A 57,671-nucleotide genomic window follows, 5' to 3' on the forward strand; every position below is an offset into this window, starting at 1 on the left:
CGACGCTACCGGCGATGCAACCGCGAGGTGCGCCCACAGCGCAGGCAACATGCATTCGGTGACCATCAGCGGCGCACCGTGGCGCTCGAACACCGAGCGGCGTGCAACCAGCGCCTGCGGATGCAGCTGAGTTCCGTTCATTTCGCGAGCCGCCAGCCGGTACAACGGATGACGCGCCGTGAGCCGGCGGCTCACCAGCGCTGAACGCGAGACGCTGCTGTCGCTGTAGAGCAGTTCGGCCAGCGGCCGGGTGCGCAAGCGGCGCATCGCCTGCCAGACGCCGACGCTCACCGCCAGCGGCGCAATGCTGTGCGCCGCGACGAACGGCGTGCCTTCCACCGACAACACCACTTCCCGCACCCACACTGGCACACGGCATTCGACGCCGAGCGCGGCGTATTCATCCGTCCACGGCAACGCGACGGCCTCGCGCGTGACGCGTACCGCAACCGCGCCGAGCGTGCGCAGATGCGCGGTCAGCGAACCACCGCGCGTGAGCCAGTCTTTCTGGTCGCGAGTAAAACCGGGTAAGGGCGCGACGCGCCAGTGGGCGTCAGCGGCATCGAAACGGATGAGCATGGTGTCGGATTATAACGGCGCCCCGTCGGGATGCTTATGTTCGCGGACCACTCATAGGTTCCCCGTTGCCCCGCGCCCGAACTGACCCGCGTCAATGCATGGGTCGCTTTCGGATAGGTCTGATTCTCCGCCCACTGCCTCTCGCGATAAAAGATCGGGGCATTTGCAAAGTCGGCGCGCCGCGCACCTCGGTGTCATTCACGTCTCGCGGGCGCGCCATGTGATCAGATCCTGAAGGAGAAGAGCAAAGATGAGAACATCCCTGCGTGTATCGGCGTGCGCCATCGCTATCGTAGTTCTGGCGGGCTGCGCAGCGCCGCTGAATCGCGCGAAAGAGACTTCGTTGAACGAGGCGGTCGGCATCGAAGTGAAGCCCGTCGCTGACGGCGTCTCGGTCAAGTTGCCCGAAACCGCCCTGTTCGACTTCGGCAAGTCCGAGATACGTCCCGATGCGGCGGCGGTGATCAACCGCTCGGCGGTCTTGCTCAATCGCAGCAAGAAGCCCATTCTGGTCGAGGGCTACACCGACAACGTCGGCACGCTCGACTACAATCAGCAACTCTCGGAAAGCCGTGCGACGGCGGCGGGCTACGCACTGGTGGCGCGCGGCGTGACAATCGGGCGCATCCGCACCAAGGGCAACGCCTACAACAACCCGGTGGCAACCAACGACACGCCTGAGGGTCGCGCGCTCAACCGGCGCACGGAGATCCTCGTGCGCGGCGAAACCATGGATACCTTGATGGGACGCTAGTACAAAAGAGCGTGCGAGTTGTCTACTGGCGCGGCGCAAAACGCGCCGCCCTCAACCTCGTTGTCCTGGTTCTGTTTCATCTACGCGCGAGCTGTCAGGCGTGCGTGTCTTCTGCGAATTTCGATCATTCGTGTCCGACAACGCGTGCGCTTTCTTGCGCCCCGGACGCGCCGCCGTGTGCCATCTCCCGCAGACGCGCCGCGACTCGCTCGACCACTGGCGCCCACGCGCCCGGCCGTGGTTGCCGGAACAGTTCAACGGAGTCGTACCAGGCTTGCGTTTCAGCGTTGCCCCAGCACCAGTGCGAGACATGGTCGAGCATCGCCAGCACCGGACGGCCCAATGCGCCTCCGAGGTGCAACGGCGCGCTATCGATGGTGACCACGGCATCTAGCGCAGCGACATGCGCCGCGACATCGTCGAAGCCCGCCTCATAGAGGCCGCTCAGGTCATGCACGCGATAGCCCTCGGCCGTCATGCCCGCGACGTCTGCGTGCTGGCCGGGCGTCAGCGGATAGAACACCACCTTGGGCAGAGCAAGAACCGGCGCCAACGCCGTCCATGCAATCGAACGTTTCCCATCTCGACGGTGGGTGGGGCTTCCGGACCAGACAAGGCCAACGTGGAGCGTGGCGTCAGTGTTTGCGAGCCGCGCTTTCGTCTGCCATTGCGCCAGCCTGTGCGCGTCCGCTTGCAGGTACGCGCCACCTTGCACCTGGTCCGGCTGCAAGCCGAGCGTGTGCGCCATGCTCATCATCGGCAAGCCGTAGTCGGGCTTGCCGAGCGGACCGTCTTCTATGGACACGCAGTCGGCATAAAAACGCGCGAACAGCGGCTGCAGCGGCCGCCGCACCGCCAGCACCAGGCGTCCGCCTTCATCCCACACGCGCGCCGCCAGCGCCGGCAGGAAGCGCACCATCTGGATGTCGTCGCCATTGCCCTGCTCGCTATGGACGACGAGCGTCTTGCCCGCAAGCGGCTCGCCGCGCCAGCGTGGACACAGCCGCGCCATCACGCTGACCACGTTGTTCGCTTCGCGGTCGTCACGGCTCAGCCGTGCTTCGAAGCGCGGCCACGCGGTCGACCAGTCGCTGCGGCGCAATTCGAGATCGGCCAGATCGATGGCGGGTTGTGCCGCGTTCGGGTCGAGGGCAAGCGCAGCATGCAGCGCCGTTTCGCTTTCGGCGTAGCGCGCCTGTTCAGCCAGATACTGACCGATGGCGGTCATCACAGCGACGTTGCCCGGCGCGGCTGCATCGACGGCACGCATCGTCGCCTCAGCCGCGGCCGCGTCATCGCGCTGCCACTGCGCGTGGCTCAATTGCCAGGCCATTTCTGTATCAGCGGGATGCTTCGCGAGTACAGCACGACATACGCGCTCAACCGTATCCCAATCGCGGATCTCCCGAAAAGCGAGCACGAGATGCAACGGCAATAACGGATGAATCTCCGGATCCAATTCATAGGCACGCACCAGCGCTTCACGGCGTTCAGCGTCTACCTCGGCTCCCGCCTGCTCCCCGGCCACGGACGCGAGCGCCACGGCCAGCCACCACGGTGCGCGCGCATCGTGCGGTGCGCGCTGAGCGTAGGCGCGCAGAAGATGCGCCGCAGCCGAATAAGCGCGACAGCGGTCGATCAACCCGACAATCCATTCAAGCGTCAGCGCTTCGGGTTGGACCGCGACGGCCAGTTCGCTGTAGTGCTTCGCGACGTTCTGCTTGCCCAGTGCATCAGCAAACAGGGCAAGCCGCGCATAACGGCCGCCGCTAGTGGACTTCCCCTGACCGAGCGATGCACTGTGATACGCCTGCTCGAAATGCCCTGCGCTCGCGCACAGGTCGGCGTGAATCTGCGGCGTCGTACCGTCGTGTGCGAGCGCGACCGCGCACTGCTGGGCGGCGTCGAAGCCTTCCTGAGACAGGATGGACCACACGAGATGCACGGGATCGGCCGGCGTGGCCAAGTTTGTTTCGGACATGAGGAGAACCAGGAAGTGACGATGAGACGTCCGTTCGCCGCCCGAGTCCGTTGAAGTCATTTGAAGATCGATCGGGCGTCCGAAGCCGGACCGCCGAAGAATAGGACGAAATCCCGCGACCGCATCTCATATTCAAATCTCAAATTAATGCCGTTGATAACTTTTATTTAGTCAACCATACTGATTTTTCGTTTGGCCGAACGAAACCACCTCTTTAAGCCGCTTTAAGAAAAATCGCAAAGGAGTTGAAGTTGAATCAGAACGGAAAAGAAACCTCCAATCGCATCGCGCATCTGGCCGCCGTCGTGCTTGCACGGCACAGTTCGTTTCACCTGGAAAAGGAACTGGCGGGCTCTGCGCTCGCGCAACATCACACGTCCAAACAGACGAGCGCCGCCATTGGCAGCCTGGCGGCAAAGGTATTGGCCGACCACAACGCCTGTACGGAAGCGAAAGAGCTGGCCGGCTCCGTGCTCGCACAGGTTCGTCAGCACGGGCACGCTCCGGCGCGTTAAGCAAAAAACGCTAACCGGCCGGTAGGCGGTCAACGAGTCGTCAATAACCGGCTAACAAGTGCTCAAGAGGCACCCGCCAGGCAGCGGTTCATCCACACCGCGATTCGCGCAAAAACGCGCGCCACTGCACCGGGCAAAAAAATGCGCTGCCAGAAGCAGCGCATTTTCTCCACCATCTGACGCGTCAAAAACCGCGTCTCAAACTCAACCCGCGCGAGCCAGCAACAAAGCGTTGGTGCGCTTGACGAAGCTAGCCGGATCTTCCAGCGCGCCGCCTTCCGCGAGCAGCGCCTGATCGAACAACAGGTGACACCAGTCGTCGAAGTTCGCGCTATCCGCGTGCAGGCCCTTCACCAGCGCGTGCTCCGGATTCACTTCCAGAATCGGATGTGCCGACGGCGCCTGCTGCCCCGCCGCCTTCAGCATGCGTTGCAGGTAGCCGCTCATCTCGCCATCGTCGGCCACGAGGCATGACGGCGAATCGGTCAGGCGGAACGTGAGACGCACATCCTTCGCCTTGTCCTTCAGCGCTTCCTTCATTTTCTCGACGAGCGGTTTGAGTTCTTCGCTGACCTTTTCCTGCGCCTGCTTTTCCTCGTCGTTCAACGCGCCCAGATCGAGATCGCCACGCGCGACGCTCTGCAGCGGCTTGCCGTCGAACTCGTTCAGGAACGACAGCATCCATTCGTCGACGCGATCGGTCAGCAGCAGCACTTCCACGCCCTTCTTGCGGAACACTTCAAGGTGCGGGCTATGGGTCGCAGCCTGGAACGTATCGGCCGTGACGTAATAGATCTTGGTCTGCTCGGGCTTCATGCGCGCGACGTAATCCGCGAGCGACACGTTCTGCTCCGGCGAGTCGGTATGCGTCGAGGCAAAGCGGATCAGTTTGGCGATACGATCCTTGTTGGCGAAGTCTTCGCCGACGCCTTCTTTCAGCGCCTGACCGAATTCCTTCCAGAAGGTCGCATACTTTTCGCGTTCGGCTTCGTTCTCTGAATTAGCCAGCTCTTCGAGCATCGACAGCGAACGCTTCGTCACGCCTTCGCGGATCGCCTTCACGTCGCGGCTTTCCTGCAGGATTTCACGCGACACATTCAGCGGCAGATCGCTCGAATCGACCACACCCTTCACGAAACGCAGGTACGTGGGCAGCAATTGCTCGGCGTCGTCCATGATGAACACGCGCTTCACATACAGCTTCAGCCCGCCGCGATGCTCGCGGTTCCACATATCGAACGGCGCCGCGGCCGGCACGTACAGCAGTTGCGTATATTCGCTGCGGCCTTCGACGCGGTTATGCGTCCACGTCAGCGGATCCTGATGGTCGTGCGACAGGTGCTGATAGAACTGCTTGTACTGCTCTTCGGTGATGTCGTTCTTCGACCGGGTCCACAGGGCGCTCGCCTGGTTGACGGTCTCGTCCTCGTCCTTCGTGACCATCTCGCTCTTTTCCGCGTCCCATTCTTCCTTCTTCATCAGGATGGGCAGCGCGACGTGGTCCGAATACTTCTGGATGATCGACTTCAGGCGATGCGACGACAGCAGCTCGTCTTCTTCCGCGCGCAGGTGCAGCGTAATGGTCGTGCCGCGCTGCGCACGCTCGATGGTTTCGACGGCGAAATCGCCCTCGCCGGCGCTTTCCCAGCGCACGCCTTCAGCAGCCGTCAGACCGGCGCGGCGCGTTTCAACCGTGATCTTGTCCGCGACGATGAAGCCCGAATAGAAACCCACGCCGAACTGGCCGATCAGCGCCGCATCTTTCTGCTGGTCGCCGGACAGCTTGCCGAAGAATTCCTTGGTGCCCGAACGGGCGATCGTGCCGAGGTGCGAGACGGCTTCGTCGCGGCTCATGCCGATACCGTTGTCGTCGATCGTGACGGTGCGGGCGGCCTTGTCGTAGGACACGCGAATCCGCAGATTCGGATCGTTCTCGTACAGCGCGTTGTTTTCGATCGCTTCGAAGCGCAGCTTATCGGCCGCATCCGAGGCGTTCGAGATCAGCTCACGCAGAAAAATTTCCTTGTTGCTGTACAGCGAATGAATCATCAGTTGCAGAAGCTGTTTCACTTCTGCCTGAAAGCTCATGGTTTCTTGGGCCATGGTCGGACGTCCTCTCTGTGTGTTGCGGTTGATTCGGGGCAAGCGTGACCGGCGGTGCCCGCAGTTCGGGCGCGCGCCGCGGGTGTTCGAACCTGCGGCTCAGGCGGCCGTCCACGCGGCGGATCAGGCGGCTAGTTGGGTACTATCGGCATGATTTCAAGAGGCGCGCCGCGCGACGCCGTCCAGATAGCGGCACAGAAAGGCCGACAGCGCCGGATCGCCGCAATTGGCGACGTTAAAGCGCGTCCAGCTCGATGGCGACTGCTGCGGCGAAAACAGGCTGCCCGGCGTCAGCAGAAAGCCCGCTTCGTGCCCGGCGGCGGCCAGCATGTCGGAATCGACGCCGGTGTCGGCCCACAGGAACATCCCCGCCCCCGGCGTATGAAACAGCTTCAGACCGGTCTTTTCCAGCATCCGCGCCGCCTTGTCGCGCACGCCGTCGAGGCGCGCGCGCAGCCGTTCCACGTGACGCCGGTAATGACCTTCGGTGAGGATCTTGTAAAGCACACGCTCGTTCAGTTCCGGACTCGTCATGCCCACCAGCATTTTCTGATCCGTGACGGCCTTCGCCACCTCCGGCGCGCAGGCAATGAAGCCGACCCGCAGATTGGCCGCCAGCGTCTTCGAAAAGCTGCCCAGGTAAATCACGCGCTTCAACTGGTCGAGGCTCGCGAGGCGCGTGGCCGGGAAGCCCGGCGGGCAGAGGTCGCCGTAAATATCGTCCTCGACGACGATGAAGTCGTATTCCTCCGCCAGACGCAGGATGCGGAACGCCTGCGCGGCGGTGAGCGAGGTGCCGGTGGGGTTCTGCAACACCGAATTGATCACCAGCATCTTCGGGCGCCACTGCTGCACCAGCGTTTCAAGCGCATCGAGATCGGGGCCGTCCGGCGTGTACGGCACGCCGACGAGACGCGCGCCCTGCGACGCGAAGCGCCCGAACATCTGGAACCAGGCCGGATCGCCGACGATCACCGCGTCGCCCGGTTGCACGAAAATGCGCGCGATCAGGTCGATGGCCTGGGTAATCCCCGAGGTCAGCACGATCTGCTCCGGCGAGGCGCCTATTTCCAGCTCTTCGAGCCGCGTCTGCAACTGCTGGCGCAGCGGCAGAAAGCCTTGCGGCGTGCCGAAGCCGAGCATTTGCGCGCCGCTTTGCCGGCCGAGCGTGCGCAGCGCGCCGGTAATCAGCTCTCCGTCGAGCCAGCGGCTCGGCAGATAGCCGAGACCGGGGCCGCGTTCCGGCCGGGTCGAGGTCTGCAGCATGTTGCGCAGCAGCCAGACGACGTCGATCGTATTCGAGGGCGGCGCGGCCTCGGCATGCTGGCGGCGCTCGCCGGGCATGGGGGCGGCCAGCCGTTCGCGTACGTAAAAGCCGGAGCCGCGCCGCGAATCCAGGTAACCCTGCGCGACCAGCCGTTCGTAAGCCTCCACCACCGTAAAGCGCGACACGCCCTTATCCAGTGCCAGCTTGCGGATCGACGGCATGCGCATGCCGGCGCGAAACACCCGCTCCTCGATGCGGCGGCGCGCCCATTGGACGAGCTGATCCACCAGCGTGAGCGACGAGGCGTCGTTCGGGGCGGGAATCTTGTCGAGCGCGTGGTCAGGCATGGGGTCAACGGCGGCGGGCATGGCGGGCTCCAACTGTACCGAACACTATCGGGACGATTGTACCGTTACTGTGCAGGAGCCCGGCGTTACATTTGATTGGAAACTCGCGCCCGGATACCGCGAGGACGCAGCAACCGGTTATGCTTACGGCCCCGGCGCATGTCGCATCCGCGTTTCGCCTCCATGGTCAGCCCGATGCCGCAGGCCTGCCTGCCTCACCGCAGAATCCGACTTTCTTCACCACCATGACTGCTCACTCGCTCCGACTCGACCACCTCGTCGTCTCTGCCCGCACGCTCGACGAGGGCTGCCAGTACGTCGCCGATACGCTCGGCGTGGCGCCGGCGGGCGGTGGCGCGCATCCGCTGATGCGCACCCACAACCGGCTGCTGAATCTGTGGGGCGGCGTGTATCTCGAGGTGATCGCAGTCGATCCGGACGCCGAGGCGCCCGCGAACGGTGTCGAAGCGCGCCCGCGTCTCTTCGCGCTCGACGCCCCGCAGACCGCGGCGCGGCTCGCCAGCGGGCCGTATCTGTCGCACTGGGTGGTGCGCGTCGAACGGCCCAAGGATCTGCCGCGCTGGCAGGCGCAATATCCGCAGCGCATCCCGCCGGTCGTGCCGATGAGCCGCGGCGCCTTCACGTGGGGGCTGTCCGTGCCGGATGATGGCGCCTTCCCCAGCTGGCAAGGCGCCGGCGACGGTATCCTGCCAACGCTGATCCAGTGGGACACGCCGGATCACCCGTCCGCTGTCCTGCCCGAAACCGAACTGGCATTGAAGTCGCTGAAGGCGGTTCACCCGCAGGCCGAAACGGTCATCGCGCAGTTGCGTTGGCTCGGCGCGGCGCACCTGATCGAGGTCCGCGCGCCGGACGAAGCTTCAGGCGCCGCGGAGCTGAGCGCGGAATTCGACACCCCCAGCGGGCTGCGTACGCTGAAGTAGTAACACGAGCGCCCGGGGCGCCTCAGTAGTAGTACCGAGGCGCAGCGCGCCTCAACAGCCGCGCGGAGTCGGCCGACTCGCGCGATAATTGAAGTTTTTGACGAATCTGATCCAGCACTAGCTGTCGAGGAAACCATGGACCAAAGCGACCTTCAAGCCCCCGTGTGGCAACTTTCCGAACGCGCACGCAAGCTCACCAGCTCGGCGATTCGCGAAATCCTGAAGGTCACCGAACGGCCGGAAGTCATTTCGTTCGCGGGCGGCCTGCCGTCCCCGGCCACCTTCCCCGCTGAACGGATGCGCGAAGCTTCGGACCGGATCCTGCGCGATTCGCCTGCGGCCGCACTGCAGTACAGCGCGACCGAAGGCTACCTGCCGCTGCGCGAATGGATCGCGGCACGCTACTCGGTGAACGGCGCGCAAATCCGCGCCTCCCAGGTGCTGATCACGACCGGCTCGCAACAGGCGCTCGATCTGCTCGGCAAGGTGCTGATCTGCCCGGACAGCCCGGTGCTGGTCGAAACGCCGACCTACCTGGGCGCGCTGCAGTCGTTCTCGATGTACGAGCCGCGCTACGTCCAGGTGGCAACCGACGACAACGGCCTGATCCCCGAGGCCCTCACCCCCGAGCTGACGGCCGGCGCGCGCCTGCTGTACGCACAGCCGAATTTCCAGAACCCGACCGGCCGGCGCCTGCCGATCGAACGTCGCCGCGCACTCGCCGAACTGGCGAAGACCGCTGCGTTCCCGGTCATCGAAGACGATCCGTACGGCGCGCTCGATTACGCGGGCGAACCGCTGCCCACCATGCTGTCGATGGCGCCGAACCACATCGTGCATCTCGGCTCGTTCTCGAAGGTGCTCGCGCCGGGTCTGCGCATCGGCTACGTGATTGCCCCTGAAGAACTACACTTCAAGCTGGTCCAGGCCAAGCAGGCCACCGACCTGCACACGCCGAGCTTCACGCAACGCATCGTGCACGAGGTCGTGAAAGACGGTTTTCTCGACACGCACGTGCCGACCATTCGCGCGCTGTACCGCGACCAGTGCGCGGCGATGCTGGCCGCGCTCGAACGCTTCATGCCGCAAGGCGTGAGCTGGAACCGTCCCGAAGGCGGCATGTTCGTGTGGGTCACCTTGCCTGCGCACATCAACAGCATGAAGCTGCTCGAAGAGGCAGTCGCACAGAATGTTGCGTTCGTGCCGGGTGGTCCGTTCTATGCCGACGAGGCTCAGCACAACACGCTGCGCCTGTCGTTCGTAACGGTGCCGCCTGCCAGGATCGACGAAGGCGTGGCGCGCCTCGCCGAGCTCATCCGCGCGCGCGTTTGACCCCGCTACGCCAGGACCTCTTCACCCTATTCACGAGGACATGCCATGACTCAAGCAAACGTGTATGACAAGCTGAAGGAACTGGGCATCGAACTGCCCGCCGCCGGCGCACCCGCCGCGGCTTACGTGATGAGCGCGCAAAGCGGCAACACGGTGTATCTGTCGGGCCACATTGCCAAGAAGGACGGCAAGGTGTGGGCCGGCAAGCTCGGCGCCAACCTCACCACCGAGGAAGGCAAGGTCGCCGCCCGTTCGATCGCCATCGATCTGCTGGCCACGCTGCACGCTCACGTGGGCGATCTGAATCGCGTCAAGCGCATCGTCAAACTGATGAGCCTCGTGAACTCGACGCTCGAGTTCACCGAGCAGCATCTCGTCACCAACGGCGCGTCCGAACTGGTCGCCGATGTGTTCGGCGAGCGCGGCAAACATGCACGCTCGGCGTTCGGCGTCGCGCAGATTCCGCTGGGCGCCTGCGTTGAGATCGAGATGATCGCGGAGGTCGAATAGTCCTTCTGGTTGTTGCGTTATTTGTTGCGTTAGCTGTCACGCGTCGTGCGGTGCTGAGTCGCCCACGGCGCGTTTTGTTTTGCTTCACAAATTATGACGCACCGCCTGTAGCTGGGACCCCGATCGCACAGTAGAATCGGCGCGTTGCACTACTGAATGGTTACCAGATCCGATGCCCGCTCAAACTGTCCGCTTCAAACAGGTCGACGTCTTCACTGCGGTACCGTTCAAGGGTAATCCGCTTGCCGTGGTGTTCGACGCCGACGGTCTCGACGACACCCAGATGCAGGGCATCGCCCGTTGGACGAATCTGTCCGAGACCACCTTCCTCGTCAAACCGACCGAGCCGGCTGCGGACTATCGCGTGCGCATCTTCACCACGCATGGCGAATTGCCGTTCGCGGGCCATCCTACCCTGGGCACCGCGCACGCTTTGCGCGAGAGCGGGTACCAACCCAAAGTCCCAGGCAAGCTGATCCAGCAATGCGGCGCCGGCCTCGTGGAACTGAGCGAGCAGCAAGACGGCGCGTGGGCCTTCGCCGCGCCGCCGTCACGCGTCACACCGTTGCCGGAAGAGCTGTACGGGACGCTCACCGCCGCGCTGCGCAGCGACGCTGTCGATTTCAGCGCGACACCCTGTGGCATGGATAACGGCGCGCCGTGGCTGACCGTGCGTGTCAATTCCGCGGCAGCTTGCCTCGCCATCCAGGCCGATGCCGCGCTACTCGCACGCGTGGTCGAAGCAGTGGGCGCGCATGGAATTGCCGTCTATGGTCCGCATGAAACCAACGGCCCCGCCACCTTCGAAGTGCGCTGCCTGATGGTGGGCGGCAACCTCGGCGTGGGAGAAGATCCGGTCACCGGCAGCGCAAACGCGGCACTCGCGCAACTTCTGAGCGCACAGCAGCGTCGGCCGGGGCTCTCGTACACGGTACGCCAGGGCACCGTGATCGGCCGGGCCGGTCAGGTATCCGTACGCTATGACGACACAGCCGGCAAGACATGGATAGGCGGATCGGCGGTCACGGTGGTGGACGGGACATTCCGACTCCCCTGATCGGCAGCATCGGGCCGCACCGCGCGCATTGCATGCAAAAAACACCCGCGCGGCGAACGCCCCATTAGACCAAGCTTGTCCACAAAACGCCTCGTCAGGACAACTCGATGTCGTACGGATGTAACGATGTTCGACTGCACTCACGTGCAGAGGCCGCCCTCGACCGATGAATCCCTCCAAAACGCGCGCCCCGCGTGGCTTTGGTCAGCGCTGCCCTACCCAGGGAAAACAGGCCCCACGCACACCTGAAGAGTCGCGCGTATACCCGCAGCGTCGGCTCTTCCTTAATCCAGTGGCATTCAGTAATATCGAAACGTATTAGATGGCCCACGGACGGTCTGGCACGACGCCACGCTCTCTCCTCCTGCGCAGCAGCCTCGGCACCCCGCTCACCATGCAGCCAATCTCGAAACCAGCGCAGTCCATGTACACGAAGCCGCTGCGCAACGGCACACGGGACTGCTCTTCCCGATGAGTCAGCACCGCTTCTTTGCTGCACGCGATGCACGGCACCGCCCGGACACGGTTGCGCCACGCCGCCGCGCGTTACTGGCGATTCCCGCGCTCGGCGTGCTGGTGCTGATCCTGCTATGGGCGGTGATTTTCGCGCGCCTGTCGGTCGAGAAAGACGCCACCTCGCGTGAGGCCATGGCCTCCGCCGCCATCCTCTCGGGCGCACTCGAACAGCATACGGTCAAGGCGATCCATCAGGTAGACCAGATCACGCGCTTTGTTAAATACGAGTTCGAGAAAACGCCGGACCATTTCGATCTCGCCAGCACGGTTGAAAAAGGCGTGGTGCAGAGCGACACGCTGGTGCAGGTGTCGATCATCGACGAACACGGTCTGCTTGTTTCAAACACGGCCGAGCAGAATCCGAAGCAGATCGACCTGTCCGACCGCGAGCACTTCAAGGTCCACGAGCACGAGAACGACGACAATCTCTACATCAGCAAGCCGGTGCTCGGCCGTGTCTCGGGACAATGGACGCTGCAGATGACGCGCCGGCTGAATCACCCGGACGGCTCGTTTGCCGGTGTCGTGGTGGTGTCGGAAGACCCGAGCTACTTCACGAGCGACTTCTATAACAACGCGGCGATCGGCCGCGACGGCGTGATCGCGGTGATCTCGGACAACGGCACCGTGCTCGCCCGCCGCACCGGCAACGCCGACTCCGCCAGCAGCAAGTTCTCCGCGAGCGGCTCGTACCCGAGCTCCGAGCATGTCTCGGGCACCTATGTCGATTCGATCGACAATGTCACGCGCATCTTCTCGTACCGGCATATCGACGGTTATCCGCTCGGCGTGCTGGTGGGCCTGTCGCAAGCCGAGGAGTTCGCCGACTACAACCACACGCGCAACGTCTACCTGTTGATGGCGGGCTTCATCTCGCTCGCCATGCTCAGCTTCTTCGCGGTGGCCACCGGCCTGATCGGCAAGCTGCTCGGCCGCGAGCGCGAGATGACACATCTGGTCGAGTACGACCTGCTGACCGGTCTGCGCAACCGCTACGCCACGCTGCAGAGCCTGCGCCACGACGTCGCCAATCCGGCGAACCTGGGGCGGCTCGCCATCCTCTTTATCGATCTGGATAACTTCAAGACCGTCAACGATACGCTCGGCCACAACGCCGGCGACATCGTCCTGCAGATGACGGCCACGCGGCTCGTCGATGCGGTCGGCGACGACGGCGCGCTCAGCCGCATCGGCGGTGACGAGTTCGTGGTGGTGATCAAGGGCGAAGAGGTCGAAAAGCGCGCCGTCGATCTCGCGGAAGCGGCGGCGGAAGTCTTCGCCAAACCGTTCGAAGTGCGCGGCAGTGCCTTCGTGCTGCATGCGAGCATTGGCATCGCGCTCTACTCCGTGCCGAACGAGAGCGAAATCGACCTGCTGAAGAAAGCCGACCTCGCCATGTACAGCGCGAAAGACGCCGGCAAGAACTGCTATCAGTTCTACTCGCCGCAACTCTCGCACCGCGCCGATCATCTGATGAAGTGGGAGCAGCAACTGCGTGTCGCGCTCGCCGAAGGTCAGCTGTTCCTCGCGTACCAGCCGAAGATCGATCTCACGCGCCGTTGCATCACCGGCTTTGAAGCACTGGTGCGCTGGAATCATCCGCAGCATGGCTTGATCCCGGCCAACGAGTTCATTCCGGTGGCCGAATCGACCGGCCTGATCGTGCCGATCGGCGACTTCGTGATCGAGACCGCGTGCCGTCAACTGGCGGTGTGGCAGCAGCAGGGCTACGACACGCTGTCGCTGGCGGTGAACATCTCGGCTGTGCAGTTCTGGCGCGGCGATCTCTACGAAACCATTTCGCAGGCGATCGAGGAAACCGGCATCTCCGCGCGCCGCCTCGAACTCGAGATCACCGAGACCGCGATGATGGAGTATCCCGAACTCGTTTCGGAAAAGGTCTTCGCGCTCAAGCGTCTCGGCGTGCGCATCGCACTGGACGACTTCGGTACCGGCTATTCATCGCTGTCCTACCTGAACCGCTTTTCGGTGGACACGCTGAAGGTGGATCGTTCGTTCGTGCAGGCGATTCCTGGCGATCGCAGCGTCTGCGTGATGGTCACCGCCATCGTGAATCTGGCGCGCTCGCTCGGGCTAACCGTGGTGGTCGAAGGCACCGAGACGGAAGAACAGATCGCCTGGCTCGCGGCGCTCGGTCATATCGAAGCGCAGGGTTTCCTGTTTTCCCGCCCCGTTCCGGTCGACGCCATTCCGGCGTTGCTCGAACGCTTCGGCGTATGCGGCATGGCCGAGCGGCGCGGTGCACGCGAACCGGCAGCGGACAGCGCCGGCGCCACCTCCAGCAGCGGACAATCCGCCTGAGCCTGCCAGCATGGCGGCGCGCAGGCGCAAAAAACCGAATATATTCAAGAGTACTGAAGCATCGCACGCGCCTTCCCGGCCACGCAGGGCGCGCATGACAACAACACGGCCTCCCAACTTCAGCATGTCCGGCGTGACCCGGCGTGCAGACCGTCATGTACATGTCGAGCAGCGAAAACGCGATTGCGCGAGGTGAGCGGGAACCGCTATGGACGCTGTTCCGGGTCGTGTGCGGCCTGTCGGCGCTGTCGTGGGGTGGTCTCGCGCTCATGGCGCAACTCGAAAACCACTATGTCGAACGCGAAGGCCGCTTGTCGCGGGTCGCCTTCTCCGATCTGATCGCGCTTGCGTGGATGGTACCTGGGCCAGTGGGTTGCAACGTCGCCGTGCAGGTCGGTCACGCGTTACGCGGACGTTCCGGGGCGTGGATCGCCGGCATCGCCAGTGTGCTGCCCTTCTTCATGCTGATGACGTTGTTCGCAATCTTTTACCGCACGCCCTTCGTACGCGCGGTGGCCTCGCAAACCCTCCTCAATCACTTCAGCGTCGTGCTCGGCACACTGATCGGCGTCACCTGGTACAAGCAGACCCGCGTGCTCGTGCGCAGCAGGCTGGAGTGGATCGCGGCGTTGCTCGGTTGTGCCACGCTCTTCTATGCACGCAGCCCCGCCGCCTATGTGGGGATGTTAGGCGTGGCGTTCGCGGTGGGCTGGTTCAATAGCCCGACGCGCAAGGAACGGCTCAAGGTTTCGATTGCGCGCAGCGATCTGCACCTGACGGCCGCGCTGTGCCTGCTGCTGACGCTGTTCGCCGTTCCATTGCCGCATCGCTATGAACTCGCGCTGCTATGGCCGCGGCTGGCGGGCGCCGGCATGACCCTGTTTGGCGGCGGCTTTTCCGCGCTGCCGGTGCTCAAGGCATTGTTCGTCGTGCCAGGCGTCGGCGTATCCGATAACGACTTCACGCTGGCATTCTCGCTCTCGCCGCTCTCGCCCGGGCCGCTCCTGAACGTGGTGCCGTTCTTCGGCTACCTCGTCGATGGCTGGCTTGGCGCGCTGATCGCGACACTCGCGCTGTTCGTGCCGTCAGGTTGCCTCGTGGTGATGGCTCAACGCAATCTGCATCAGTTAAAGGCCAATCCGCGTTTCGAGCACGGCATGCGGATTTTGCGCTCGATGACGACGGTGTTCCTCGCGGTCGCCGTGCTGCGCATTGCGCAACGCGTGCCGTTGCAGCCGCAATATCTGGTGACCGCGTTGTTCTCGTGCATGTGCTTCGCCAAGCTCAAGGTGCCGGTGTACATCGTCTACGCAACGGTGGCCGGCGTGTGCGGGCTGTGGCTGGCTTATGCCGCGATGGGGTAGGCGCTCGGCGGACTCAGCGTGCTCGACGCACTCAGCACGCTCAGCGCGCGTGCGTCGACGTGAAGCCGGTGAAGAACGCGCTTGCGTTCACCTCGAGCGTCTCGAGGTGATATCCGCCCTCCTGAACGATCACCGATGGTAAGTCCAACGCACCGATCGCCGTCCCCAGGCGGCCGAAACCTTCGGTCGTGACGGCCACCTTCGATTGCGGATCGTCCTTGTAGATATCGAAGCCGAGCGCCAGGACCAGCGCGTCCGGCTGGAACCGTTTCAGCACCTGCAATGCATCGTCGACCCGCGCGAAGAACAGCGCCTCGGACGAGCCATGCGGCATCGGAAAGTTGACGTTGAAGCCTTCGCCTGAGCCGCTGCCGCGCTCATCCTCGTAGCCCGCCACGACCGGATAGAAATTGGTCGGGTCGCCATGAATCGAGACATACAGGACGTCGTCGCGGCCGTAGAAGATTTCCTGCACGCCCTGGCCGTGATGCATATCGGTATCGAGAATCGCGACGCGTTGGAACTGCTTGCGCAGCGCCTCTGCGGCAATGGCCGCGTTATTCAGGTAGCAGAAACCGCCCGCCGCCGCAGTGCGCGCATGATGGCCGGGAGGGCGGCACAGCGCATAGCTTGCGCGCCCACCGGCGTTGATCACAGCGGCTGCGGCAAGCGCGCTTTGCGCCGACCAGTACGCGGCACGCCACGTATGCTCGCCGATCGGGCAACTTCCGTCGGCCTGATAACGGGCCGCCTGGGCAAGCACGCCGCGCAGCGGGTTCGGCTCGCGCACGTAGATGTTCGACATGACTTCGTCGCCCCAGTCGTCGGGCATTTGCTTCCAAGCGGTGTGCGCTCCTTCGAGAAAGCGCAGGTAGCTCGGATCGTGAACCGCCGAAAGAGCCGCCATGCCGAAATCGGCCGGCTCGCGCACGTCGAAGCCCAGTGACTTCACGGCAGCGACGAGGTGCCCCGCGCGCTCCGGCACTTCCTGCGCCGCACGCATTTGCCCGCGCGACAGATAACGACTCGGACGATGCAGCAGTTGCTCGGGATGGAAGAAAGTTTTCATGTTGACGCCCTGGTTGCCGGCTCGTGTTCCGAACCGTTCGCGGGCAGCGCTTCAGTCCAGCGGCGCGTTGGCTACAGCGCGATTCGCTGGCGAAGCGGCTCGTCAGACCGACGGCTCGAACGGCGGCGCGGATAGGAAAAACGCCGCATGAAAGCGGCGTTTCGATCAAGCGATGATGCAGCAGGTCAGGCGCTGCGGCAAGGGGTCTACAAACCGCCGGCCAGCACGGACACGCCAATTGTCACCACGCCCAGCACCAGATTGACGACCACCAGACGCCGCACGGTGCCGACCGCCCGCGCGCCATCCGGCCAGTTCTGCGCCTGCACGGCGCGGCGGATACGCGGAAACACCGCGAAGCGGATATGCCCAAAAATCAGCATCATTACGATGCCGAGCCCCGCCATGGCATGCAGTTGCCACGACGCGTGCGCGCCGCCGAACTGCGTCAGCATGAAGCCGCCCGACAGCAAAATGATGATGACCGAAGCCGCGACCCAGTTGAAGAAGTGCCCAAATACCGATTCCCATAGCGGCAGACGCAACTGCGGCGACAGGTCGGCGAGCGCCGGGCGCAAACAGAAATGCGCGAATACCATCCCGCCCACCCACACGGCCACACCCAGTAAATGCAAAAAGAGCGCGAGCTCGACGGCTTTGGTCATGTTGTTTCCTCTCTCGATGATGGGCGTGCCGCTTGTCGGCAAAAAGAGTGGACCCCTAAACGACGCTGTCCACGGCCTTGTGCAACGCGGCTAATGACCGCGTTCGACCGCACGTGATTCGTGCAGTTCCGCAGTTCATCGCTTTTCGCCTTCGCTTTATTTTTTTGCCGGCATACGCATTGGCGCGCCGGCCCCCGAATTGTGCTTCTTGCCGCGTGCGCTACCTGTGGTCGAAGCCACGCACGCGGTACCGGCTGCTTACTTCGCCACGGGCAATACCGGCCGCATTTCGAACACCTTCAGCTTCGTGTCCGGCGCACGGCCCTTGCGAGCGCGCTTGCCGATATGCGCTGCGAGCGCCGCACCGCTCAGCGTTTCTTCATACGCCTTGCCGCCACGACCGGTGCCGAGCAGCACCACACCCGCCTTGCCGATCGCCAACGCCTGAGTGAGCGGTTCCTTGTCGTCGAGCGCCATCAGTGTGACGCCGCGGCCGCCGCCCGAAAGCGTCTTCATCTCGTCGAGGCCGAACGCCAGCAAACGGCCGCCACCCGACAGACACGCGACGTGGGTCGCATCCGGCAGCATCGGCATCGGCACGAGCGGCGCCGCGCCCTCGTCGATGGTCATGAAGGACTTGCCGGCCTTCACGCGGCTCACCATGTCGCCGACCTTGGCGATAAAACCGAAGCCATTGCTCGATGCCAGCAGCAAGGCCTGATCCGCGGGCGCGGCATAGTAGTGCATCAGGTGGCTGCCCGACTCCAGCTCGATCAACGACGTGACCGGCACGCCGTCGCCGCGACCGCCCGGCAGCAGCGCCACCGCGACCGAATAGACGCGCCCGTTGCTGCCCCACGCAACCAGCGTGTCGGGCGTGCGGCACTGGAACGCCGCGTAAAGCCCGTCACTCGCCTTGAAGGTGAAGCCGGCCGGATCGAGCCCATGACCCTTCAGCGCCCGCACCCAACCTTTCTGCGACATCACCACCGTCACCGGCTCGTCGACCACACGGGCTTCGAACGTGGCACGCTTTTCCTGCTGGATCAGCGTGCGGCGCTCGTCGCCGTATTGCTTCGCGTCGCCTTCGATTTCCTTGATGAGCAGTCGTTTCATGGCCGATTCGCTGCCGAGCAGTTCTTCGAGCTTGGCCTTTTCGTCGCGCAGTTCCGCCAGTTCCTTCTCGATCTTGATTTTTTCCAGCCGCGCCAGCTGGCGCAGACGGATTTCAAGGATGTCTTCAGCCTGGCGATCCGACAGGCCAAAGGCCTTCATCAGCGCCGGCTTCGGCTCGTCGGATTCGCGGATGATGCGGATGACTTCGTCGATATTCAAAAAGACGATCATCCGGCCTTCGAGGATGTGAATCCGGTCGTTGACCTTGGAAAGACGATGTTGCGTACGACGCGTGACCGTGGCCTTGCGGAACGCGATCCATTCTTCGAGGATGTCGCGCAGGCTCTTCTGGCATGGCCGGCCGTCGCCGCCGACCATGACGAGATTGAGCGAGGCGTTCGACTCGAGGCTGGTGTGAGCGAGAAGCGTGTTGACAAATTCGGTCTGATCGATGCGGCTCGATTTCGGTTCGAACACGAGGCGCACCGGCGCATCGCGGCCCGATTCATCGCGCACCGCGTCGAGCAGCGCGAGCATGGTCTGCTTCGTCTGCAGCTGTTCGGGCGTGAGCGTCTTCTTGCCGAGCTTGATTTTCGGATTGGTCTGCTCTTCGATTTCCTCTAGCACCTTCTGCGCAGCCGTGTTCGGCGGCAGTTCGGTGATGACCAGTTGCCACTGGCCGCGCGCGAGGTCTTCGATCTTCCAGCGCGCGCGCACCTTCAGGGTGCCGCGACCGCTTTCGTATGCCGCCGCTATTTCCGCTTCGCTCGAAATGATCTGGCCGCCGCCCGGAAAATCCGGACCCGAGATGTGCTGCAACAACTCGGCGTGCTGGATCTTCTCGTTGCGGATCATCGCCACCGCCGCCGCGGCGACTTCGCGCAGGTTATGCGATGGGATTTCCGTGGCGAGACCCACCGCGATGCCCGAAGCGCCGTTCAGCAGCACAAACGGCAAACGCGCGGGCAGTTGCCGCGGTTCCTGTTCAGAGCCGTCGTAGTTGGCCATGAAGTCGACCGTTCCCTGGTCGATCTCATCCAGCAGCAGCTTGGCAATGGGCGTCAAACGTGCTTCGGTGTAGCGCATCGCCGCGGCGCCGTCGCCGTCGCGCGAACCGAAGTTACCCTGCCCGTCGATCAACGGGTAGCGCATCGAAAAGTCCTGCGCGAGACGCACCAGCGCGTCGTACGCCGACTGGTCGCCGTGCGGGTGATACTTACCGAGCACGTCGCCGACCACGCGCGCCGACTTGACCGGCTTCGCGTTGTCGGAGAGGCCCATGTCGTTCATCGCGAACAGGATGCGCCGCTGCACCGGCTTCTGGCCGTCGCAGACGTCCGGCAGCGCGCGGCCCTTGACGACGCTCACCGCGTAGTCGAGATAGGCGCGTTCGGCGTAATTGCCAAGCGTCAGCGAGTCGCCGGGAGCCGGCGCCACGGTGAAAAGATCAGGCGTGTTGTCGTCCATCTAGATTCCGATTCCGTATGTGGCGTGAAATGACACTGTGCGAGCAGGCCCAGAACGGGCGCTCAGCTCAGATATCCGCTTCCACTTCGTTACCCTTTTCTTCGAGCCAGCTGCGCCGCGAGGCCGCTTCGCCCTTGCCCATCAGCATGGTCATGCGTGCGACGGTGGCGTCGTAGTCGAGCTCGCCCAGTGCGACCGGCGACAGACGCCGCGTGTCCGGGTTCATGGTCGTGTCCCACAACTGCTCCGCGCTCATTTCACCAAGACCCTTGAAGCGGCTGATGGACCACTGCGTTTCGCGCACACCGTCCTTGCGCAGCTTGTCGAGGATCGCTTCGAGTTCGCCCTCGTCGAGCGCGTACAGCTTCTGCGCGGGCTTCTTGCCGCGTGCCGGAGCATCGACCCGGAACAGCGGCGGACGCGCCACGCACACATGACCCCGTTCGATCAGTTGCGGAAAATGCTTGAAGAACAGTGTCAGCAGCAATACCTGGATGTGCGAACCGTCAACGTCTGCATCCGAGAGAATGCAGATCTTGCCGTAGCGCAGGTTGGACAGATCGATGTGGTCGTCGGGACTGTGCGGATCGACCCCGATCGCCACCGAAATATCGTGCACTTCGTTGTTGGCGAAGAGCCGGTCACGCTCGGTTTCCCAGGTGTTCAGCACCTTGCCGCGCAGCGGCAGGATGGCCTGATACTCCTTGTCGCGGCCCATCTTGGCGGAGCCGCCGGCCGAATCGCCTTCGACGAGGAACAGTTCGTTGCGCGCGATATCCGTGGATTCGCAGTCGGTCAGCTTGCCCGGCAGGACGGCCACGCCCGAGCTCTTGCGCTTCTCCACTTTCTGACCGGCGCGCGTGCGGGCTTGCGCCTGCTTGATGACGAGGTCCGCGAGCTTCTTGCCATGCTCGACGTGCTGGTTGAGCCACAACTCGAGCGACGGGCGCGTGAACGACGACACCAGTTTCACGGCGTCACGGCTATTCAGACGCTCCTTGATCTGCCCTTGAAACTGCGGATCGAGCACTTTTGCCGACAGCACGAACGAGACGCGCGCAAATACGTCTTCCGCGAGCAGCTTGACGCCCTTCGGCTGCAGATTGTGCAGCTCGACAAAGCTCTTCACCGCCTGGAACAGACCGTCGCGCAGACCGGATTCGTGCGTGCCGCCTGCGGGCGTCGGAATCAGGTTGACGTAGGACTCGCGCGTGAGCGAACCCTCTTCGCTCCAGGCGACCACCCAGGCCGCGCCCTCGCCTTCCGCAAAGGTTTCTTCATTCGAGCGCGAGCTCTCGGCGTAACGTTCGCCTTCGAAGAGCGGAATCAGCAGGTCGCTGCCGTTCATGCCTTCGAGCAGATAGCCGCGCAGGCCGTCTTCATACTTCCAGGTTTGGCTCTCGCCGGTTTTCTCGTTGACGAGCGTGACTTCGACACCCGGCAACAGCACCGCCTTCGAACGCAGCAACCGCTGCAGTTCGCCGAGCGGCAGGTTCGGCGAATCGAAGTATTTCGGATTGGCCCACGCCGTGACGCGCGTGCCGGATTTCTTCTCGCCTTTGGCCGCCGGGCGCACTTGCAGCTGTCTGGCGACATCGCCGTTGGCAAAGCCCAGTTCGGCGACCTTGCCGTCGCGCCAGACGGTGACGTCGAGCTGCGAGGACAGCGCGTTGGTGACCGACACACCGACGCCGTGCAGACCGCCCGAGAACGTGTAGGCGCCGCCGGCAGCCTTGTCGAACTTGCCGCCCGCGTGCAGGCGGGTGAAGACGATTTCGACGACCGGCACGCCCTCTTCGGGATGCATGCCGAAGGGAATGCCCCGGCCGTCGTCTTCGACCGACACCGACTGGTCCGCGTGCAGCGTGACCGTGATCTGCCGGCCGTAGCCGCCGAGGGCTTCGTCCGACGCGTTGTCGATGACTTCCTGAATGATGTGCAGCGGATTCTCGGTGCGGGTGTACATGCCGGGCCGTTGCTTGACCGGCTCCAGGCCCTTCAACACCTTGATCGACGCTTCGCTATACGCAGCGTTTGGCTTTTTCGTAGACATGGTTGACTCGGGTCCGACGGTTCATCGTTGTCCACAGGTCCTGTTCATAGGCCTGTGGACAATGCGTTGAGTGTTCAAAAAAAGCGAAACGAAACAATGGGGTGGGTGGGGTGCCCGCGCGGCGGGCAAGCTTTTTTCTGGCCTGGCTTGCCTTCGGTACGCCCGACGTCCGCTCGATGCCGGTTCGCCAGCTTGAGCGCCGGCGGCGAACGCCGAAGGCAGCCTGTTCGCGGGGTATTTTACTGATTTCGATACGGGGGGCAATTTCCTGAATGTCCGATTGGCTGTTTGGTGGATGGCAAACCGGCCGATCGAGACGGGTTGCAACGGCCTTGAACAGCGCACATAGATAATCTGAATTCCCCCGAAGCCATTGCCGGAGCTGGAATGAGACCGTCTGAAGCGCTTAGCGCCCATCGCGCTGAAGTCAGGAAGATCGTTGCCGACAATCATGCCATCAATGTGCGCGTGTTCGGTTCCGCCGTTCGCGGAAGACCGGGACGATAGCGATCTCGATCTGCTCGTCGACCCAACACCCGAAACGACGTTACTAGATATCGCCCGTATTCAAAGCCGCCTGCAAAGGCTCCTTGGCGTTTCGGTTGACGTGCTCACACCCCAAGCACGTCCCGAGTCGTTCCGCGCCCGCGTCGTTGCCGAAGCGGTGCCCGTGTGAAAAAGAGCGATTTGCGGGTGATCGACTACATCGACCCCATGCTCAACGCCGTCGAGCATATCGGGCGTTACACACAGGGTATGACCGATTCAGCATTTCTGGTCGACGGGTTGGTCCAGGATGCGGTCATTCGAAATCTGGAAATCGTCGGCGAAGCGGCCCGCAACATCGAGCGTGATCACCCGGCATTCGCCGCTGCCCACCGACGTACCTTGGGAATGGAATGGGGGCGCACGGCCATTCAGACCGCGCCCTCACCCGCATCACTTCCGCTTGCTCTCCAGCTCGTCCCACCGTTCCATCGCCGCGAGCAGCTCTTCGTCGATCGCCGCGTAGCGTGCCGTCAGCCGCGTGCCTTCCGCCGCGTCTTTCGCGAAAATCGAGCCGTCTTCGAGCTGCGCGCCGATCGTCTTCTGCTCGGCTTCGAGCGCGGCGATCTGCGCCGGCAGCGCGTCTAGTTCGCGTTGATCCTTGAACGACAGCTTGGCCGCGCGCTGCGTAGTGCGCCCCGCCGCTGCACCGCTGTCTTTCGGCGCCCCTTCTTTGCTCGCGTCTTTCTGCGCGTCCTGCGCCATCTGCTGTGAACGGTCGCGCTGGATCTGCCAGTCTGTAAAGCCGCCGACGTACTCGCGCCACTTGCCGCCGCCTTCCGAGGCGATCACCGAAGTCGCGACGTTGTCCAGAAACGCCCGATCGTGGCTCACCAGCAGGACCGTACCGTCGTACTCCGTAAGCAGTTCTTCCAGCAGTTCTAGCGTCGGGATATCGAGGTCGTTGGTCGGTTCGTCGAGCACCAGCACGTTGGCCGGACGCGCGAACAGGCGTGCCAGAAGCAGGCGGTTACGCTCGCCACCCGAGAGCGACTTGACCGGCGAACGCGCGCGTTCCGGGGCAAACAGGAAGTCGCCGAGATAGCTCATCACGTGCTTCTTCTGGCCGTTGACTTCGACCCACTCGCTGCCCGGGCTGATCGTATCCGCGAGGCTCTTTTCCAGATCCAGTTGCGCGCGCATCTGGTCGAAATACGCCACCTGCAGGTTGGTGCCGATCCGCACCGTGCCCGAGTCCGGCGGCAACTCGCCGAGAATCATTTTCAGCAGCGTGGTCTTACCTGCGCCATTCGGGCCGACGAAGCCGATCTTGTCGCCGCGCATGACCGTAGCCGTGAACGTGTCGACCACCGTGCGCGAACCGTAGCGCTTGGTCACGTCCGTCAATTCGGCGACGATCTTGCCGGACTTCTCGCCTTGTCCGACGTCGAGCTTGACGTTGCCCTGCACGTTGCGACGCTCGGCGCGCTCGTTGCGCATCTGCACGAGCCGCGCAATCCGCCCGACACTACGCGTGCGGCGCGCTTCCACGCCCTTGCGAATCCACACTTCTTCCTGCGCAAGCAGTTTGTCGAACTTGGCCGCTTCCACCTGCTCGATTTCAAGCTGCTGCGCCTTGCGAGTCTGGTAAGCACTGAAATTGCCGGGGTACGACAGCAGACGCCCGCGATCCAGTTCGACGATGCGCGTGGCGACGCGGTCGAGAAACGCGCGATCGTGCGTAATGAACAGCAGGCCCGCGCGCAGCGAGACCAGCAGATCTTCAAGCCAGCGGATACCGTCGAAGTCGAGGTGGTTGGTGGGCTCGTCCAGCAACAGCACGTCTGGCTGCACGACGAGTGCCCGCGCCAGCGCCACGCGCTTTTGCATACCGCCCGAGAGCGAACCGACTCGCGCCTCGCCGTTCAGGCCGATCTGCTGCAGCGTGGTAGCCACGCGCGTGCTCCAGTTCCAGGCGTCCGAATGGTCCAGCGCCGATTGCAGTGTATTCATGCGCGACATCAGCGCGTCGTGCTCGGCGCCTTCCGGCTCGTCCGCCAGCTGATTGGCGACCACGTCGTATTCGTCCAGCAGCGAGCGGGCATGAGTGAGGCCGGCCGCGACCGCGTCGAATACCGTGTCGTCCGTATCGAACTCCGGCTCCTGTGGCACGTAGACCGAAGTCAGACCCTGCTGGCGCGTGACCAGGCCGTCGTCAGGCTTGCTCAGATCGGCAACGATCTTCAGCAGCGACGACTTGCCCGCGCCATTGCGACCGATCAGCCCAACGCGTTCCCCCGCTTCGAGAGAGAAATCCGCGTGATCGAGCAACGCGACGTGACCGAACGCCAGTTGCGCCCCGGTAATGGTGTAAAGCGACATGGAGATTTGGAGGAGAAGACAGCAATGAGCCGGAACCGCTCATTGTACCGGGCGCGCGAGCGGATGGCCGGATGCCGGAAGATATAGGCAAATTGGCAGGTGCGCGATTGGAAGGCGGTCTCGCGGGCAATGGCGCAGTGGCGCGGCGAACGCAGGACGCCCGTCGGTGGCAGTGGCCGTGGCAGTGCCACAGCTGGTGCCGGTGCCCCGCACTGCAACTTCGCTGCCAATCAGCGCTTTGTCAAATTCCGGTAATATTGCGGGTCGCCGCGCGCCCCAAAAAGGGGCAGACTGCGCGGATTTTGAAGTGAACCGAACAAAGAGTGTGTCGTGAGCGAAGTCATTGTTGAGTACAAAAGCTGGGTCTGCCTGATTTGCGGCTGGATTTACAACGAAGAAGAAGGTCTGCCGGAAGACGGCATTGCTGCGGGTACGCGCTTCGCCGATATCCCGGAAGACTGGCGCTGCCCGTTGTGCGACGTGGGTAAGGCGGAATTCGCCGTCGTGGAGTTTTAAAACAGCCTCGCGGATGCCGACGCGCGCTGCTTCCGCAGCGCCCACCAACCTGCAACCGAACCTTGGACTTACAAGCTCGCACTTTCCTTGATCGCCTGCTCGATGATCGAAAGTCCCCTGTCGATCTCCGCCTCGGCGATCGTCAGCGGAGGCGCGAGGCGGAACACGTCGCCCATCCCCGGCAACTGAACAATATTCATGTGCAAGCCGAGCTCGAGGCAGCGCCGCGTGATGGCGGCCGAAAGCGCCGGCGCCGCGGATTTCGTCGCCCGGTCGCCGACGATTTCAACCCCGAGCATCAAACCGCGCCCACGCACGTCGCCGATAGATTCGAAGCGGCTTTGCAGCGTCTCCAGGCCCTCGCGCAAACGCTGGCCGATTTTGCCGGCACGTTCGACCAGGCCGTCCCGCTCGATGATCTCGATGACTTTGAGGCCGACGGCGGCTGGCATCGGATCCGAAACGTGCGTCGTATAGAAGAGAAACCCCCGTTCGTGCGCCTGCCGCTCGATGTCCTGCGTCGTCAGTACAGCGGCCAGCGGAAGCCCCGCGCCAAGCGTTTTGGACAAGGTCAGGAGATCGGGCACCACGCCGTCGCGCTCACACGCGAACATCGTTCCGGTGCGGCCCATGCCGGTTTGAGCTTCGTCCACGATCAATAGCATGCCGCGCTCGACGCACTTCGCCTGCAGGGCGCGCATATACCCTTGCGGCAGTTCGATCAGGCCACCCGAACTCAGGATCGGCTCGGCGATGAACGCGGCGAGACTGCCGCAAGACTGCCGGTCGATGAGATCGAACGCGTAGTCGAGTTCCGCGGCCCAGTCATAAACCCCGTTGCGTTCGAAGCGCGGCCGGTACGGATACGGCGCCGGAATCGCAAAAGATCCCACGGCGGCGGGGCCGTAGCCCTTGCGACCCGCGCTATAGGTAGCCGACGCCGCGCCGCCCGTCATGCCGTGCCATGATTGCGCAAAACTGACGACCTCGTGCCGGCCGGTGACGAGCCTGGCCATCTTGATTGCCGCTTCATTGGCTTCGCCACCGGTGCTCAGCAACAAGGAACGCTCGAGTCCCGCAGGGGCGATGCCTGCGAGGCGGGTCGCGAGGTCCACGACCGGGCGTGAGAGCATGCCGCTGAAAAGGTGGGTGAGATTGCGCGCACTCTCCGCGATGACTTCGGCGATTTCCGGATGCGAATGGCCGAGTACGGCGCTCATCTGTCCAGAGGTAAAGTCGAGGATCGCGCGGCCGGATGAATCGTAGACGTTGCTGCCGCTAGCCCGTTCAATGATGACGGGCGAGAATGTGCCACCGTAGCGGATCAGGTGCTGCTCGGCGTTTGACCAGAAATCCCGATCGGTTTGTGCTGACATGACTTGTGTCCAGGGTGAGGGTGGGCGTGCTGAAGATCAATGTAGGCGATCTGCGCCGTCGAGCAGAAACGAATAGTTGTGATGCCTCCCATTCGAAGAGTTGATGACCCCATGTTGCAGCTGGATTTCGATTTGCTCAGGACGTTCGTCGCGATTGCGGACACCGGTTCGCTCACGCGCGCGGCGGCGGAAGTGGGCCGCACCCAATCCGCGATCAGCATGCAATTGAAGAGGATCGAAGAGATCGTCGACGGTACGGTTCTGGTGCGGACCGCCCGCGGCGTGGAACTGACGTCACGCGGGAATCGACTCCTTGCGCACGCCCGCAGGTTGGTGCGGGCACACGACGAAGCGTTGCTCGACGTGACCGATCGTGGGCTCACCGGCTCGGTTCGGCTCGGCTGTCCGGAGGACTATTGCACCGGATTTCTGCCCGTCGTGTTGCGGGCGATCGCCGCGCAGCATCCGCGCGTCGCGCTGGAGGTCGTCTGCGCGCCAACGCCGCTGCTCGAGAAAATGCTCGATGCGCGGCGGGTCGACGTGGCGCTCGTCTCGCTTGCGCCGGAGGGGAACGTGGAACAGGTGATTCGCTGGGAAGATCTGGTGTGGATCGCCTCGCAAGATTTCTATCCGCCAAGCGAGGGTCCTCTGCAGATTGCGCTGTCGGTTCCTGAGACGCTGGATCATCAGGCTGCCCGGCGCGCGCTCGAAGCGGCCAACGTCAGCTATCGCGTGGCGTACGAGAGCGTCAGCAAGGACGGGTTGCTCGCTATCGTGCGGGCGGGGATTGCCGTCGCCGTGGTGACGCGCGGCGCCGTTCCCGCGGACTTGCGGATCATGCCGGTTGGGGAGCCGCTTCCGCCGCTTCCGCGCGTGGGGATTGCGGTGGCTTCGTATTCGGGAGCGGTCGATTCACTCGTTGTCGACAGTGTGAAGGCGCTGATGATTCGCACGTTGAAAACGATGTCGCCGGTTTTGTCGTGAGGTGATTCGGCTGGGTACGTGGAGAGCGATTTGCACATTGCCTTGCACGTCAAAACGCTGGGAGGGTTCTTGCGGTCGCTACCGCTTCCGTGGCGTTGATGCGGTCGCATGTTGCGCCGTGAAATACTTGGCCGCTTCCCGTAACGTCCGGTCTTTGACGCTCATCTGGTTTTGAACGGTTTTGCTATACTCTGCCCTCGCTGACGCGCTCCAATTCGCGAGCGGCTGACTGCCGACAGGATTCAGGTCGTCGCTTCTCGCCTCTCCAGGAGTGCGGGAATGCCAGATCCGGCGTCGCGGCTATAGGGTCATCCTGTAGCGAGAGTACGGCCGGGACGGCGGTAAACTAGCGTTGACAAGGTGCCACGGCGCTTCACTTAGGATGAAGCGGAAAAAGCCGGAAACGCCTTTGGGTCAAGGTTGAGGGACTGATTGAAATAGTGTCCGCCTGGCCCGTTGCAAGCTCTATCTCCCCGTAGTTCAATGGATAGAACAAGTGCCTCCTAAGCGCTAGATACAGGTTCGATTCCTGTCGGGGAGACGCCTACAGAGGCCGGTATCGGTCGACAAGCCCCGCCCCGTAAGGCTCCCAAGGTTTCCATGGGGTCCGTAGTGTACCAACCATCGTACCTACGGATGTACCAACCATGGCTCTCGTTCGCATCTCCCACACCATGTCCGTCAAGCTAACCCACCTGTGGCCCAGGTCCCCCACGGGTCCCTACTGGTTCAAGCGCAAGGTTCCAAAGGCGCTGGTCTCCGCTGTCGGTAAGACGTGGATTCAGTTCTCACTGGGGACCAGGGACCTGAGGGTTGCTTCACGGTTGATCACCGATCATGTCACCGAGCAAGACCGGCAATGGGCCGCGCTACTGGCTGGTCACAGCAAGCTGCTCAACCCTGCCCCGGGGGATGTAGACGCACAGGCTAACCAGCTACTGCGCCAGCACGGCATAGACCCCAAGGACCCTGCAGGGGCTGCGGAGGGCGCACGGTCGGCGCTCGAGAGTGTGCTGGATGCCCACCTACCGGACTACCTGCGAGAGGCCACGGAGGCCACGCCCCAGGAGCTAGACAGGCACCTGTCACCGGTCCACCGCGTAGCGCTCCAGGTCCTACAGGGCCGCAAGCCTTTCACCCTCACCAAGTGCATGGACGATTACATCGCTGCTCGACCATCAACCGAGAAGGATGCGCGGCTGGTGTTTGGCTATCTGCTCGCTTACCTTGGTGGTGACCGGGACATACGGAAGGTGCGCCGGTCTGACGTCAATGGCTTCGTGGCCTGGCTGCTCCAAGGGGGCCACGGGGCTGCGGGGCGCAAGGTGAGTACTACCACGGTAGGCCGGTATCTGGTTCCACTCCGTGCCGCCTATGCTCGGGCCATCAAGGAAGAGGAGTTCGGTGTGGGGAATGTGTTTGCGGGCGTGGAGGTTCCAGACCACGGGGCTGACGTCACGGAGCGGGAGTCCTTCACCGTCGATCAATACCGGCACCTCTACGCGGCGCTTGATCAATGGTCGGAGACTAAGGGCCTTGACCCGCTGCGCTGTGTCCTAACACTGGTCACTGAGACGGGCGCTAGGCTGGCTGAAGTGGTTGGCCTCGCTGCTGCTGACCTTGACCTTGCTGGCGCTATCCCGTCTATGACCATCCAGGCTCACCCGTGGCGGTCCCTGAAGACCCCAGGTAGCGCCAGGCAAGTCCCCTTGTCACCGAGGGCCGTGGAGGCTGCTAAGGTGGCGCTAGGGCTGCGCAAGGGGGCCTTGGAGTTATTCCCCGATCACGCCAGCAAGGTTGATTCAGTGAGCGCTACGCTGGTGAAGTGGGTTAGAACCCGTGAGGGGCTCCAGGGCTCCAAGCTCGGCAACCATAGCCTGCGCCATGGCATGAAAGACCGGCTGCGGGCTGTCGAATGTCCCGATTCGATCCAGGACGCGGTACTAGGCCATGTGACTCCGGGAGTGGGTGCTAGCTACGGTCAGGGATACCCGCTCAGTGTGATCGCGGAATGGGTCAGGAAAGCCCTTTCGGTGGTCTGAGTGCTTTGGTGGGGGTGACGGTCAGGTGACAATGCCGTTTAGAGGTCGTACCGCGTAGCGCCACAGGCTCCGTGAGGGCTTGCCTATACCCACGCCTAGGTAGGCCCTCGCCAGCCCGTCCTAGCTCTACCTGCAGACTTTGGGGAATGATCATTATCGATCACTCACACACCACCGAGGGACCAAAGGGACCCAGTGGACCCAAAGGACCTAAGGAGCCTTAGGGTAGTACATAAGATATACATAACTTATACCTTAGTACCTCCTTAGTACCTAAGAACCTAAGGTACTACTCCGTAGGAAAATAGCGGGGAAGGTCTCCCAAGTCAACAGGTCTGCCCAAATAGCTGAACCCCAATACCAGTAACCGATACAGCTATCATTGACGGTCAATCTAGAGTGGTCTACCTAAATCGGTCTATCGCTGGTCTAAAACAGTCAGGTATCCCAGGTATCCCAGTGGGTCCTATGCTGCCAGTTTGGCTTCGACCTGAGAGGCGATTGACGCCACATATGCGGGGTCGTTTTGGAGGCGCACAGGGACCACGGTCTTAGGGTGCCGCGTCGTGTGCTTCCATGTGTTGGCAAAGGTTGCGCGGGCTGCTCGGCCTCGCTCGATGTCCTTCTGTTTGATGCATACGGCGCACCCTGTGGTGCTCACGTAGTGCTCGGTTTCTTTGCTGCACTTTGCGCAGTGTGCCAAGAATCGGGCCGCGCCTTGCACCTTGGCCTCTTGGGCCATTGCTCGCTTGCTCATACCGTTCGGCCCAGTAGGATTCTGCGGTGTGTGTTGAGGGCGTAATCCCAGGATTCTGGCGAGTACTCCCCTGCTGCTTGAATGTCCCGTTTCACCATGCGCAGATAAAGGAGGTCTCTCGGGTGTACGCCCGTGGTCTCCGCTATGTCCGCGTCGGTGCAATCGGGGAGGTCTGCGACCGCCAGCCATGCGTGTGCTAACTGGTCGGCTGTGCTACGGCTTCGTGCTGGCTTTGCCATTATCGATACTCCGTTGATGTGTAAATGCCTCACCGAGGTCCTACTGTGTGGCTAGGATGGCTCGGCGGGGGTGTGGTAAGGGGTGAGTGTGGGTGGGGTGCGCCAACGGGTTCTAGCGCCACTGACACACCCGGGTACTGAAAGGCGATAGCCTGACGGCTACTGCTTACTTGCCGTAGGAAACCAAGGGCTGCAGGAAGTCCTTTGCATACTGTGCATGCTCGGGCGTGCTAGCACCCTTGACCACAGCATCCAACACCGCCTGCTTGGTCTCAGGGCTGGCGATACCGCCCAACTGGTGAGCGACCATGGCAAGCTGCGGCGTGGGTGCATTCTGGACGGCCGTATCGACCATCTTCTGATTGCGACTCACGGTTGCGCTGTAGCTCGCCGGGTTGCGGATCACCGCTGGTGCCGGGGCTGCTGCACCCATGGCTTCCGACAGTGCTGGCGAGCCTGAGTAGGCCGCTGCTGGTGCTGCCGTTTGGCCGATAACGCCCTGCTCCTTGAGGCCTCGGAGCCCGTTGGTCAGGCCATAGAACTGAGTCGGGTCCTGGACGCCACCGCTAGCCCGCATCTCGTTTGCAATCGGTCCCAAAGTCGGGTGATTGGCCAAGATTCGGAGGCCCTGATTAGCGTCTGCACTGGTCAGGTTCAAGCCTGATTGACCACCTTGGAGGAGGGTCTGGAACCCGCCACCAACCGGCATGCGAGTAGCTGCACGCAAGGTGTTGACCTGGGCCACTTGCGCCGCTGCCTGCTGTGCGGCCACTGCCTGCGCTGCTCGCTGTGCGGCACCTTGGGCCAAGGGGCTCTGCGCTGCCGTAGCCCGTGCTGCCTGTGATGCTGCCTGAGCTTGCTGGAACGCATTCAAACCCTGGGCCGTACCTGCTTGGAACTGTTGGGCCGCTTGCTGCCGTGCTGCCTGGGCTGCGATCTGGCCTTGCTGTACCGTAGCCTGTGCGGCCTGGGTCGTGGCTTGCGCCTGACGTGCTACCTGTGCTGCCTGGGCTTGCTGGGCCAACTGAGCCAAGGCCGTGGGTGCCTGGGCCCCTTGCTGGTCGAGGAAAGCACCAGCGTTCTGTGCTTGCTTCAGGGCCACCGTGGTCCCATCGACCGCACCACTACCACCCATAAGCTTGCGGATAGCGGGCTTGATGATGTAGCCCAAGGGGATACCATGACCTACGGTGGACCCAACACCATGGGCGATCACACGCGCTGGCGCTTTCCGTCAATGCGGCCGTATGCTTTCTTTGGGATCGCGTGGTCAATTGCAAAGCCTTCGGGGCGCTCGCTGTACAGTTGGCGCAGTGCGTCCCGCTCCACCACATACCATCCGTGCATGGTGCCGCCTGTGGCCTTGCGCCAGTCTGCCGCTCCACGCTTTTCGCCCTGGTGGTGTTGGGCTACTTCGCTGGTGGACCACTGGCGGCTGTACGCGTTGTGTGCTTCGCGCCCCTTGGGCGTTGCTCGCCATTGCTGGTGGTTATCGGCGTTGCACGCTACACACCGGGCGCTGCTCGATTGGTGCGGGCCTTCGCCGTGCTTCGTACAGACTGCCGTGAACTGGGTCAGACCTTGGGCCTTGGCGTCTGCTGCTGCTTGCTTCTTCGTGATTGCTTTGATGTTGGACATGGTGATTGTGTGAGTAGTGATTGTAGGTCGTCCCCTGTGCCTCTGACGGGCTCGTGGGACATGGTTGATGGGTGTGTATGTGTTTGATGCGCCAGCGGCTTGTAGCTACGCCTGCAGAGTTACTGTGCAGCGTTACCCGCCTGCTGTTCTGAGTCAGGGACTGGTACGGGGCCATTAGCCCACGGGTCCACTGCCTTGGCGTGCTGTGCTTCCTCGGTCTTGGCTTGGGCCAGGTAGCCTAGGGCCCGCTGGTGGGCTGCTTGCTGCTCTGCTGACGCTGCCGGTGCGCCAGCCTGGTACGCTTCCGACCGCTGTGCTGCTGCATAGTCATAGGCGGCTGACGCATGCTCTGCCCTGTACGCGGCCTCGTTGTGATTGAGTACCACCAGCCATAGACCACCGAGGAGGGCCACGGCCACGGTAACGACCGCGATGGTCTTCAGGGCCAAGCGCCAGCAAGCTACTATGACCATCAGGATTAGAAAGGCGAAGAGGATATGCATGGGGTGGTTCTCTGTAAGGCAGCAGCCTTTCGGGCTTCTGTGGCGTCAGGTGGTGAAGTGCAGAAGTTTACGCTGCTTGATTGTCGGTATACAAGCTGCTCTATGCCCGCTTGGCGGCTACTGCTGCGAGATACTGGGCGATGGGGTCTACGACTGGTGAGGCTAGCGCGACCGCTACCATGGTCTCAGCCATAGCGGCCTGTGCCTTGGCTGCTTTGCGCCTGGCCTTGGCTGCTCGCATGGACTCAGCGATGCACTGACGACAGTTGCCGTTACCGTGGGTGCTGTGGTGCGACTCGGGGCCGTGCTTCGGGCATGTGTGGAGGAACGTCTTGAGACCAGCGGCGCGGGCTGCTTGCTGCTTGGCTGCTTTGGTGCCTGGCTTGGCCCGGTTGCGTGGATAGGCGATCTTGAGGTCTGAGGGGTGCTTGGATTTCATGGTGAGTGGGTATCGATGGGTGTTCGGCTAAAAGGGTTCCCAGCGGCCAGTAGGGGCGCTAGGACTGTGTGTGTGGGTGTTCGGCTGTGCAAAGCCCCACTCCCATGATGTGGGGTGAGGCGTGATGTGCTACTGGGATGTAAAAGGACCCTGCTCGGACTGAGAGACACAAGCAAGGCGTAGCGCACCATGTCCAAGGCGCTACTGAAACTGTGAGGAGCGTAGAAGCTCGCTACTGGGGGTGAGGCGTGATAGTGGCGATACTGATTGCAGGGCGTACTGTGCGGCTACAACGGGCTGGTGGGTAGGGGCTGGTGCATGGGTAGCCTGAACCATCGCCATCGGCTCTAATCCCTACCTGCAAGGGGGTCCCTCGGGCTTGGAGCGCTGGTTGCCATGCCTTCTACACGGTGGTTACCAAGCCACCCTGCGCTACTCCTCGGGGCGCTAGGCCTCGCCGTGCCTGAGGGACCCTTGGGACCTAAGGAACCCAATGAAGACTGAAGTGAAAACCGGTAACAATACCTATCAACACCTAGCTAGGTCTTAAGTACATCCTTAGGACCCTAAGGCCCCCTTTATCCCCCAAGCTGGTCTATCGATAGGACGGGGTAATTCAATCTGGTCTAGAGCGATAGCTCGCTTGATCAAGTAGCGGTCTATCTATGGTAGACGTTGAGTGGGAGCCGTTGAATCCAAAGGGATTCCTTGGGCCGAGGCGCTGCTGCGCACCGCTTGGCCTTCTATGGCAGACGTTTGTCTGATCCCCTTGACTCGAAAGGGATTCCTTGGGGGCCATGGGGCTTGCTCTTCTAGGGTACGTCATAAATCAGGCCAATCGATCTGTCGAAAGCGATAGCGCGGGTTCGGGCTTCTCGTCGATAGTACGGCCTAAATGCGGGGCTCGTCTCTTCGATAGCAGTAGGTAAATGCGGGGGCTCTTCTTCGATAGTGCAACCTAATTCGAAACCCATGCCTGGTCTGACTACTATCAATCGGTCTAAGCCGATAGTGCCGTGTGTGTGTGGTCCTACAGTGTCCAAGCTGGCGCAGAGGTCTTCAGACCGATGGTCTTCAAGGCCGTGGGCCATGGGCGCTGCTCTTCGATAGTGTCAGGTAAATCACTGGCACTGCTCCTCTATGGTGTCGAGCTATCCGCGAGCGTTGAATACAAAGGACTTCAGCAGACGCTACAGACCGGGGGCCGCGTGGGTCCCTTCGTCGTACCGGTAGAGTAATAAACAGCGGTCTCTTTCGTAGGTGTTGACTATTAAAATCATAGGCGCTACTGACCCGCGCTCTATCAGTACGTAGAAACTGTAGGTGCTTGATTCGATGGGAACTCAGCGACCGCTACAGACTGAGGCCGCGAACGCCCCTCTATTAGTGTAAGAACGGCGTAGCTCACTGACAGGTCAGAGACCTTGGGGCGTCTCTTCGATAGCAGTAGGTAATTCACTCTGGCCTTGCTCTATCAGTAGGCAAAAACTGTAGGTGCTTGATTCTGTGGCTGTTCAGCGACCACTACAGACCAGGGCCATAGGCGCTCGTCTATTAGTAGGCATCCGGCGTAGACCGCTGACGTGTCAGGGACCTTAGGGCGCGGTCTTCTACAGTAGTCATAACCCGGGTGGCCCTAACAGGGAAGACGCAGTCTGACGACTTTGGGGAAAAGATTTTCTCCTCACCAGCACCCCCTCTGTTCTATAGGAAGGTTTTGATGGCAAGCCTTGATTCTAAACAGGAATCAAAAAGGGCATGGGTTAAGTGTGATACTGCTCACAATCCACCCACTCTCGAGTGATGCTTTGCTGGTGCCTAGCCGGTTGTGAGTGGAAGTGTGTTTCCGGGTCCTAGCGCCAAGTAGCGGCAAGCCACCCAGCTACGCTGCCTCTCAGCATGGGGCCTTGGGCGCTCAGGTCTTCTATAGGAAGCAAGTTGGGAATGTCGTTGATTACACAGCAAGTAAACAGGCGCTACAGAAGCCTTCAAGAGCGCTGGTCTGCACAGGGCCTTGGGGCCTTGGGCGCTGCTGCGCACCGCTTGGGTCCTCAATAGGCAGCATTGAGTGGCGAGCGTTGATTTCAAAGCAATTCAGCAAGCACTACATACCCTTGGGCCGCTGGGTCTCTTATAGGACGCATTTTGACGCTACCTATCACCGATACAAATCCGATAGCACCAGCTATGGGCCTTCCCTCTATGAGTGTATGAACGGCGTAGGCCCCGCACAGCAAGGCGCACAGCGATAGGTGAGAGTGAGGGCAATTCTCTACTCACTGCAAGCGTGGCTACAACGGGCTGGCGATCCTTGGGTAGGCCCTCGTATACCCGAGGCCTCAGGAACGCCATGGCGCTACGCTGTAGCCCCTGCAATCGCTATTGTGGTGAGGGGCGTAGGGGTCCAAGGGGCTTGGGGCTCGAGATTCTTTGCAAAAGATACAATCTTCCAACCCAGGGCAACCATTTTTTCCATCGTATGCGATCTATCTCACATGGTGGAATGTCCCTGAGGCGCTGGTGAGGCTTAACTGTATCGTATGCGATCTATTTCACATGGTGGGATAGCCCTAAGGCCCCACAGACTCTTGTAACACTTACGCGCCATGCTCCTGCACCGGGTACTTATTGCAATCGCATACGATCGATCTCGGTATTAGAGCCGCAAAGCGGCGACGTGGCCTTGCCACTAGATCGGCCATCTAGTGTGACCCCAGGCCCCGCTTGGCTTTCCGTACTGCCCACTTGACCGCCCTGTGGGCGACGTAGAGGAGGATTGCTTGACCGAGGATGTAGCCGATTGTGGTTGTGCCGTTCATGTTCGTTACTCGCTGTGTGTGTGTGTGGTGTGCCGCTTCTCAGACCATGGTGTATTCGACATCGACCCACGACTCACGATCACACCGCCGCGCTGCCCTAGCTCGGATGCGTGCCGCTATGGGGTCCCGTTCCAGCGTGGCCTGTAGCTCTGCCCGCTCGGTGGCGTAGGCGCTCAGGCGCTCTACGGTGATCGTGGTGGTTCTGTAGGCGCGGCTTGTGAAGCTCGGTTCAATGCGGTCCATGCTCGCTACTTGGTGGTGGTGGTGGTGATCGGTGAGGCCCCTAGGCTACCAGGGACCCCGAGGGTTTACAACGCCCGCTTACGCTGCTACTCGGGGGAATTGACGGCGGGCGCGGCTAACGGTGGCTTCTGAGACCCCAAGGGCCTCTGCTGCCTTAGCGATGCTGCCAAGCTCCCACGACCGGGCTGCAATGGCTTGTGCATCGTGTTGGACCGGACGACCGAGGGACGTTGCGCCCTTCTGAGTCTTGCCCGTGGTTGCAATGTCGATCTTGGCCTTAGCGCGGCCTGCGTCCGTGCGTTCGATAATCCGGTTGCGTTCCATCTGCGCCAACTGCGCCAGCAAGGTCAGGACCAACACACCGGCATCACCCACGATAGGACCGAGGCCGTGTACGTCCACAATCACGCCCTTAGCCATGAGGTCCCGTACGGTCGTTTGCACGTCGATAGAGTCGCGGCCAAGGCGGTCTACGGCGTACACACACAGCGTGTCACCTTCACGGAGGTAGCTGGCGCATGCTTGGAACCCCGGGCGCTCAAGGGCCGCTACCGTCCCGCTCACTCCGTGGTCGCTGAATTCCTTGTCAAACGATCCACCCAGCGTGTGGCGTTGGGATTCGATGGACTGGTCACGGGTCGAGACGCGGAAGTAAGCGATACGGGCCATGGTGTTTCTCCTGCGGGGTTGTCATAAGTTAGAGCGGATTGTGACAGGTCTATCAGAACTCGTCAATAGGACTTATGACAGTATCTGCAGGGTAGCCGACAGGGGCTGTCAGTACTTACCACTTCTGACAGTAGCTGCAAGGGTGTGCGCCGCACTTAGCACGGGGGGCCCCCGACCGTCAAGCACGGCGGTGCTGTATCGGAATTACTACAGTGTGATCGATCGGCATGCACTCCCGCTTTACTTGCTCGGTGCGTTCGTGCTAGCAGATCGCGTTGGATTTTCAAAACGATAGACGAATCCGCTGGGGGGAAAGACCGGTACTTAAACACCCGGCACACCCACTTCGCAAATTGAGGACTAAAGCGACCGGTGGTTGTCGTTGTTGAGACTTCGTCAGTGGGGGAGCCCCGCCCCAATTTTCTAAGGACCCGAAAGCTGATTGTCAGTTTCCAGAATTCCCCTAGAGCCCTGCAGCGGAAGGGGGGGTGCCTTGCTGGAAACCCCTGACCCCCCTGGGGGCCGCCCTGTGTTTCCTCAAGTGATGTGCCCCTATTAATATGACGCTGGCAGGGTCGGGCGCTGGCCGGTGTACCAACGGGCGACCCCTGACTGTACCAACGGGCCGATGTGAGTCCTTAGACCCTCAGACCTTGACCAGGGCTGTAGGCCTTGATACGCTTGGGCTTCAGGGCTACGGACCACCACGGGCCTGAGGAGCAAAACAGGGACCAACATTCCTGTCGGGGGGACCAGACAACCCAGGTTCAGGAACTGATCTCCCAACGTCCACCCCGCACCTCGTCGATTGCCCGACACGCGTCCCATACTGTCCTCCCTCGCTTCACATCCCCGCACAGCCACCGCCCCGCACACCAGCCGAGGCAAACCACTGCCCCGATCTTTCACCCGCCTCAGCCTCTCCGCACCTCCGCACCTCCGCACCTCGTGCTAAATTCCACCTCGCCTTCGCGCACGCGTCACTAAAACAGACGGATAAAAGCAATGGAGCGGTTTTTCATGACGCGCGGCAGCGCCGTGACGTACTTGCTGGAGCAACGTCGCGCGTGGTTTGCAAAGATCTCAGCCACAGCAACTGGCGATATAGAAACGGAGTCGCACGAACTGCAGTTGCTCGACCGCCTGATCCTCGACGTCCGCGCGGGCCGGGTTCATACCTTCGAGCTGACCCACCCCAAAGCCCTCGCCATCTTCGTCACCGGCTAACGCGCCGCCAAGGTCCGCTTTAACCACTCCGCAACCGCATCCAGCGTTTCCACGCCCTGTGCAAACCGTGCAACCTGGCTCGGTGTCACCGGGAAGTTATGCCCCATATCCGGTGCATGCAGATGAGTCACCGCCACGCCCGCCGCTGTCAACTTGGCGGCGTACGCGATTCCCTCGTCGCGCAATACATCGTAGTGAGCGGTGGTGACCAGCGTTGGCGGCAAGGCAGGCACGTCATGCAGCCGCAGAGGCGAGACGCTCGGATCGTCCGCCGAAACGCCCGGCGCATACAGTTCCCAGAACCAGCGCATCAGATCCGCTTCGAGTCCGTAGCCGGTTGCATTCTCCGCGTACGACGCATGCTCCGCACCCGGATGATCCGTCACGGGATAAAGCAGCAACAGCGCACCCAATGCACGCGCCTTCGCGGGCGCATCGGCACAAAGCCGATTCGCGGTCACCGCAGCCAGATTCGCGCCGGCACTATCCCCACCCAGCGCAAGCCGCGCTACATCGCCGCCGAACGCCTGCGCGTGCTCAAGCGCCCAGGCAAAAGCCGCCAGCGTATCGTCCAATGCCTCCGGATAAGGATGTTCCGGCGCGAGCCGATACTCGACCGAGACGATCATCACGCCGGCCGCCTCGCACAGCAAACGGCAGAACGGATCGACCGTCGCCACTGCGCCGATCACCCACCCGCCCCCATGCGTGTACACCAGCACCGGCCAAGGCGTCGCTCCATCGCCCTTGGGCAAATAAACCCGCCCCCCCAGACCCGCGGCAATCTCGACATCATGCGTCTCGACACCATTGGGCAAGCCGGCAATCGACGCACGGCTTTCCAGCGCACGCATCATTGCGCTGCGTGCGGTATGCACCCGTTCCTCATTCGTCGTAGCCGCAGGCAACGCGCCCGTGGTCACCGCCTGCTCATCCAGGAAACGACGTACCGCTGCGTCAAACGGCTTACGTTCTGTCATAGGGAATCCGGCGCCATGCGGCGGTTGATTGAAGTGGGTGAAAAAATACCGCAAAAGCTGATCGATTGCTGCTGCACGCGCAGTCAACGAGCCATTTCGCCGCACAAGCAAACAGGCCCGCATCTCCATCGAGATGCGGGCCTGTTTTCTTATCGACTACCGTCAATCCACAGACACCCTAAATCCTCTGCAGCCGCGCTAGCCGGAATTCATTAATGCGCGTTATAGACCGGCGGCGAATAGGTGCTGATCGTCGTTTCGGTGCGCTGTCCCGTCTGGGCCGAACCATTCGCGCTCGAACCATAACCCGTCGTATCGGCCTGTGCGCTGGCGTTTTGTGCGGCCACGCGCGCTTCGGCAGCCTGGATGTTCGCCGGATAGTCGTAGTCGTCAGCCGTTGCCGGGTTGTAGCCGGCCTTCTCGAGCTGGATCAGTTCGCTGCGAACCTGAGCGCGTGTCAACGGTTGATTCGTCTGAGCAAACGAAACCACCGGAGCGGCCAGAACAACAGCAAGCGCAACTGCCTTGATGAGCGATTTCATGGTGACACCTCCAAAGATTGTTTTGTACAGCGCTACAAACTTGAATGTCTGCAGCCAGTAAGAACAGTCTAAGGGGCTTGAATGCTGGGGTGAAGACCGCGGTTGCGAATTCACTGTTGCGGCAAATCTCACAATTGCCGACATGCCTAGATGCCGCCCAACTCGCAGCGCATAAATTGACGCCACAATGCCGCCGTATTCGCCTGATTGACCCGCAAGGCGCACGCGTATTCTTCAATTCATGCGGCGCCGAGGCCGCGTGAGATCAGACGGATTCCTATTTAATGAAAACGGCAACCCGTCATCGCCACGCAGCCGTCAAACCGCCCCATTCATCAGATGTAATCGACAACAGCTGGACCGGCTGAAAAGATTCACGGGGACACAAATGAACACGTTTATCGACGAAGGCATCACGCATATCGCTCGTATGATGCGGACCGCCTTGTACGGAGACCTCGCCGGCTCCTATTTGCCGCCCGCTTACTGGCGCCAGCGTCTTTATCAGATTCTCGATACCACGCACCTCTCGAATGCGCAGCTTCGCACCGTCGATAGCCTGCTGCTGGAACTGGACAAGTTCGACCTCTGCGCCAAGGCGCCCTCATCGCGGCAGCCCCAACTTCAACTGGTCCAGTAACGGAGCGCAGGCATCGCGAATACGGGCCACCAGCCCGCACCGCAGATAGACGAAAGCGCGTCTGCGTTACACCTTCATTACCGTAGGCCACCCAAGACGCGCCGCCCGCCGCAGCCCCGCTTCCACCACCCGGCGATGGAACGGCGCGATCAGCGTTATGTATGTGCGCCCCAGTCGGTTATGACAATGCACGACCGTCGAGACCACCAGATAAGGGTGCGCTCCCGTCGCAAGTGCTCTCGTCTCGCGCATGACCGACACGCGGAAGTCGAGATGCTTGTCGTCCTCGCCCAGAATGATTTCGTGCGCCCGGCGCTCGTAAATCCTGAAGATATTGACGCGCTCATCGCCCGCCGGTTTGGGCGAGCTTCGCAACTGTCTCGCAGTCTTGATGCCGAAGCTGGCAACCAGAGCATCGCGCATCGACATTAGCCATGCGACCCAGGAAGGTTGATGGGCAAACATGAATCGCGCCAGCAACTCGGGATCGGCACTCGCGTCCTCGGGTAAGCGGATCGCGTAGGCATCCGCCAGATACGGCGCCTCGTACATCTGCGCCACACGTGAAGCGTCTGGCACCGGCACCGGCATAACCGCCCACTCTCCTGTTTGCATGGCTCGCGACATGACTACCCGCGCCTCACTGCAGCCACTTGCGCACATCCTGCTCCCACGCAGGCTGTCCGCACGAGGAAGGATTCTCCGGTCCCAACACGGTTATGTAGCCGCGTGTCTTCATGCACGCTTCGTACGCCCGCACTTTCACGCAGCGTCCCTGCCCCGCGCTTTGAGCCGTGGCCTTGCAATCGGCAATGGAGTGGTCCATCGGTCCAAAATCCAGATCGTCGGCTCGCGACGTCACAGGCGCATCGGCCCCGCTGACGGAAAACTCAACCGGACCGCCCTGGGTACATGCCGTGAGTGACACAGCAGCCGCCATGACGCCAGCCAACAGAAGTGAACCGTGGAATTTCATCGTCCCGTCTCCCTTTGTCGTGACCGGCCCATGATACGCCGAGCGTCAGCGTCGACACAGCGGTGCCGGTCAGGGTCTTTTCGGCGATAATCGCCGCCATCCGCCGGCCCCCATGCATCCTATGAGCAAGACAGCGAACCCGCAGCGACAACTCGACACCCTGCTTCGCGAGGCGGTAGCCCTGCAGCAAAACGGTGCCTTCGCCGAGGCCGAGGACCTTTACCGCGAGATTCTCAAGCTACGGCCAAAGCACTTCGACGCCATGCAGTTGCTCGGCGCATTGACGCTGCAGTCGAACCGTATCGAGGAAGGCATCGAACTGCTGAAAAAGGCGGTCGCGATCAACGGCATGCAAGCGCCGCTCCACTCCAATCTCGCGTTCGCCTACAACGCGCTGCGGCGCTTCAAGGAAGGGCTCGCCAGTGCGAATCGCGCGCTCGCGCTGCAAGCCGATTTCGTGGATGCCTTGAACAATCGCGGCAATGCACTCGCCGGTCTGGATGCGCCCGCTGACGCGCTGGTCAGCTTTGAGCGCGCCCTGACGTTACGCCCGGCGTTCGCGCAGGCATGGAACAACCGCGCCTGCGTGCTGCGCGATCTCGGCCGCGCGGCGGACGCGCTCGCGAGCTGCGATCAGGCCATCGCCTTGCAAGCGAACTACGCGGAGGCATGGAGCAATCGCGCGAACGCATTGAGCGATCTCAACCGCCCGCAAGATGCGCAACAGAGCTACCAGCGCGCGCTCGAACTTGCACCCGCGTTCGCGGATGCCTGGAACAATCTCGGTCTGACGCTCGTCGACCTGAATCAGCACGAAGAGGCGCTGCAGCATTACGAGCGTGCTATCGCGTTGAGCCCCGCATTCGCCGAGGCGCACTGGAACGCATCCCTGTGCCTGTTGCAACTGCGCCGGTTCGAGGAAGGCTGGCAAAAGTATGAGTGGCGCTGGCAGCGTAACCGGATCAAGGCCAGCCAGCGGGTCTTCGCGCAGCCGTTGTGGCTGGGCGATTTCTCCATCGCCGGCAAGACCATCCTGCTGCACGCGGAACAGGGTCTCGGCGACACGCTGCAGTTCTGCCGCTACGCCGCGCGGGTGTCGGGCCTGGGCGCCCGGGTCATCCTCGAAGTCCCGTCTGAACTGATGCGGCTACTGACGAACCTCGACGGCGTGGCGCAATTGATCGAGCAGGGCCAGCCGTTGCCGCCCTTCGATTGCCATTGTCCGTTGCTTAGCCTGCCGCTCGCGTTCAAGACGGAGCTTGCGAGCATTCCCGCCACCACACCTTACCTTTTCGCCGACGCGCAAGCGTCCCAGCGTTGGGCCGAACGCCTGGCAAACAGCGGGGAAGACAGCACGCTGAAAGTCGGACTGGTCTGGGCGGGCGGAAGCCGGCCGCATGTAGCAGAACTCAGAAAAAACGACGCGCGACGTTCAATTGCGCTCGACGCGCTGCGACCGATCCTGGAGATACCGCATGTGCGTTTCTACAGTTTGCAGAAAGGTCCGGCGGCGCAGCAATTGGCGCAGACGCCTGAACTCGGCGCGCGGCTCGTCGACTACACGGATGAACTCACCGACTTCGCCGACACCGCAGCGCTGGTGGCGAACCTCGACCTGGTCATTTCAGTGGATACCGCCGTGGCCCATCTTGCCGGTGCACTCGGCAAGCCGGTGTGGATTCTGAATCGCCTCGACACATGCTGGCGCTGGATGCTCGAGCGCGCGGACAGTCCGTGGTATTCGAGCGCGCAGTTGTTTCGCCAGCCCGTGTTGGGCGACTGGGCCAGCGCGATCGAGTCGGCGCGCGCGGCACTTGCCACGCGCGCCGAAAGCGCTAAATCCCCGACGCATCGGACCTCATAGCGAGGCCCGCCGCAGCACCGCTACGCGCGCATCAGATGCGCTTGGGGCTGTCGAGACCGCGCACCACGGCCGGACGCGCGACGAACGCATCCAGCACCCGCTTGACGTTCGGGAAATCCGCGATCCCCACCAGATCGGCCGCTTCATAGAAGCCGACCAGATTGCGCACCCACGGGAAGGTCGCCATATCGGCGATGGTGTAGGCGTCGCCCATGATCCAGGCACGCCCGGTCAGCCGCTGCTCCAGCACGCCGAGCAAGCGCTTCGATTCCGCGACGTAACGGTCGCGCGGACGCTTGTCTTCATATTCCTTGCCGGCGAATTTGTGGAAGAACCCCAGTTGACCGAACATCGGGCCCACGCCGCCCATCTGGAACATCAGCCACTGGATCGTTTCGTAGCGGCCGGCGGCATCCTGCGGAATGAACTGGCCGGTCTTGTCCGCCAGATAGATCAGGATCGCGCCGGATTCGAACAGCGCCAGCGGCTTCCCATCGGGACCGTTCGGATCGATGATGGCCGGAATCTTGTTGTTCGGGTTCAGCGACATGAATTCGGGCGTCATCTGATCGTTCGTGTCGAAGCGCACCAGATGCGGTTCATAGGCAAGACCGGTCTCTTCGAGCATCACCGAAACCTTGACGCCGTTCGGCGTGGGCAGTGAATAGAGTTGCAGGCGCTCGGGATGCTGGGCTGGCCACCTGGCTGTAATCGGGAAAGCGGAAAGATCGGTCATAAGGGCTCTTTGAACAAAATGGGCGGACGCGGCAAAAAAGTTGCCTCCTGGCCTCCTTGCCTTCTCGAGGCAACCGGGCGAAGCAACCGGGTCCGGCGAACAAGGCGACCAATATAAACGGTGTTGGCAAACTTTTCTTGCCGCGAGACAAACCCGCCCTGCACCGCTCGCGCCATGCGACCAACCGGCCATCCTCGGGTCACACCGCGCAAAAAAAGGCGCCGAAGCGCCTTTTTCGTCAAACCGGCCGCCCGTTACGGCGCGTTCCGCTTGGCGTTGTCCTTGGCCTCTTCCTTGCCGTCACCATAAGCCTTGCGGACTTGACCCGCCGCTTGCTGAACGTCGCCCTTCAGTTCCTGGCCCTTGTTACCCGTGGCTTTGCCAACCGCCTCGTTAACCTTGCCCTTGACCTGTTCTCCGACGCCCTTCACCTGGTCCTTATTCATGTTCGGCTCCTTGCGTTTGCAATGCCGGCGCGAATTTGCGCCAGTACTTTTGCTCAGCAACGGGTGTGCCCGGCTTCGGAACGCCGCGTGAATCCAAGGCAAAAAATTATTAGAACGGACCCTAAAGTCAATATTTTGACCGCCGTTAATGTGGCATGGACCCCATTCTGACAGCGCCAAACAAAGCCTTGCTGGCCACGCTCATCGATCAGGACATTGCGCACATTCGCCGCGTGATGGAGCCGTCGCTGCTCGGCGACCTGGGTGGCGCGATCCTGCCCGCGCCCTACTGGCGCAAGCGTCTGCACACCTTGCTCGACGCGGAGCATCTGACCCACGCGCAACTGTGCGCCGTCGACGGCCTGCTGCTGAAACTGGATCAGTTCGAACCGGCGGACCTTCTCCCCGAGTGGAAAACCATGCCGCCCGGCGCCCACGACAGCCGCGCTGCGCCAACGCAGCGCGTCAGCTAACGGCCCGGGCCGCCTTCCCTGCTGACTCCCCCTTCTTACCGGCAACGCAACGGGTAAAAAAAGCCGCGGACCTATGCCGCGGCTCCAACACACCGTAACGCGGAGATCAGCGTCACGGGTTCGAGCCTAACGGCCTTCAACGCTCGCGCAATCTGTCTGATCGGGAATAAATCTTCGTTGACCTTAACCCGGTGGATGCCTTGACATCGAGGGCGTGTTCACGCTCGCCGGTCAGCCGCCCTCCAAACAGAACGCTTGCCAGACGGACCTATCGCCCGCTTGTGCTAGCGGGGTACGAGGGCGTTTTTTTGCCCGTCGGAAGCGGGATTCCTGGAAAAAAGGGACAACTCCAGGTCATAATGTCCGCAAAAATCCCCAGCAAGGACTGCTAGTGACCCAGGCCCCACCGCTCGAGCTGCTAAAACAGGCGCGCACCCGCTTTACCCAACGAGAAATCGCCGCTCACGTCGGCAAAGACATCAAGACCGTGCGCCGCTGGGAAAAGGGCGAGACACCGTGCCCGTCCATGCTCGAACCCGCGCTGCGCGACCTGCTACATGCGGGTGCCGCCGGCAAGCACGGCACCGCGCAGGGCGAGGCCAACTTTCGCTTCATCGACCTGTTCGCCGGGATCGGCGGCATCCGCATGGGCTTCGAAGCGCAAGGCGGCGCGTGTGTCTTCACGAGCGAGTGGAACGACTTCTCGAAGAAAACCTACCTGGAAAACTACGGCGCGGATCACACGTTCATCGGCGATATCGTGTCGTTTCCCGCCAGCGACGTGCCGGAACACGATGTCCTGCTAGGCGGCTTTCCTTGCCAGCCGTTTTCCATCGCCGGGGTCAGCAAGAAAAACGCCATGGGCCGGCCGCATGGGTTCGAATGCTCCACTCAGGGGACGCTGTTTTTCGACGTCGCCCGCATCATCGCGGCCAAGCGTCCGGCCGCGTTTCTGCTGGAAAACGTGAAGAACCTGCTGTCGCACGACAAGGGCCGCACCTTCGAAGTCATCCTGCAGACGCTGCGCGAAGAACTTGGCTACGAAGTGCATTACCGCATCGTCGACGGCCAGCATTTCACGCCGCAACACCGCGAGCGGATCATCATCGTCGGCTTTCGCGGCAAGACCGCGTTTTCCTGGGACGACCTGCGCTTGCCCAGCGTCGGCCCGTGCCTTGGCTCGATCCTGCATCGCACCGACGGCAGCGAGCCCGTGCTGCCGTGGGACCACGACCGTTTCTTCGACCACGCGAAAAAGCGGGTGCAACCGAAATACACGCTGACGCCGAACCTGTGGACCTATCTGCAGAACTACGCGGAGAAGCATCGGGCGGCGGGTAATGGCTTCGGTTTCGGCATGGCGTATCCGGACAGCGTGACGCGCACCTTGTCGGCGCGCTATCACAAGGACGGTTCGGAGATCCTCGTCGCCCAAGGCAAACGGCTGCGCCCTCGCCGTCTGACGCCGCGTGAATGTGCCCGGCTGATGGGCTTTCCCGACACGTTTCGGATTCCGGTGAGCGACACCCAGGCCTACCGGCAATTCGGCAACAGCGTCGTGATGCCGGTCATGCAGGAAGTCGCCCGCATCATGCTGCCGCATGTGCAGGCACTGCTCGCGCCGGTCCCAGAGGCGCGGGTGCGCTTCGGCTGATGGTCGACATCGTCGACGCCGCCACCCGCAGCCGGATGATGTCCGGCATTCGCGGGCGCAATACCAAACCTGAGCTGCTGATTCGCAGCCTGCTGCATCGGCAGGGGTTTCGCTTTCGTCTGGACGCCCGCGATCTGCCGGGGCGTCCCGATATCGTCCTGCCGCGCTATCGCGCCGTGGTGTTCGTCCATGGCTGCTTCTGGCACGGACATGATTGCCCGCTCTTCAAATGGCCGCAGACCCGCCCCGACTTCTGGCGCGACAAGATAGGCCGCAACCGCAGCAACGACGAGAAATCGCGCGCCGCCCTGATGGCCGCCGGATGGCGCGTGGCCGTGGTGTGGGAATGCGCATTGCGGGGCGCCAATCGGGATCTCAACGGTGTGCTGGAGCGGCTGGCCGACTGGCTGCACAGCGACACAACCGAGTTCGAAGAGCGCGGCTGAGTCCTGCATTTCACCCACCCCGATCACGCAGTGCGAATCCGTCGAGCATGGCCGGGTTCGAGCAAACGAACGAGCCGCCGGTGATACACTCGATTGGCTCATCCGGGTCTGTTCGCTTCGGTGCGGATGGCGCAAACATCGCCCCGTCGCTGCAATCGGAAGCACCGCCGGAAGGCACGCTCTCAACGAACTCGATTCAACGATCCATACCAGTCTGTACGAACTGAAATCGTCCCGCGAAGCGACTCATACCCATCACGACAAGCACGCCAAGATGCACGCACGAGCCTCCGGCAACGACGCTTCCAACCCTCAGGGCGCACCCACCGGCGACCGCCCTACCGCCCCCGAAGCCGAACTGGGGCTGCCCCTGCCGCAACGCTACTGGGCTATCGTCGTGGTGGCGCTCGGCATTACGCTCGCCGTCCTCGACAGCGCGATCGCCAATGTCGCCCTACCGACCATCGCCCGCGATCTGCACGCGAGCGCGGCCGCTTCGATCTGGGTGGTCAACGCGTATCAGCTCGCGGTCACCATCTCGCTGCTGCCGCTGGCGTCGCTCGGCGATCGCATCGGCTACCGGCGTGTCTATCTGAGCGGCCTGATTCTCTTCACCGTCGCCTCGCTCGGCTGCGCGCTCGCCACCTCGCTGCCGACGCTCGCCCTCGCCCGCGTGATCCAGGGCTTCGGCGCAGCGGGCATCATGAGCGTGAATACCGCGCTGGTGCGCATGATCTATCCGCCCAAGCAACTCGGCCGCGGCGTCGCGATCAACGCCATGGTGGTGGCGGTATCGTCCGCGGTGGGACCGACGGTCGCCTCCGGCGTCCTCGCCATCGCGCCCTGGCCGTGGCTGTTCGCGATCAACGTGCCGATCGGCATTGCGGCCATTCTCAGCGGCTTCAGGGCGCTGCCGGTCAATGCGGGTCACAAGGCCCCCTACGATTACCTGAGCGCGGTGATGAACGCGTTTGTGTTCGGTCTGCTGATCTTCGCCGTGGATGGCCTGGGCCACGGCGAAGCATGGGGCTACAGCGCCCTTGAAGCGCTCGGCGCGGTGTTGATCGGCTACTTCTTCGTGCGCCGGCAACTGACCCAGCCCGCTCCGCTCCTGCCGATCGATCTCATGCGCATTCCGATATTCGCGCTGTCGATCGGCACCTCGGTCTGCTCGTTCGCCGCCCAGATGCTGGCGTTCGTCTCCTTGCCGTTCATGCTGCAGGACACGCTCGGTTTGTCGCAGGTGCAAACCGGCTTGCTGATGACGCCGTGGCCGCTCGTCATCGTGGTCGCGGCGCCGCTCTCGGGGGTGCTGTCGGATCGTTTATCGGCGGGCTGGCTCGGGGGTATCGGACTCGTTGCGCTGACCGCCGGCCTGTTGCTGCTCGCCACGCTCGGCGCCCATCCCGAACCGTTGCAGATTGCGTGGCGCATGGCGCTGTGCGGCGCGGGCTTCGGGATTTTCCAGTCGCCGAACAACCGCACCATGCTTGCCGCGGCGCCGCGCGAACGCAGCGGCGGCGCGAGCGGCATGCTCGGTACCGCGCGGCTGACCGGGCAAACGCTCGGCGCCGCGCTGGTCGCCTTGATCTTTGGGGTGGCACCGCAGCATGGGCCGGTCATTGCGCTTTATGTCGGCGCGTGTTTTTCGGCGGTGGCGTCCGTCATCAGCACCTTGCGCGTGATGCATCGCACCAGCCCGGCTCCCGCCTGACGTCGTCATTTTTGCAGTACTTTTGCAGTAACAGGCCGCACTCGCGATTCGCGATGCGGTCTAAGGCAGTACCCGCGCCGCAGCTTTGCGTATTGCGCGACAGCGGGCGTCCCTGCACTTCCCTGCATGGCTTCTGAACGATGCCGAGGGGGTTCCCCATGTCACTTATCGTCGCTGGACGTTTCACGACCTTTCCCGCTGCCGAAGCCGCTGCGCAACAGCTCTTCGACCGTGGCTTCATCGAAGAAGACGTCACGCTCTTCTTCGTCAATCCGCCGGGCCAGCACTCGCGCCATGCGCACGATCACAGCGTGCAGATGACCGCCGCACCGCCAATCCATGCAGCAAGCGGCCACGGCGCGACTATCGGTGCCGTAGCGGGCGCGGCTGCCGGTGTCGCGATCTTCATGGCGTTTGCGGCATCGCTGCCCGTTGTGATCATCGCGGCCGGGGTCGGCGCGTATCTCGGTCTGCGCATCGGCCCGTCCCTGCAGGCACGCAGCGCGCATGCCGGACACCATGAGCGGGTTCATCGCGAGTTCCGCAACTCAGGGGTACTGGTGGCCGTGCATGTCAGCAACGACAATCAGTTCGACGCCGCCGCGATCCTGCGCGAAGCCGGCGCCTCCGACCTCGAACGTGCGTCGGGGCATTGGCAGCAAGGCCGTTGGGCGGACTTCGATCCGACCACGACTCCGGTGCCGCTTGGCGATCTGAGCCAGCAACACGCGTAGCGCCGGCGCCGGTCCGCGCGCGACGTGAGCAGCACGTCGGGCGGCGAATTGCCAGCCATGGCGTTGATGTGCGTGCAAAAACGACGGCCCTTTGGGCCGCCGTGAGGCGCGTTTTTGCGCAATAAGGCTTGCCGGCGAACTACGTTGAACCCGCGCGCGGCTCGCCGCATTTCGACTTCGACGTGACAGCACAAGCGAGGCGGCTTCCGCGTACTTCTGCGAGACGCCTCGCTCTTGCCTAGTCCTTCAATTTGCCGTCACGTCGGCGAGCTTTACCGCTTTGGCCGTCACCGACGACGCCGTGGCGACATTGCGCAGATCCGCGAGGAACGTATCGCGCCACACCGACAGGTTGTTTTCGCGCATCGGCGCCATCATGTCCGCGTGACGCGCCTGGCGTTCGGCGAGCGGCATCGACAGCGCGCGTTCCAGCGCCTCGGCCATCTGCGACAGATCGAACGGGTTCACCACCAACGCGCCCGGCAATTGCTCGGCCGCGCCGGCGAACTGCGACAGCACCAGCACGCCCGGATCGGCCGGATCCTGCGATGCCACGTACTCCTTCGCAACCAGATTCATGCCGTCGCGCAGCGGCGTCACGTAGCCCACATGCGATTGCCGGAACAGCGCCATCAGCAGATTGCGTTCGTACTTACGATTCAGGTACTGGATCGGCGTCCAGTCAAGCTGTGCGAAGCGGCCATTGATACGCCCGGCTTCACCTTCGAGGGTCTGACGAATCCGCTGATAGGTTTGCACGTCCGAGCGCGTCGGCGGTGCGATCTGCACCAGCGAGACGCGGCCATGCCAACCGGGCGCACTGAGCAACAGCCGCTCGAAGGCCTGGAAGCGCTCGACCAGTCCCTTCGAATAATCGAGACGGTCGACGCTCATGATCAGCTTGCGCCCGCGCATACCGTCACGCAGGCTGCGCACCGGCTTGCGGTCGGTAAACTGCTCCGCGGCCCTGGCAATCGCGTCCGGATAAATTCCGATCGGATAAGCCCCTACCTTGAGGAAGCGGTTATAGGCGTGCACCATGCCGTCTTCGCTCGATGTGCCATGCTGGCCGCGCTCGATATAGTCGACAAACGACTGACGGTCCGCTTCGGTCTGAAAGCCGACCACGTCGTAGCTGCACATCGCCTTCACGAGTTCTTCGTGTGGCGGCACGCTACGCAACACTTCCGGCACGGGAAACGGAATGTGCAGGAAAAAGCCGATCGGGTTCTTGACCCCGAGTTCGCGCAGACACTTCGCGAACGGCAGCAGGTGATAGTCATGCACCCAGATGATGTCATCGGGCTTGACCATTTCCTTCAACTGCTTCGCCAGCGTCTGGTTCACGCGCAAATATCCCGCGTACTCCTGACGATCGAAGCGCGACAGGTCGTTACGGTAGTGAAAAGTCGGCCATAGCGTCGCGTTCGAAAAGCCGCGGTAGTACTGATCGTAGTCGCGCTTGGTGAGACCCACCGTCGCGTACGTCACGTTGCCCTGCTTTTCGATCACCGGCGCCGATGGCTCTGCCACCGTCTCGCCGCTCCAGCCGAACCATACGCCACCGGTTTCCTTGAGGGCGTCCAGCACACCGATTGCAAGACCACCTGCTGCGGGGCGGCCTTCCTGCGTCGGCGCGACACGATTCGATACCACGATCAATCTGCTCATTAGTGCTCCACCTCATTCAGTTGTTCGTCGCATGCGGGGATGTGCTGAAATCGAGCACGCAAGTCGCGTGCCGTTATCTCAAAACGGGCGGGACAGAAATGTATGTAAATGTGACAAGCGGGCACAAATGCGCCTGCCGCAGGCCTCGCGCCCAAGCAATCTTCCGCGTGTGACTACACTGGCGAAATCCGTCAGGCGTCCTGTTCAGAGCCGAGGTCGCGCTGGTATTCAAGGCCTTCCGGGCGCACGCCGCCCTGGTTGTGCTCACCGTCCGGCGGGGCATCGGGAGCGATGCGGTTCTGTCCTGCCGGATCGGGCCCCACAGGCGGGCCGCCCGCTGGCGCCGCAGCTCCGCTGCCGGGGCGCGAATCGCGCTTCGAATGGCGCGCGGAGCGCCGCAATGCCGGGTGTCTCATGTCGATGCCTCCTGGGGAAGCCCGCCGTCCTGATGGACGACCTGAACATAGTCTAGGGCTCGCCGCAGTAATTTGCCGGTAAAAGCGTCGACCGCTTTGTAACAAGTACAGCAAAGCGGGCGAAGCTCAGCGCGTGGCGGCCATTGCCTTGCTGCATCGGCTGAAAACTGGCGTCAATGCACGATGCGACGAACCCTGCCGCGATAGATATGCGGCGTTTCGTTGGGTTGCTGCGGGGGATCGCCGATCGGCGGCGCGGTCGGTTCGATGGGCTCGTGCGAGGGTTCCGGCACGGTGTCCGGTTCGGCGGGATTGGGCGGGTCGGTCGGCTCGGGACGATGAGCCTCGAGCGCGGGTGCGGGAGCGTGGAGCGGCATAACGATGTCCTTGTGTGCGTTTGACTCAATCACAGCAAGGCTTATGCCGAGGTGCACGCGCCCCGCAGCAGATCATGGCGCCGGCCGCTCAGGCGCCGGCGTCGCCCAACGCCCGCGATTCATCCGGCACGTCGCCGTCGTCAGCTCGGCTTGCGTCATTGCCGTACTCGACCAGGCGGTTATACAGCGTCTTCAGACTGATGCCGAGAATCTCGGCTGCCCGCGTTTTCACGCCGCCGCATTGCTCCAGCGTGGCAAGAATCAACTGGCGATCCGCCTCGGCCAGCGAAGTGCCAAACGGAATCGTGATCGCGGTGCCGGCTGCGGGTTTCGAGAGCGTGATCTGCAATGGCACGGTAGCCGTGCTGTCGGAATCCGCTCCGGACATGATGTGCGCGCGCTGCACGTAATTCTTCAACTCACGCACGTTGCCGGGCCACGGATACGACAGCAGCATCTCCTTCACCGCGGCGGGGAAATGCTTGCGCGTGCTATGCCGCTCGTTGAGGTCGTCGAGGAACGCTTGCGCCAGCAGGTCCACATCCTTGCCGCGCTCGCGCAGCGGCGGCAGGCTGATCGGAAACACATTCAGGCGATGGTACAGGTCGAGGCGCAGTTTGCCTTCCAGCACCGCCTGCTCCGGATCGCGATTGGTTGCCGCAATCAGGCGCACGTCCGTTTCGATTTCCTTGGTCGTGCCGACCCGCATGAACATGCCCGTTTCCAGCACGCGCAGCAATTTGACCTGCAGTTCGATCGGCATCTCGGTGATTTCGTCGAGGAATAGCGTGCCGCCGTTGGCCCGTTCGAAATAACCCTTGTGCTGACGGTCCGCGCCCGTGAACGAGCCGCGCTCGTGGCCGAACATCTCCGATTCGATCAAGTTCGGCGAGATCGCGCCGCAGTTCACCGCCAGAAACGCGTGCTTGCGACGCAGGCTCAACTGATGCACCGTCTGCGCGGCCACTTCCTTGCCGGTACCGGACTCGCCCACCAGCATCACCGAGGCGGCGGTGGGCGCCACGCGGCTAATCTGGTCGTAGACCTCCTGCATGACCGGCGAATTGCCGAGCATCAGACCGAAACGCCCCATGCGGCGCAGTTCGCCGCGCAACGTGCCGATTTCGGCCTTGAGGTCACCGGGACGCGGCAGGCGCGACAGAATCGCCTTCACGCGCTGCATGTTGATCGGCTTCACGAGGTAATCCGTCGCGCCCATTTTCAGCGCGTTGACCGCCGACTCCACCGTGGCGTGGCCGGTAATCACGATCACCTCGACGCCCGAACGCGGATCGAGATCTTCGAACAGGTCGACCCCACTGCCGTCCGGCAGCTTCAGGTCTGTAAATACGACATCCGGCATCTGCCGGACCAACTGGATGCGCGCTTCGCGCAAATCGCCCGCAGTGGCCGTAGTGAGGCCGTCTTCCCCAATGATGGCAGCAAGCGCCTCGCGGGTACCGGCGTCGTCATCGACAATCAATACGTGTGGCATCGCGTCTGGAAAGCCCGAAAGTTCTGGTTGTGGATAGCATGCGCAAAACCTTATTTGGCATGAATTTGCAACAATACTCGCGTTACGCCGGATTAATCTGGGCTATTGTTGTATGAAAACCCATTATACGGCTTTATGAAGGCAAACTGAATGCCTATACACCCTCTGGCGCCCTAATTGCGCCGCCCGCCGCGGTTCAGTCATGGGCGGTCGCAATCGGTGTCCTGCGAGCGCTCAGCTATGGGGAAACGGCCAGGCCTCGCCGAGGCCGTTCGGATGATTCGCGCCGTTCACGGCGACCGAAGGCGTCCCGCCCACGCCGGCTGGCGGCGCGCTTGCCACGGTCGGGGTGACCTGCGTAACGGGTGTGACCGCCCCGCCTTCATCCTCCCAGCGATTCAGTTCACGGTTCAAGCTGGCTTGCGAGGCCCGGTGCTTCTGCGCCCAACGCAACGCCAGCAAACCGCCTACCGCAACCAGTGCGCCGAAAATACCAATCTTGGGCCGTGCCATAGTGCATCCTCCGTATCGTCATTCGGTGACTCGCGGCTGCTTCGGGCTACTGATGCCACGCGCAGCCAGCCAGACTGGTTGCCTGCGATCTCGCACAGCGCCTACGCCGCGCCTAACGCGCCGCCAGCACGCCGAGCAGAAATCCGGCGCTCGCGGCGATGCCGATCGCGCGCCACGGGTTGTGACGGACGTAGCGCTCGGTATTCACCGCCGCCACGCGGTAGCGTCGCTGGGCCGCATCCTGCGCATCGCCGAGCGCGTTCTGCAGCGAGTCAACATGGGTACTCAGGCGTTCGCGCAGTGCGTCGACACCTTCGCCCGGCACATTGGCTGCAAGCCGTACGATTTCCTCCGAATCGGTCAGCAGGACGCGCAGGTCCTCGACGATCTTCTGCCGTCCCAGTTCAAGTTGTTGCGTGGTCTGAGTCATATGTTGCTCCTCGCTATTGGCAGTCGCGTGATGCGTCCAATGGCATCGCACCTCACGCGCTGCACTTCGAAAAAGTTATAGCCTTGCAAACGGCGTACCCGATAATTCAGATACTCGGGATGAGGTCTCGATTGGCCCATTCGCCAGGGTGACAAAGGTGCCGGTTTGACGCATCGCGATGCAGTCAATCTTGCCGATTCACACGGTTTTGCCGCGCTCCGTCACGGCGCGTAGACGCCTTCATCCGTCATGCTGGTTGGACCACTCCGGCGCGTAATCGTTGACACGACACGCCCATCGTTCAGGGCTGGTTATGCGTGGATTGCCGCGCCGCGCAACGGATGGTTAAATTGCTTTTTGTGAGATAGTGATCTATTGCGCCCTCGCGCGGTGCCACTCGCTGGACCGGCCCGCGCGGCACCACCGAATTCATTTGCACAGGACAACCTGGTTATGGCGTCAATCGATCTGGACTCGCCCACGGTGACGGCTGGCGGTAACGCAGCCGGACAGGGCAAGTCGCGCGTGACGGACGGCGTCGCGGGACTGAAGTCATATGGTCTGCTGTATGGGTCGTCGCCCGTGATGCTGGATTTATACGATCAAATCGAACGCGTTGCGGCCACCGACGCCACCGCGCTCGTCATTGGCGAATCCGGCACCGGCAAGGAGCTGATCGCCCGCACGATTCACGATCACAGCGCGCGCAAGGATGCGCCCTTTATCGCCGTCAATTGCGGCGCGATTCCGGATGAGCTGATCGAAGCCGAGCTGTTCGGCCATGAAAAAGGCAGCTTTACGGGCGCGGTGCAGGGTCGCATCGGCTACTTCGAGCATGCCAACGGCGGCACGCTTTTTCTCGACGAAATCACCGAAATGGCACCGGTGCGTCAGGTGAAACTGCTGCGCGCGCTGGAGACGGGCACGTTCTTCCGGGTCGGCGGCAACGAGCTGATCAGGAGCGACGTGCGCGTGATTGCCGCCACCAACCGCGACCCTGCGGTGGCCGTCAAGGAAAACGGGCTGCGCGAAGACCTGATGTACCGTCTCGCGGTATTTCCGCTGCGCGCCCCGCCGCTGCGCGAACGCGACAGTGATCGCGAACTGCTGGCGCAGCATTTCCTCGCTGCCCTGAACATCCAGGAGAGCACCAGTAAATCTTTCAGCAAACGATCCATCGAGACGCTGCGCACGTGGTCGTGGCCGGGCAACGTGCGTGAGCTGAAAAACGCGGTTTACCGCGCCTTCATCCTCGCGGAGAAATCCGTGGAGCTGCCCCACCCGCATCTCGCCTCACGCGTGAAAAAGGCGGTCACCCAGGGCGACGCCATGAGCGTGTGGATCGGCACGCCGCTTGCTGATGCGCAAAAGCAGATCATCCTAGGCACGCTCAAGTATTGCGGCGGCGACAAGCGCCGTGCGGCAAAGGCCCTTGGCGTGAGCCTGAAGACGCTCTACAACCGGCTCAGCACCTACGGCACCGAAGACGCGCCAGAGGAAGGCGAGCCCTGAGGCCCGCATCGTCCCCGCCGATGCGGCGCTCCATTCTGGTTCCGTGCGGGCTTGACCGCCGCACCGCCGGCTCTGGACGCTGTCATGCAGGCCTCCCCGATCGACACCGCGACGCGCGCTGAGCCAAGCCAGAAAAGGCCGTGCGTCGCATCATCTTTTGCAATTGCTTGCATTTTCGCTATCCCAATTGCGAAACGCATCCTGCAAAATGCTGCAGCGTCGCAGACGACGCCTCGTCAGCCCAGCGTGCCGCGACCGGCCAGCACGAACGGCAGAGACAGGAGCACAGGCAGGGAAATGCAAAAACAAAACAGTCATGCGCGCTGGGCTCGACGGGCTCCGCGCGCGCGTATCGCATCGTTCGTCACACTCGCGGTTCTGATGACGGCCAACCTGAGCGGCTGCAGTTCGCTCTACTCGGAAACTGCCACCGCTGGCGCGGGTATCGCGGGTGCCGCGGTTGCCGGTCAGGTCACGCGTAATGCTGCGGTTGCCACCGGTATCGGCCTGGGGGTCGTCGCCGCGGCCGGGGCCGGCGTGCAGTACACGGAACGCGTGGTCCACCGCAATACCCAGGACGGTATCGCCAAGGTGGCCGGCCCGCTCGACGTCGGCGCCGTGGCGCCGTGGAGCGTGACCCATACGGTGCCGATCGAAGACGACGAACACGGCCGCGTCACGGTGAGCCGCACCATCAGCGCGGGCGCGCTCGACTGCAAGGAGATCGTCTTCTCGGTCGACGTGGACGCCACGAAAGATAAACCGGCCAGCAGCGCGTTCTACGTCGCCTCGGTCTGCCGCGACGGCACCGCGTGGAAATGGGCCTCCGCCGAACCCGCTACCGGACGTTGGGGTGCGCTGCAATGAAGCCGCACCTGACAGCGTCCGCGAGCGACCCACGACGGTCTGCCCGACGCATTGGTTTCCCGCTCAGCCTGCGGCTCGTGCTGGCGGGCGCGCTATGCGTCGGCGCCAGCCTGCTGACCAGCGGCTGTTCGTCGGTGGGTGCGGCCAGCGGCGCGGCGGCGGGCGTCGCCACGGGTCTCGTCACGGCCAACCCGGCGGTCGGCATCGGCGTCGGCATTGCCGTGCAGGCGGTCACCGACGAAGCCGTGAAGCGCTATATGCGCACCATGCACACCGATCAGCAGAATGAAATCGCCGAACTGGCGGGCAGCATGCCGGTGGGCGACACCAAACCGTGGAGCGTGAAGCACAAGCTGCCGATCGAAAACGGTCACGGCGACGTACGGGTGACGCGCGCATTCACCTCGGCGCTCGCCATCTGCAAGGAATTCGTGTTCTCGGTAGCGGACGGCGACAAGCCCGGCGCGCATGCAGACTGGTACACCGCCAGCGCGTGCCTGCAGGACAACGGCTGGCGATGGGCGTCCGCCGAACCGGCCGTGGAAAGGTGGGGCAACCTGCAATAAAACAGCAGGGGCGGCCGATCCGGTTCGTGCCGCCCTGTTTTCAACCGCTCTGTCAGACCCAGCCAGTTAGCCAGTCAATCAGGACTCGACGTCCTCGAGACTGAAAATTTCGGTCTGGTCGTTATACGAGAAGATCTCGCCATAACGACCCCAGTTGATGACCGCGTCGAGCGTCTCTTCCGCGGCGCTATCCGACAGGAAATCTTCCAGTTCCTGTTCGAAACGCACACGCGGTGCACGGTGGCCCGGACGCTCGTTGAGCACCTTCTTGATCCGCGCCGCAAGCGGCACGTGACGCAGCAGATGTTCGGCGAACATCATCTTCCGCTCCTGGGTGC

At 62.6% G+C, this 57,671-nt stretch carries 49 protein-coding genes, 1 tRNA gene and 1 pseudogene (2 of these 51 running past the window's edge); 24 read left to right on the top strand and 27 right to left on the bottom strand.

The annotated features are described in order from the left end of the window. Window positions 1–579, bottom strand: the 5' portion of a protein-coding gene (locus P3T43_RS16375; RefSeq protein WP_429282077.1) for a chorismate--pyruvate lyase family protein. 108 nt of this gene lie to the left of the window's left edge; the window shows 579 of its 687 coding nt (coding positions 1–579); its start codon is at window positions 577–579; its stop codon lies beyond the left edge, outside the window. Between the two features lie 250 nt (window positions 580–829). Here P3T43_RS16375 and P3T43_RS16380 point away from each other — a divergent pair, with 250 nt between their 5' ends. Then, the gene (locus tag P3T43_RS16380; protein WP_429282078.1) at window positions 830–1,333 is read left to right on the top strand and encodes an OmpA family protein; all 504 of its coding nucleotides are present in this window, start codon (window positions 830–832) and stop codon (window positions 1,331–1,333) included. A gap of 124 nt (window positions 1,334–1,457) precedes the next feature. Here the strand turns inward: P3T43_RS16380 and P3T43_RS16385 are convergent, their stop codons facing one another. After that, window positions 1,458–3,314 (bottom strand): hypothetical protein, encoded by a 1,857-nt coding sequence (locus tag P3T43_RS16385; RefSeq protein ID WP_429282079.1) that lies wholly within the window; start codon window positions 3,312–3,314, stop codon window positions 1,458–1,460. A 251-nt stretch (window positions 3,315–3,565) separates the two neighbouring features. Here P3T43_RS16385 and P3T43_RS16390 point away from each other — a divergent pair, with 251 nt between their 5' ends. Next, complete coding sequence (locus tag P3T43_RS16390) at window positions 3,566–3,829, top strand: hypothetical protein (protein WP_429282080.1); 264 nt, start codon at window positions 3,566–3,568, stop codon at window positions 3,827–3,829. 204 nt (window positions 3,830–4,033) lie between these two features. On the opposite strand, the gene htpG is transcribed toward P3T43_RS16390, so the two are convergent. Continuing rightward, window positions 4,034–5,932: a molecular chaperone HtpG gene (gene htpG, locus P3T43_RS16395; protein ID WP_429282081.1), complete on the bottom strand. Its 1,899-nt coding sequence runs from the start codon at window positions 5,930–5,932 to the stop codon at window positions 4,034–4,036. Between the two features lie 156 nt (window positions 5,933–6,088). Continuing rightward, complete coding sequence (locus P3T43_RS16400) at window positions 6,089–7,546, bottom strand: PLP-dependent aminotransferase family protein (protein WP_429282132.1); 1,458 nt, start codon at window positions 7,544–7,546, stop codon at window positions 6,089–6,091. Between the two features lie 245 nt (window positions 7,547–7,791). Here P3T43_RS16400 and P3T43_RS16405 point away from each other — a divergent pair, with 245 nt between their 5' ends. The 6 genes from P3T43_RS16405 to P3T43_RS16430 all read left to right on the top strand — a co-directional run bounded on the left by P3T43_RS16405 (window position 7,792) and on the right by P3T43_RS16430 (window position 15,591). Further along, window positions 7,792–8,490 (top strand): VOC family protein, encoded by a 699-nt coding sequence (locus tag P3T43_RS16405; protein ID WP_429282133.1) that lies wholly within the window; start codon window positions 7,792–7,794, stop codon window positions 8,488–8,490. A gap of 135 nt (window positions 8,491–8,625) precedes the next feature. Beyond that, window positions 8,626–9,822, top strand: coding sequence for a PLP-dependent aminotransferase family protein (locus P3T43_RS16410; protein ID WP_429282082.1), 1,197 nt, complete (start codon window positions 8,626–8,628; stop codon window positions 9,820–9,822). 45 nt (window positions 9,823–9,867) lie between these two features. Next, window positions 9,868–10,332: a RidA family protein gene (locus P3T43_RS16415; protein ID WP_429282083.1), complete on the top strand. Its 465-nt coding sequence runs from the start codon at window positions 9,868–9,870 to the stop codon at window positions 10,330–10,332. A 172-nt stretch (window positions 10,333–10,504) separates the two neighbouring features. Next, window positions 10,505–11,389, top strand: coding sequence for a PhzF family phenazine biosynthesis protein (locus P3T43_RS16420; protein WP_429282084.1), 885 nt, complete (start codon window positions 10,505–10,507; stop codon window positions 11,387–11,389). A gap of 471 nt (window positions 11,390–11,860) precedes the next feature. Next, window positions 11,861–14,227 carry a bifunctional diguanylate cyclase/phosphodiesterase gene (locus tag P3T43_RS16425; RefSeq protein WP_429282085.1) on the top strand — a complete coding sequence of 789 codons (2,367 nt, stop codon included), beginning with the start codon at window positions 11,861–11,863 and terminating at the stop codon, window positions 14,225–14,227. Between the two features lie 155 nt (window positions 14,228–14,382). Further along, window positions 14,383–15,591: a chromate transporter gene (locus P3T43_RS16430; protein ID WP_429282134.1), complete on the top strand. Its 1,209-nt coding sequence runs from the start codon at window positions 14,383–14,385 to the stop codon at window positions 15,589–15,591. Window positions 15,592–15,631: 40 nt separating this feature from the next. Here P3T43_RS16430 and P3T43_RS16435 read toward each other — a convergent pair whose 3' ends face one another. The 4 genes from P3T43_RS16435 to P3T43_RS16450 form a co-directional block, all read right to left on the bottom strand. Then, window positions 15,632–16,660: a histone deacetylase family protein gene (locus P3T43_RS16435; RefSeq protein WP_429282086.1), complete on the bottom strand. Its 1,029-nt coding sequence runs from the start codon at window positions 16,658–16,660 to the stop codon at window positions 15,632–15,634. A 206-nt stretch (window positions 16,661–16,866) separates the two neighbouring features. After that, entirely contained in the window at window positions 16,867–17,325 is a 459-nt protein-coding gene (locus P3T43_RS16440) for a CopD family protein (protein WP_429282087.1), read from the bottom strand. 258 nt (window positions 17,326–17,583) lie between these two features. Then, window positions 17,584–19,908 carry a DNA topoisomerase IV subunit A gene (parC, locus tag P3T43_RS16445; protein WP_429282088.1) on the bottom strand — a complete coding sequence of 775 codons (2,325 nt, stop codon included), beginning with the start codon at window positions 19,906–19,908 and terminating at the stop codon, window positions 17,584–17,586. A 67-nt stretch (window positions 19,909–19,975) separates the two neighbouring features. After that, window positions 19,976–21,961 carry a DNA topoisomerase IV subunit B gene (locus P3T43_RS16450; RefSeq protein ID WP_429282089.1) on the bottom strand — a complete coding sequence of 662 codons (1,986 nt, stop codon included), beginning with the start codon at window positions 21,959–21,961 and terminating at the stop codon, window positions 19,976–19,978. A gap of 387 nt (window positions 21,962–22,348) precedes the next feature. On the opposite strand from P3T43_RS16450, the pseudogene P3T43_RS16455 reads away from it, so the two are divergent. Further along, window positions 22,349–22,637: pseudogene (locus P3T43_RS16455) on the top strand (nucleotidyltransferase family protein). A 263-nt stretch (window positions 22,638–22,900) separates the two neighbouring features. On the opposite strand, the gene P3T43_RS16460 reads toward P3T43_RS16455, so the two are convergent. Beyond that, window positions 22,901–24,829 carry an ATP-binding cassette domain-containing protein gene (locus P3T43_RS16460; protein ID WP_429282090.1) on the bottom strand — a complete coding sequence of 643 codons (1,929 nt, stop codon included), beginning with the start codon at window positions 24,827–24,829 and terminating at the stop codon, window positions 22,901–22,903. Between the two features lie 330 nt (window positions 24,830–25,159). Between P3T43_RS16460 and P3T43_RS16465 the strand changes: the two genes are divergently transcribed. Further along, window positions 25,160–25,345: a rubredoxin gene (locus tag P3T43_RS16465; RefSeq protein WP_074266166.1), complete on the top strand. Its 186-nt coding sequence runs from the start codon at window positions 25,160–25,162 to the stop codon at window positions 25,343–25,345. A 68-nt stretch (window positions 25,346–25,413) separates the two neighbouring features. Here P3T43_RS16465 and P3T43_RS16470 read toward each other — a convergent pair whose 3' ends face one another. Beyond that, a complete protein-coding gene (locus P3T43_RS16470) occupies window positions 25,414–26,721 on the bottom strand; it encodes an aspartate aminotransferase family protein (RefSeq protein WP_429282091.1) in 1,308 nt (435 codons plus the stop codon). A gap of 111 nt (window positions 26,722–26,832) precedes the next feature. Here P3T43_RS16470 and P3T43_RS16475 point away from each other — a divergent pair, with 111 nt between their 5' ends. The 3 genes from P3T43_RS16475 to P3T43_RS16485 all read left to right on the top strand — a co-directional run bounded on the left by P3T43_RS16475 (window position 26,833) and on the right by P3T43_RS16485 (window position 29,747). Then, entirely contained in the window at window positions 26,833–27,705 is an 873-nt protein-coding gene (locus P3T43_RS16475) for a LysR family transcriptional regulator (RefSeq protein ID WP_429282092.1), read from the top strand. Window positions 27,706–28,174: 469 nt separating this feature from the next. Continuing rightward, a tRNA-Arg gene (locus P3T43_RS16480) sits at window positions 28,175–28,246 on the top strand. A 106-nt stretch (window positions 28,247–28,352) separates the two neighbouring features. Beyond that, complete coding sequence (locus tag P3T43_RS16485) at window positions 28,353–29,747, top strand: DUF6538 domain-containing protein (RefSeq protein WP_429282093.1); 1,395 nt, start codon at window positions 28,353–28,355, stop codon at window positions 29,745–29,747. A gap of 1,162 nt (window positions 29,748–30,909) precedes the next feature. Here P3T43_RS16485 and P3T43_RS16490 read toward each other — a convergent pair. The 4 genes from P3T43_RS16490 to P3T43_RS16505 form a co-directional block, all read right to left on the bottom strand. Beyond that, the gene (locus P3T43_RS16490; protein ID WP_429282094.1) at window positions 30,910–31,914 is read right to left on the bottom strand and encodes a hypothetical protein; all 1,005 of its coding nucleotides are present in this window, start codon (window positions 31,912–31,914) and stop codon (window positions 30,910–30,912) included. Between the two features lie 41 nt (window positions 31,915–31,955). Then, the gene (locus P3T43_RS16495) at window positions 31,956–32,381 is read right to left on the bottom strand and encodes a hypothetical protein (RefSeq protein ID WP_429282095.1); all 426 of its coding nucleotides are present in this window, start codon (window positions 32,379–32,381) and stop codon (window positions 31,956–31,958) included. A gap of 119 nt (window positions 32,382–32,500) precedes the next feature. After that, the gene (locus tag P3T43_RS16500) at window positions 32,501–32,884 is read right to left on the bottom strand and encodes a hypothetical protein (protein WP_429282096.1); all 384 of its coding nucleotides are present in this window, start codon (window positions 32,882–32,884) and stop codon (window positions 32,501–32,503) included. A gap of 3,579 nt (window positions 32,885–36,463) precedes the next feature. After that, on the bottom strand, window positions 36,464–37,054 hold the full coding sequence (locus P3T43_RS16505; RefSeq protein ID WP_429282097.1) for a recombinase family protein: 591 nt from the start codon (window positions 37,052–37,054) through the stop codon (window positions 36,464–36,466). A 1,020-nt stretch (window positions 37,055–38,074) separates the two neighbouring features. Here P3T43_RS16505 and P3T43_RS16510 point away from each other — a divergent pair. Continuing rightward, a complete protein-coding gene (locus tag P3T43_RS16510) occupies window positions 38,075–38,281 on the top strand; it encodes a hypothetical protein (protein WP_429282098.1) in 207 nt (68 codons plus the stop codon). Here P3T43_RS16510 and P3T43_RS16515 read toward each other — a convergent pair. Together P3T43_RS16515 and P3T43_RS16520 are read right to left on the bottom strand one after the other, a co-directional pair. Beyond that, complete coding sequence (locus P3T43_RS16515) at window positions 38,278–39,261, bottom strand: alpha/beta hydrolase (protein WP_429282099.1); 984 nt, start codon at window positions 39,259–39,261, stop codon at window positions 38,278–38,280. The genes P3T43_RS16510 and P3T43_RS16515 overlap by 4 nt on opposite strands. 212 nt (window positions 39,262–39,473) lie before the next feature. Next, complete coding sequence (locus tag P3T43_RS16520; protein WP_429282100.1) at window positions 39,474–39,803, bottom strand: DUF4148 domain-containing protein; 330 nt, start codon at window positions 39,801–39,803, stop codon at window positions 39,474–39,476. A gap of 388 nt (window positions 39,804–40,191) precedes the next feature. Between P3T43_RS16520 and P3T43_RS16525 the strand changes: the two genes are divergently transcribed. After that, a complete protein-coding gene (locus P3T43_RS16525) occupies window positions 40,192–40,443 on the top strand; it encodes a hypothetical protein (protein WP_429282101.1) in 252 nt (83 codons plus the stop codon). A gap of 66 nt (window positions 40,444–40,509) precedes the next feature. Here the strand turns inward: P3T43_RS16525 and P3T43_RS16530 are convergent, their stop codons facing one another. Continuing rightward, window positions 40,510–41,070 (bottom strand): DUF2867 domain-containing protein, encoded by a 561-nt coding sequence (locus P3T43_RS16530; protein ID WP_429282102.1) that lies wholly within the window; start codon window positions 41,068–41,070, stop codon window positions 40,510–40,512. Between the two features lie 13 nt (window positions 41,071–41,083). After that, window positions 41,084–41,419, bottom strand: coding sequence for a hypothetical protein (locus tag P3T43_RS16535; RefSeq protein ID WP_429282103.1), 336 nt, complete (start codon window positions 41,417–41,419; stop codon window positions 41,084–41,086). A gap of 121 nt (window positions 41,420–41,540) precedes the next feature. Between P3T43_RS16535 and P3T43_RS16540 the strand changes: the two genes are divergently transcribed. Continuing rightward, the gene (locus P3T43_RS16540) at window positions 41,541–43,283 is read left to right on the top strand and encodes a tetratricopeptide repeat protein (RefSeq protein ID WP_429282104.1); all 1,743 of its coding nucleotides are present in this window, start codon (window positions 41,541–41,543) and stop codon (window positions 43,281–43,283) included. Window positions 43,284–43,314: 31 nt separating this feature from the next. Here the strand turns inward: P3T43_RS16540 and P3T43_RS16545 are convergent, their stop codons facing one another. Beyond that, on the bottom strand, window positions 43,315–44,019 hold the full coding sequence (locus P3T43_RS16545; protein WP_429282105.1) for a glutathione binding-like protein: 705 nt from the start codon (window positions 44,017–44,019) through the stop codon (window positions 43,315–43,317). Window positions 44,020–44,273: 254 nt separating this feature from the next. Next, window positions 44,274–44,465, bottom strand: a complete 192-nt coding sequence (locus P3T43_RS16550; protein WP_429282106.1) for a CsbD family protein — start codon at window positions 44,463–44,465, stop codon at window positions 44,274–44,276. Window positions 44,466–44,620: 155 nt separating this feature from the next. Between P3T43_RS16550 and P3T43_RS16555 the strand changes: the two genes are divergently transcribed. The 5 genes from P3T43_RS16555 (at window position 44,621) to P3T43_RS16575 (ending at window position 49,486) form a co-directional block, all read left to right on the top strand. Then, a complete protein-coding gene (locus P3T43_RS16555) occupies window positions 44,621–44,938 on the top strand; it encodes a hypothetical protein (RefSeq protein ID WP_429282107.1) in 318 nt (105 codons plus the stop codon). A 391-nt stretch (window positions 44,939–45,329) separates the two neighbouring features. Further along, window positions 45,330–46,592 carry a DNA (cytosine-5-)-methyltransferase gene (dcm, locus tag P3T43_RS16560; protein ID WP_429282108.1) on the top strand — a complete coding sequence of 421 codons (1,263 nt, stop codon included), beginning with the start codon at window positions 45,330–45,332 and terminating at the stop codon, window positions 46,590–46,592. Further along, the gene (locus tag P3T43_RS16565) at window positions 46,592–47,038 is read left to right on the top strand and encodes a very short patch repair endonuclease (protein WP_429282109.1); all 447 of its coding nucleotides are present in this window, start codon (window positions 46,592–46,594) and stop codon (window positions 47,036–47,038) included. The genes dcm and P3T43_RS16565 overlap by 1 nt, the downstream gene beginning before the upstream one ends. A 274-nt stretch (window positions 47,039–47,312) precedes the next feature. After that, window positions 47,313–48,752 carry an MFS transporter gene (locus P3T43_RS16570; protein WP_429282110.1) on the top strand — a complete coding sequence of 480 codons (1,440 nt, stop codon included), beginning with the start codon at window positions 47,313–47,315 and terminating at the stop codon, window positions 48,750–48,752. A 158-nt stretch (window positions 48,753–48,910) separates the two neighbouring features. Beyond that, a complete protein-coding gene (locus P3T43_RS16575) occupies window positions 48,911–49,486 on the top strand; it encodes a hypothetical protein (protein WP_429282111.1) in 576 nt (191 codons plus the stop codon). A gap of 246 nt (window positions 49,487–49,732) precedes the next feature. On the opposite strand, the gene otsA is transcribed toward P3T43_RS16575, so the two are convergent. The 6 genes from otsA to P3T43_RS16605 all read right to left on the bottom strand — a co-directional run bounded on the left by otsA (window position 49,733) and on the right by P3T43_RS16605 (window position 54,388). Beyond that, window positions 49,733–51,157, bottom strand: coding sequence for an alpha,alpha-trehalose-phosphate synthase (UDP-forming) (gene otsA / locus P3T43_RS16580; protein WP_429282112.1), 1,425 nt, complete (start codon window positions 51,155–51,157; stop codon window positions 49,733–49,735). Window positions 51,158–51,348: 191 nt separating this feature from the next. Further along, window positions 51,349–51,573, bottom strand: coding sequence for a hypothetical protein (locus P3T43_RS16585; RefSeq protein ID WP_429282113.1), 225 nt, complete (start codon window positions 51,571–51,573; stop codon window positions 51,349–51,351). Window positions 51,574–51,746: 173 nt separating this feature from the next. Continuing rightward, window positions 51,747–51,950, bottom strand: a complete 204-nt coding sequence (locus P3T43_RS16590) for a hypothetical protein (protein ID WP_429282114.1) — start codon at window positions 51,948–51,950, stop codon at window positions 51,747–51,749. 88 nt (window positions 51,951–52,038) lie between these two features. Next, on the bottom strand, window positions 52,039–53,445 hold the full coding sequence (locus tag P3T43_RS16595; protein WP_429282115.1) for a sigma-54-dependent transcriptional regulator: 1,407 nt from the start codon (window positions 53,443–53,445) through the stop codon (window positions 52,039–52,041). A 234-nt stretch (window positions 53,446–53,679) separates the two neighbouring features. Further along, entirely contained in the window at window positions 53,680–53,958 is a 279-nt protein-coding gene (locus P3T43_RS16600) for a hypothetical protein (RefSeq protein ID WP_429282116.1), read from the bottom strand. Between the two features lie 112 nt (window positions 53,959–54,070). After that, window positions 54,071–54,388: a DUF883 family protein gene (locus P3T43_RS16605; protein ID WP_429282117.1), complete on the bottom strand. Its 318-nt coding sequence runs from the start codon at window positions 54,386–54,388 to the stop codon at window positions 54,071–54,073. Between the two features lie 453 nt (window positions 54,389–54,841). On the opposite strand from P3T43_RS16605, the gene P3T43_RS16610 reads away from it, so the two are divergent. The 3 genes from P3T43_RS16610 (at window position 54,842) to P3T43_RS16620 (ending at window position 57,333) form a co-directional block, all read left to right on the top strand. After that, complete coding sequence (locus P3T43_RS16610) at window positions 54,842–55,900, top strand: sigma-54 interaction domain-containing protein (protein WP_429282118.1); 1,059 nt, start codon at window positions 54,842–54,844, stop codon at window positions 55,898–55,900. 297 nt (window positions 55,901–56,197) lie between these two features. After that, window positions 56,198–56,767: a hypothetical protein gene (locus P3T43_RS16615; RefSeq protein WP_429282119.1), complete on the top strand. Its 570-nt coding sequence runs from the start codon at window positions 56,198–56,200 to the stop codon at window positions 56,765–56,767. Further along, window positions 56,764–57,333: a hypothetical protein gene (locus P3T43_RS16620; protein ID WP_429282120.1), complete on the top strand. Its 570-nt coding sequence runs from the start codon at window positions 56,764–56,766 to the stop codon at window positions 57,331–57,333. The genes P3T43_RS16615 and P3T43_RS16620 overlap by 4 nt, the downstream gene beginning before the upstream one ends. A 78-nt stretch (window positions 57,334–57,411) precedes the next feature. Here the strand turns inward: P3T43_RS16620 and P3T43_RS16625 are convergent. After that, the coding region annotated (locus P3T43_RS16625) for an AAA-associated domain-containing protein (RefSeq protein WP_429282121.1) crosses the window boundary (this coding region is incomplete at its 5' end): on the bottom strand, window positions 57,412–57,671 show 260 of its 480 nt. 220 nt of the annotated region lie beyond the right edge of the window.

The sequence above is a fragment of the Paraburkholderia sp. GAS41 genome, assembly GCF_050436545.1.
Lineage (GTDB): Bacteria > Pseudomonadota > Gammaproteobacteria > Burkholderiales > Burkholderiaceae > Paraburkholderia.

Coding starts and splice junctions, on each gene's coding strand:
- P3T43_RS16380 (WP_429282078.1), top strand. CDS start 830: ATGAGAACATCCCTGCGTGTATCGGCGTGCGCCATCGCTATCGTAGTT.
- P3T43_RS16385 (WP_429282079.1), bottom strand. CDS start 3,314: ATGTCCGAAACAAACTTGGCCACGCCGGCCGATCCCGTGCATCTCGTG.
- htpG (WP_429282081.1), bottom strand. CDS start 5,932: ATGGCCCAAGAAACCATGAGCTTTCAGGCAGAAGTGAAACAGCTTCTG.
- P3T43_RS16400 (WP_429282132.1), bottom strand. CDS start 7,546: ATGCCTGACCACGCGCTCGACAAGATTCCCGCCCCGAACGACGCCTCG.
- P3T43_RS16405 (WP_429282133.1), top strand. CDS start 7,792: ATGACTGCTCACTCGCTCCGACTCGACCACCTCGTCGTCTCTGCCCGC.
- P3T43_RS16410 (WP_429282082.1), top strand. CDS start 8,626: ATGGACCAAAGCGACCTTCAAGCCCCCGTGTGGCAACTTTCCGAACGC.
- P3T43_RS16415 (WP_429282083.1), top strand. CDS start 9,868: ATGACTCAAGCAAACGTGTATGACAAGCTGAAGGAACTGGGCATCGAA.
- P3T43_RS16420 (WP_429282084.1), top strand. CDS start 10,505: ATGCCCGCTCAAACTGTCCGCTTCAAACAGGTCGACGTCTTCACTGCG.
- P3T43_RS16425 (WP_429282085.1), top strand. CDS start 11,861: ATGAGTCAGCACCGCTTCTTTGCTGCACGCGATGCACGGCACCGCCCG.
- P3T43_RS16430 (WP_429282134.1), top strand. CDS start 14,383: ATGTACATGTCGAGCAGCGAAAACGCGATTGCGCGAGGTGAGCGGGAA.
- P3T43_RS16435 (WP_429282086.1), bottom strand. CDS start 16,660: ATGAAAACTTTCTTCCATCCCGAGCAACTGCTGCATCGTCCGAGTCGT.
- P3T43_RS16440 (WP_429282087.1), bottom strand. CDS start 17,325: ATGACCAAAGCCGTCGAGCTCGCGCTCTTTTTGCATTTACTGGGTGTG.
- parC (WP_429282088.1), bottom strand. CDS start 19,908: ATGGACGACAACACGCCTGATCTTTTCACCGTGGCGCCGGCTCCCGGC.
- P3T43_RS16450 (WP_429282089.1), bottom strand. CDS start 21,961: ATGTCTACGAAAAAGCCAAACGCTGCGTATAGCGAAGCGTCGATCAAG.
- P3T43_RS16460 (WP_429282090.1), bottom strand. CDS start 24,829: ATGTCGCTTTACACCATTACCGGGGCGCAACTGGCGTTCGGTCACGTC.
- P3T43_RS16470 (WP_429282091.1), bottom strand. CDS start 26,721: ATGTCAGCACAAACCGATCGGGATTTCTGGTCAAACGCCGAGCAGCAC.
- P3T43_RS16475 (WP_429282092.1), top strand. CDS start 26,833: ATGTTGCAGCTGGATTTCGATTTGCTCAGGACGTTCGTCGCGATTGCG.
- P3T43_RS16485 (WP_429282093.1), top strand. CDS start 28,353: ATGGCTCTCGTTCGCATCTCCCACACCATGTCCGTCAAGCTAACCCAC.
- P3T43_RS16495 (WP_429282095.1), bottom strand. CDS start 32,381: ATGTCCAACATCAAAGCAATCACGAAGAAGCAAGCAGCAGCAGACGCC.
- P3T43_RS16500 (WP_429282096.1), bottom strand. CDS start 32,884: ATGCATATCCTCTTCGCCTTTCTAATCCTGATGGTCATAGTAGCTTGC.
- P3T43_RS16505 (WP_429282097.1), bottom strand. CDS start 37,054: ATGGCCCGTATCGCTTACTTCCGCGTCTCGACCCGTGACCAGTCCATC.
- P3T43_RS16510 (WP_429282098.1), top strand. CDS start 38,075: ATGACGCGCGGCAGCGCCGTGACGTACTTGCTGGAGCAACGTCGCGCG.
- P3T43_RS16515 (WP_429282099.1), bottom strand. CDS start 39,261: ATGACAGAACGTAAGCCGTTTGACGCAGCGGTACGTCGTTTCCTGGAT.
- P3T43_RS16520 (WP_429282100.1), bottom strand. CDS start 39,803: ATGAAATCGCTCATCAAGGCAGTTGCGCTTGCTGTTGTTCTGGCCGCT.
- P3T43_RS16525 (WP_429282101.1), top strand. CDS start 40,192: ATGAACACGTTTATCGACGAAGGCATCACGCATATCGCTCGTATGATG.
- P3T43_RS16530 (WP_429282102.1), bottom strand. CDS start 41,070: ATGTCGCGAGCCATGCAAACAGGAGAGTGGGCGGTTATGCCGGTGCCG.
- P3T43_RS16535 (WP_429282103.1), bottom strand. CDS start 41,419: ATGAAATTCCACGGTTCACTTCTGTTGGCTGGCGTCATGGCGGCTGCT.
- P3T43_RS16540 (WP_429282104.1), top strand. CDS start 41,541: ATGAGCAAGACAGCGAACCCGCAGCGACAACTCGACACCCTGCTTCGC.
- P3T43_RS16545 (WP_429282105.1), bottom strand. CDS start 44,019: ATGACCGATCTTTCCGCTTTCCCGATTACAGCCAGGTGGCCAGCCCAG.
- P3T43_RS16550 (WP_429282106.1), bottom strand. CDS start 44,465: ATGAATAAGGACCAGGTGAAGGGCGTCGGAGAACAGGTCAAGGGCAAG.
- P3T43_RS16555 (WP_429282107.1), top strand. CDS start 44,621: ATGGACCCCATTCTGACAGCGCCAAACAAAGCCTTGCTGGCCACGCTC.
- P3T43_RS16565 (WP_429282109.1), top strand. CDS start 46,592: ATGGTCGACATCGTCGACGCCGCCACCCGCAGCCGGATGATGTCCGGC.
- P3T43_RS16570 (WP_429282110.1), top strand. CDS start 47,313: ATGCACGCACGAGCCTCCGGCAACGACGCTTCCAACCCTCAGGGCGCA.
- P3T43_RS16575 (WP_429282111.1), top strand. CDS start 48,911: ATGTCACTTATCGTCGCTGGACGTTTCACGACCTTTCCCGCTGCCGAA.
- otsA (WP_429282112.1), bottom strand. CDS start 51,157: ATGAGCAGATTGATCGTGGTATCGAATCGTGTCGCGCCGACGCAGGAA.
- P3T43_RS16585 (WP_429282113.1), bottom strand. CDS start 51,573: ATGAGACACCCGGCATTGCGGCGCTCCGCGCGCCATTCGAAGCGCGAT.
- P3T43_RS16590 (WP_429282114.1), bottom strand. CDS start 51,950: ATGCCGCTCCACGCTCCCGCACCCGCGCTCGAGGCTCATCGTCCCGAG.
- P3T43_RS16595 (WP_429282115.1), bottom strand. CDS start 53,445: ATGCCACACGTATTGATTGTCGATGACGACGCCGGTACCCGCGAGGCG.
- P3T43_RS16600 (WP_429282116.1), bottom strand. CDS start 53,958: ATGGCACGGCCCAAGATTGGTATTTTCGGCGCACTGGTTGCGGTAGGC.
- P3T43_RS16605 (WP_429282117.1), bottom strand. CDS start 54,388: ATGACTCAGACCACGCAACAACTTGAACTGGGACGGCAGAAGATCGTC.
- P3T43_RS16610 (WP_429282118.1), top strand. CDS start 54,842: ATGGCGTCAATCGATCTGGACTCGCCCACGGTGACGGCTGGCGGTAAC.
- P3T43_RS16615 (WP_429282119.1), top strand. CDS start 56,198: ATGCAAAAACAAAACAGTCATGCGCGCTGGGCTCGACGGGCTCCGCGC.
- P3T43_RS16620 (WP_429282120.1), top strand. CDS start 56,764: ATGAAGCCGCACCTGACAGCGTCCGCGAGCGACCCACGACGGTCTGCC.